The organism is Thalassospira sp. A40-3 (assembly GCF_015871485.1).
Lineage (GTDB): Bacteria > Pseudomonadota > Alphaproteobacteria > Rhodospirillales > Thalassospiraceae > Thalassospira > Thalassospira tepidiphila.
Map to the genome: position 1 here is coordinate 2,600,324 of NZ_CP065428.1, position 57,078 is coordinate 2,657,401.

The 57,078-nt window shown below is 55.3% G+C and carries 58 protein-coding genes and 1 pseudogene (1 of these 59 running past the window's edge); 23 read left to right on the forward strand and 36 right to left on the reverse strand.

Features of this window, described 5'->3' with window-relative positions; all coding sequences use genetic code 11:
* Nucleotides 1-701: the 3' portion of a calcium-binding protein gene (locus tag IT893_RS11905; RefSeq protein WP_197145303.1), read on the forward strand. It extends 601 nt beyond the left edge of the window; only the last 701 of its 1,302 coding nucleotides appear in the window; the start codon falls outside the window, past its left edge; it ends in the stop codon at nt 699-701.
* 121 nt (nt 702-822) lie between these two features.
* Here IT893_RS11905 and IT893_RS11910 read toward each other — a convergent pair whose 3' ends face one another.
* The 3 genes and pseudogenes from IT893_RS11910 to IT893_RS11920 form a co-directional block, all read right to left on the reverse strand.
* Nucleotides 823-1,623: a MetQ/NlpA family ABC transporter substrate-binding protein gene (locus IT893_RS11910; protein ID WP_197145304.1), complete on the reverse strand. Its 801-nt coding sequence runs from the start codon at nt 1,621-1,623 to the stop codon at nt 823-825.
* Between the two features lie 76 nt (nt 1,624-1,699).
* Nucleotides 1,700-2,359, reverse strand: coding sequence for a methionine ABC transporter permease (locus IT893_RS11915; RefSeq protein ID WP_197145305.1), 660 nt, complete (start codon nt 2,357-2,359; stop codon nt 1,700-1,702).
* A 102-nt stretch (nt 2,360-2,461) separates the two neighbouring features.
* Nucleotides 2,462-3,190 (reverse strand): annotated as a pseudogene (locus IT893_RS11920) (methionine ABC transporter ATP-binding protein); the annotation flags it as partial.
* Between the two features lie 174 nt (nt 3,191-3,364).
* Between IT893_RS11920 and IT893_RS11925 the strand changes: the two are divergent.
* From IT893_RS11925 to IT893_RS11935, 3 genes are all read left to right on the forward strand, one after another.
* Nucleotides 3,365-4,381 (forward strand): hypothetical protein, encoded by a 1,017-nt coding sequence (locus tag IT893_RS11925; RefSeq protein ID WP_143588700.1) that lies wholly within the window; start codon nt 3,365-3,367, stop codon nt 4,379-4,381.
* Nucleotides 4,382-4,493: 112 nt separating this feature from the next.
* A complete protein-coding gene (locus IT893_RS11930) occupies nt 4,494-6,719 on the forward strand; it encodes a protein-arginine deiminase family protein (RefSeq protein ID WP_063087081.1) in 2,226 nt (741 codons plus the stop codon).
* A gap of 30 nt (nt 6,720-6,749) precedes the next feature.
* Entirely contained in the window at nt 6,750-7,367 is a 618-nt protein-coding gene (locus tag IT893_RS11935) for a hypothetical protein (protein WP_063087080.1), read from the forward strand.
* Nucleotides 7,368-7,432: 65 nt separating this feature from the next.
* On the opposite strand, the gene IT893_RS11940 is transcribed toward IT893_RS11935, so the two are convergent.
* Nucleotides 7,433-8,080: a TetR/AcrR family transcriptional regulator gene (locus IT893_RS11940; RefSeq protein ID WP_063087079.1), complete on the reverse strand. Its 648-nt coding sequence runs from the start codon at nt 8,078-8,080 to the stop codon at nt 7,433-7,435.
* A gap of 235 nt (nt 8,081-8,315) precedes the next feature.
* Between IT893_RS11940 and IT893_RS11945 the strand changes: the two genes are divergently transcribed.
* Both IT893_RS11945 and IT893_RS11950 read left to right on the forward strand, forming a co-directional pair.
* The gene (locus tag IT893_RS11945) at nt 8,316-9,278 is read left to right on the forward strand and encodes a homocysteine S-methyltransferase family protein (protein WP_063087078.1); all 963 of its coding nucleotides are present in this window, start codon (nt 8,316-8,318) and stop codon (nt 9,276-9,278) included.
* Nucleotides 9,279-9,318: 40 nt separating this feature from the next.
* On the forward strand, nt 9,319-9,984 hold the full coding sequence (locus IT893_RS11950) for a GNAT family N-acetyltransferase (RefSeq protein ID WP_197145307.1): 666 nt from the start codon (nt 9,319-9,321) through the stop codon (nt 9,982-9,984).
* A 33-nt stretch (nt 9,985-10,017) separates the two neighbouring features.
* Here the strand turns inward: IT893_RS11950 and IT893_RS11955 are convergent, their stop codons facing one another.
* On the reverse strand, nt 10,018-10,473 hold the full coding sequence (locus tag IT893_RS11955) for a DNA polymerase III subunit chi (RefSeq protein WP_063087092.1): 456 nt from the start codon (nt 10,471-10,473) through the stop codon (nt 10,018-10,020).
* Between the two features lie 85 nt (nt 10,474-10,558).
* The gene (locus IT893_RS11960; protein ID WP_197145308.1) at nt 10,559-12,028 is read right to left on the reverse strand and encodes a leucyl aminopeptidase; all 1,470 of its coding nucleotides are present in this window, start codon (nt 12,026-12,028) and stop codon (nt 10,559-10,561) included.
* A gap of 245 nt (nt 12,029-12,273) precedes the next feature.
* Between IT893_RS11960 and IT893_RS11965 the strand changes: the two genes are divergently transcribed.
* A complete protein-coding gene (locus tag IT893_RS11965; RefSeq protein WP_197145309.1) occupies nt 12,274-13,506 on the forward strand; it encodes an NnrS family protein in 1,233 nt (410 codons plus the stop codon).
* A gap of 11 nt (nt 13,507-13,517) precedes the next feature.
* Here IT893_RS11965 and IT893_RS11970 read toward each other — a convergent pair whose 3' ends face one another.
* The 3 genes from IT893_RS11970 to amrS form a co-directional block, all read right to left on the reverse strand.
* On the reverse strand, nt 13,518-13,982 hold the full coding sequence (locus tag IT893_RS11970) for a GNAT family N-acetyltransferase (protein ID WP_197145310.1): 465 nt from the start codon (nt 13,980-13,982) through the stop codon (nt 13,518-13,520).
* A gap of 112 nt (nt 13,983-14,094) precedes the next feature.
* Nucleotides 14,095-14,493 carry a cupin domain-containing protein gene (locus IT893_RS11975; protein WP_197145311.1) on the reverse strand — a complete coding sequence of 133 codons (399 nt, stop codon included), beginning with the start codon at nt 14,491-14,493 and terminating at the stop codon, nt 14,095-14,097.
* 49 nt (nt 14,494-14,542) lie between these two features.
* The gene (gene amrS / locus IT893_RS11980) at nt 14,543-15,640 is read right to left on the reverse strand and encodes an AmmeMemoRadiSam system radical SAM enzyme (RefSeq protein ID WP_197145312.1); all 1,098 of its coding nucleotides are present in this window, start codon (nt 15,638-15,640) and stop codon (nt 14,543-14,545) included.
* 117 nt (nt 15,641-15,757) lie between these two features.
* Between amrS and IT893_RS11985 the strand changes: the two genes are divergently transcribed.
* Together IT893_RS11985 and amrB are read left to right on the forward strand one after the other, a co-directional pair.
* Nucleotides 15,758-16,264: a hypothetical protein gene (locus IT893_RS11985; protein WP_197145313.1), complete on the forward strand. Its 507-nt coding sequence runs from the start codon at nt 15,758-15,760 to the stop codon at nt 16,262-16,264.
* Complete coding sequence (gene amrB, locus IT893_RS11990; protein WP_197145314.1) at nt 16,261-17,724, forward strand: AmmeMemoRadiSam system protein B; 1,464 nt, start codon at nt 16,261-16,263, stop codon at nt 17,722-17,724. The genes IT893_RS11985 and amrB overlap by 4 nt, the downstream gene beginning before the upstream one ends.
* Here the strand turns inward: amrB and IT893_RS11995 are convergent.
* Together IT893_RS11995 and IT893_RS12000 are read right to left on the reverse strand one after the other, a co-directional pair.
* Nucleotides 17,683-18,186, reverse strand: coding sequence for a GNAT family N-acetyltransferase (locus IT893_RS11995; RefSeq protein WP_197145315.1), 504 nt, complete (start codon nt 18,184-18,186; stop codon nt 17,683-17,685). The two genes, amrB and IT893_RS11995, sit on opposite strands and share 42 nt — an antisense overlap.
* Before the next feature lie 73 nt (nt 18,187-18,259).
* Nucleotides 18,260-18,661, reverse strand: coding sequence for a rhodanese-like domain-containing protein (locus IT893_RS12000; protein ID WP_197145316.1), 402 nt, complete (start codon nt 18,659-18,661; stop codon nt 18,260-18,262).
* A 105-nt stretch (nt 18,662-18,766) separates the two neighbouring features.
* On the opposite strand from IT893_RS12000, the gene ftrA reads away from it, so the two are divergent.
* From ftrA to cysQ, 3 genes are all read left to right on the forward strand, one after another.
* Entirely contained in the window at nt 18,767-19,780 is a 1,014-nt protein-coding gene (ftrA, locus tag IT893_RS12005) for a transcriptional regulator FtrA (protein ID WP_197145317.1), read from the forward strand.
* Nucleotides 19,781-19,943: 163 nt separating this feature from the next.
* Nucleotides 19,944-20,330, forward strand: a complete 387-nt coding sequence (locus tag IT893_RS12010; protein WP_197145318.1) for a DUF2750 domain-containing protein — start codon at nt 19,944-19,946, stop codon at nt 20,328-20,330.
* A 95-nt stretch (nt 20,331-20,425) separates the two neighbouring features.
* Nucleotides 20,426-21,241, forward strand: a complete 816-nt coding sequence (gene cysQ, locus IT893_RS12015) for a 3'(2'),5'-bisphosphate nucleotidase CysQ (protein WP_197145319.1) — start codon at nt 20,426-20,428, stop codon at nt 21,239-21,241.
* A gap of 28 nt (nt 21,242-21,269) precedes the next feature.
* On the opposite strand, the gene IT893_RS20240 is transcribed toward cysQ, so the two are convergent.
* Nucleotides 21,270-21,398, reverse strand: a complete 129-nt coding sequence (locus IT893_RS20240; RefSeq protein ID WP_256430626.1) for a hypothetical protein — start codon at nt 21,396-21,398, stop codon at nt 21,270-21,272.
* Between the two features lie 268 nt (nt 21,399-21,666).
* Here IT893_RS20240 and IT893_RS12020 point away from each other — a divergent pair, with 268 nt between their 5' ends.
* The 4 genes from IT893_RS12020 to IT893_RS12035 all read left to right on the forward strand — a co-directional run bounded on the left by IT893_RS12020 (nt 21,667) and on the right by IT893_RS12035 (nt 26,583).
* Nucleotides 21,667-23,238, forward strand: a complete 1,572-nt coding sequence (locus IT893_RS12020) for a hypothetical protein (protein ID WP_197145320.1) — start codon at nt 21,667-21,669, stop codon at nt 23,236-23,238.
* A gap of 133 nt (nt 23,239-23,371) precedes the next feature.
* Nucleotides 23,372-24,367 (forward strand): L-threonylcarbamoyladenylate synthase, encoded by a 996-nt coding sequence (locus tag IT893_RS12025; protein WP_197145321.1) that lies wholly within the window; start codon nt 23,372-23,374, stop codon nt 24,365-24,367.
* A 12-nt stretch (nt 24,368-24,379) separates the two neighbouring features.
* Complete coding sequence (locus IT893_RS12030) at nt 24,380-25,792, forward strand: FAD-binding oxidoreductase (RefSeq protein WP_197145322.1); 1,413 nt, start codon at nt 24,380-24,382, stop codon at nt 25,790-25,792.
* Nucleotides 25,793-25,833: 41 nt separating this feature from the next.
* Entirely contained in the window at nt 25,834-26,583 is a 750-nt protein-coding gene (locus tag IT893_RS12035; protein WP_197145323.1) for a DUF4336 domain-containing protein, read from the forward strand.
* A 57-nt stretch (nt 26,584-26,640) separates the two neighbouring features.
* Here IT893_RS12035 and IT893_RS12040 read toward each other — a convergent pair whose 3' ends face one another.
* The 7 genes from IT893_RS12040 to IT893_RS12070 form a co-directional block, all read right to left on the reverse strand.
* Complete coding sequence (locus IT893_RS12040; RefSeq protein WP_197145324.1) at nt 26,641-27,492, reverse strand: 5'-nucleotidase, lipoprotein e(P4) family; 852 nt, start codon at nt 27,490-27,492, stop codon at nt 26,641-26,643.
* Between the two features lie 171 nt (nt 27,493-27,663).
* Nucleotides 27,664-27,978 (reverse strand): acylphosphatase, encoded by a 315-nt coding sequence (locus IT893_RS12045; RefSeq protein WP_063087058.1) that lies wholly within the window; start codon nt 27,976-27,978, stop codon nt 27,664-27,666.
* A 39-nt stretch (nt 27,979-28,017) separates the two neighbouring features.
* Nucleotides 28,018-28,401, reverse strand: coding sequence for a DUF1244 domain-containing protein (locus tag IT893_RS12050; RefSeq protein ID WP_008892221.1), 384 nt, complete (start codon nt 28,399-28,401; stop codon nt 28,018-28,020).
* Nucleotides 28,394-29,128 (reverse strand): HAD family hydrolase, encoded by a 735-nt coding sequence (locus tag IT893_RS12055; protein WP_197145325.1) that lies wholly within the window; start codon nt 29,126-29,128, stop codon nt 28,394-28,396. Before IT893_RS12055 ends, IT893_RS12050 begins: the two co-directional genes overlap by 8 nt.
* A 281-nt stretch (nt 29,129-29,409) precedes the next feature.
* Nucleotides 29,410-30,093 carry a hypothetical protein gene (locus IT893_RS12060; protein WP_197145326.1) on the reverse strand — a complete coding sequence of 228 codons (684 nt, stop codon included), beginning with the start codon at nt 30,091-30,093 and terminating at the stop codon, nt 29,410-29,412.
* A gap of 80 nt (nt 30,094-30,173) precedes the next feature.
* Nucleotides 30,174-32,174: an acetyl-CoA carboxylase biotin carboxylase subunit gene (gene accC, locus IT893_RS12065; protein WP_197145327.1), complete on the reverse strand. Its 2,001-nt coding sequence runs from the start codon at nt 32,172-32,174 to the stop codon at nt 30,174-30,176.
* A 21-nt stretch (nt 32,175-32,195) separates the two neighbouring features.
* On the reverse strand, nt 32,196-33,728 hold the full coding sequence (locus tag IT893_RS12070) for an acyl-CoA carboxylase subunit beta (RefSeq protein ID WP_197145328.1): 1,533 nt from the start codon (nt 33,726-33,728) through the stop codon (nt 32,196-32,198).
* A 350-nt stretch (nt 33,729-34,078) separates the two neighbouring features.
* Here IT893_RS12070 and IT893_RS12075 point away from each other — a divergent pair, with 350 nt between their 5' ends.
* Nucleotides 34,079-35,044, forward strand: a complete 966-nt coding sequence (locus IT893_RS12075) for an ABC transporter ATP-binding protein (protein WP_197145329.1) — start codon at nt 34,079-34,081, stop codon at nt 35,042-35,044.
* Between the two features lie 25 nt (nt 35,045-35,069).
* Here the strand turns inward: IT893_RS12075 and IT893_RS12080 are convergent, their stop codons facing one another.
* Both IT893_RS12080 and IT893_RS12085 read right to left on the reverse strand, forming a co-directional pair.
* Complete coding sequence (locus IT893_RS12080) at nt 35,070-37,241, reverse strand: diguanylate cyclase domain-containing protein (protein ID WP_197145330.1); 2,172 nt, start codon at nt 37,239-37,241, stop codon at nt 35,070-35,072.
* A 307-nt stretch (nt 37,242-37,548) separates the two neighbouring features.
* Entirely contained in the window at nt 37,549-38,262 is a 714-nt protein-coding gene (locus IT893_RS12085) for an ATP12 family chaperone protein (RefSeq protein WP_252723936.1), read from the reverse strand.
* 283 nt (nt 38,263-38,545) lie between these two features.
* On the opposite strand from IT893_RS12085, the gene IT893_RS12090 reads away from it, so the two are divergent.
* From IT893_RS12090 to IT893_RS12100, 3 genes are all read left to right on the forward strand, one after another.
* Complete coding sequence (locus IT893_RS12090; protein ID WP_197145332.1) at nt 38,546-39,568, forward strand: ABC transporter substrate-binding protein; 1,023 nt, start codon at nt 38,546-38,548, stop codon at nt 39,566-39,568.
* Between the two features lie 98 nt (nt 39,569-39,666).
* Nucleotides 39,667-40,452: an ABC transporter ATP-binding protein gene (locus tag IT893_RS12095; protein WP_197145333.1), complete on the forward strand. Its 786-nt coding sequence runs from the start codon at nt 39,667-39,669 to the stop codon at nt 40,450-40,452.
* A gap of 18 nt (nt 40,453-40,470) precedes the next feature.
* Nucleotides 40,471-41,241, forward strand: coding sequence for an ABC transporter permease (locus IT893_RS12100; protein ID WP_008892212.1), 771 nt, complete (start codon nt 40,471-40,473; stop codon nt 41,239-41,241).
* A 79-nt stretch (nt 41,242-41,320) separates the two neighbouring features.
* On the opposite strand, the gene IT893_RS12105 is transcribed toward IT893_RS12100, so the two are convergent.
* Nucleotides 41,321-42,145: a dienelactone hydrolase family protein gene (locus tag IT893_RS12105; RefSeq protein ID WP_063087048.1), complete on the reverse strand. Its 825-nt coding sequence runs from the start codon at nt 42,143-42,145 to the stop codon at nt 41,321-41,323.
* Nucleotides 42,146-42,413: 268 nt separating this feature from the next.
* On the opposite strand from IT893_RS12105, the gene IT893_RS12110 reads away from it, so the two are divergent.
* Nucleotides 42,414-43,028 carry an HAD family phosphatase gene (locus IT893_RS12110; protein ID WP_197145334.1) on the forward strand — a complete coding sequence of 205 codons (615 nt, stop codon included), beginning with the start codon at nt 42,414-42,416 and terminating at the stop codon, nt 43,026-43,028.
* A gap of 25 nt (nt 43,029-43,053) precedes the next feature.
* On the opposite strand, the gene IT893_RS12115 is transcribed toward IT893_RS12110, so the two are convergent.
* Nucleotides 43,054-43,527 carry an SRPBCC domain-containing protein gene (locus IT893_RS12115; RefSeq protein ID WP_197145335.1) on the reverse strand — a complete coding sequence of 158 codons (474 nt, stop codon included), beginning with the start codon at nt 43,525-43,527 and terminating at the stop codon, nt 43,054-43,056.
* A complete protein-coding gene (locus IT893_RS12120; RefSeq protein ID WP_008892208.1) occupies nt 43,514-44,212 on the reverse strand; it encodes an HAD-IA family hydrolase in 699 nt (232 codons plus the stop codon). Before IT893_RS12120 ends, IT893_RS12115 begins: the two co-directional genes overlap by 14 nt.
* 245 nt (nt 44,213-44,457) lie before the next feature.
* On the opposite strand from IT893_RS12120, the gene IT893_RS12125 reads away from it, so the two are divergent.
* Nucleotides 44,458-44,724, forward strand: coding sequence for a hypothetical protein (locus IT893_RS12125; protein WP_063087045.1), 267 nt, complete (start codon nt 44,458-44,460; stop codon nt 44,722-44,724).
* A 94-nt stretch (nt 44,725-44,818) separates the two neighbouring features.
* Here IT893_RS12125 and IT893_RS12130 read toward each other — a convergent pair whose 3' ends face one another.
* From IT893_RS12130 to IT893_RS12150, 5 genes are all read right to left on the reverse strand, one after another.
* Nucleotides 44,819-45,922, reverse strand: coding sequence for an RluA family pseudouridine synthase (locus IT893_RS12130; RefSeq protein ID WP_197145336.1), 1,104 nt, complete (start codon nt 45,920-45,922; stop codon nt 44,819-44,821).
* Nucleotides 45,919-46,311, reverse strand: a complete 393-nt coding sequence (crcB, locus tag IT893_RS12135; RefSeq protein ID WP_063087043.1) for a fluoride efflux transporter CrcB — start codon at nt 46,309-46,311, stop codon at nt 45,919-45,921. The genes IT893_RS12130 and crcB overlap by 4 nt, the downstream gene beginning before the upstream one ends.
* A gap of 131 nt (nt 46,312-46,442) precedes the next feature.
* Nucleotides 46,443-46,973: a DUF1499 domain-containing protein gene (locus IT893_RS12140; RefSeq protein WP_197145337.1), complete on the reverse strand. Its 531-nt coding sequence runs from the start codon at nt 46,971-46,973 to the stop codon at nt 46,443-46,445.
* A 179-nt stretch (nt 46,974-47,152) separates the two neighbouring features.
* Complete coding sequence (locus IT893_RS12145; protein ID WP_063087040.1) at nt 47,153-47,758, reverse strand: FMN-dependent NADH-azoreductase; 606 nt, start codon at nt 47,756-47,758, stop codon at nt 47,153-47,155.
* Between the two features lie 118 nt (nt 47,759-47,876).
* Nucleotides 47,877-49,190, reverse strand: a complete 1,314-nt coding sequence (locus IT893_RS12150; protein ID WP_008892202.1) for a replication-associated recombination protein A — start codon at nt 49,188-49,190, stop codon at nt 47,877-47,879.
* Between the two features lie 206 nt (nt 49,191-49,396).
* Here IT893_RS12150 and IT893_RS12155 point away from each other — a divergent pair, with 206 nt between their 5' ends.
* Nucleotides 49,397-50,626 carry an MFS transporter gene (locus IT893_RS12155; protein ID WP_252723937.1) on the forward strand — a complete coding sequence of 410 codons (1,230 nt, stop codon included), beginning with the start codon at nt 49,397-49,399 and terminating at the stop codon, nt 50,624-50,626.
* A 66-nt stretch (nt 50,627-50,692) separates the two neighbouring features.
* Here IT893_RS12155 and IT893_RS12160 read toward each other — a convergent pair whose 3' ends face one another.
* The 7 genes from IT893_RS12160 to secY form a co-directional block, all read right to left on the reverse strand.
* Complete coding sequence (locus tag IT893_RS12160) at nt 50,693-52,150, reverse strand: DegQ family serine endoprotease (protein WP_197145338.1); 1,458 nt, start codon at nt 52,148-52,150, stop codon at nt 50,693-50,695.
* A 188-nt stretch (nt 52,151-52,338) separates the two neighbouring features.
* A complete protein-coding gene (gene rplQ / locus IT893_RS12165) occupies nt 52,339-52,770 on the reverse strand; it encodes a 50S ribosomal protein L17 (RefSeq protein WP_197145339.1) in 432 nt (143 codons plus the stop codon).
* Nucleotides 52,771-52,967: 197 nt separating this feature from the next.
* Nucleotides 52,968-53,984 carry a DNA-directed RNA polymerase subunit alpha gene (locus IT893_RS12170; RefSeq protein ID WP_008892197.1) on the reverse strand — a complete coding sequence of 339 codons (1,017 nt, stop codon included), beginning with the start codon at nt 53,982-53,984 and terminating at the stop codon, nt 52,968-52,970.
* Nucleotides 53,985-54,107: 123 nt separating this feature from the next.
* Nucleotides 54,108-54,500 (reverse strand): 30S ribosomal protein S11, encoded by a 393-nt coding sequence (gene rpsK / locus IT893_RS12175; protein ID WP_008892196.1) that lies wholly within the window; start codon nt 54,498-54,500, stop codon nt 54,108-54,110.
* Nucleotides 54,501-54,515: 15 nt separating this feature from the next.
* The gene (gene rpsM, locus IT893_RS12180) at nt 54,516-54,884 is read right to left on the reverse strand and encodes a 30S ribosomal protein S13 (RefSeq protein WP_008892195.1); all 369 of its coding nucleotides are present in this window, start codon (nt 54,882-54,884) and stop codon (nt 54,516-54,518) included.
* A gap of 119 nt (nt 54,885-55,003) precedes the next feature.
* Nucleotides 55,004-55,648 (reverse strand): adenylate kinase, encoded by a 645-nt coding sequence (locus tag IT893_RS12185; RefSeq protein ID WP_008892194.1) that lies wholly within the window; start codon nt 55,646-55,648, stop codon nt 55,004-55,006.
* Nucleotides 55,649-55,678: 30 nt separating this feature from the next.
* Nucleotides 55,679-57,025 carry a preprotein translocase subunit SecY gene (gene secY / locus IT893_RS12190; protein WP_120225141.1) on the reverse strand — a complete coding sequence of 449 codons (1,347 nt, stop codon included), beginning with the start codon at nt 57,023-57,025 and terminating at the stop codon, nt 55,679-55,681.
* Nucleotides 57,026-57,078 lie beyond the last annotated feature (53 nt).

A 57,078-nucleotide genomic window follows, 5' to 3' on the forward strand; every position in this document is an offset into this window, starting at 1 on the left:
ATATCGCCGGCTGGGGCAATGATGCGCCGTACGGCGAATATGGCCCGCAACCGGTCATCAATCTTGAAACCGGCACAGGCCGCTCCGGCGATCATTTCATCAACATCGAAAATGTCGATGGCAGCAATCAAAGCGACCTGATCATCGGCGATGAAGGCGACAACCGTTTGGTCGGCAATCGCGGCAATGACACCATCTACGGCGGTGATGGCGACGACACCCTGTTTGGCGAGAACCTTTACGGCGAGGCGGGAAACGACACGCTAATCGGCGAAACCCGGGACGTTTCACTCTATGGCGGCGATGGGCATGACACGCTGCGTGCCGGTCCCGGCGGCAATCCGGTTTTCAGCGACAACCTCTTGTCGGGCGGGGCCGGCAATGACTGGCTCGAAGGCAATAGCGGCAATGATACCTTTGTTTTCGATGCCGAGGCCTCAAGTCGTGACCGGGTTGTCGGGTTTGAAACCGGTGACAGCGATGAAACTGGCAATCATCCCGATACCCTGCTTCTGACAAGCGATCTTCAGGAACGCTCCGGCATCACGGATTTCGAAAGCTTCCTTGATCACACCACCCAGACCGGCGATGATCTCTATGTCGATTTCAGCAATGGCGATCCATGGACATTTGGCGTGATCATCGAGGATACCAACAAGGATGATCTGACCGCCGATCATGTCCTGTTTGGTGACGTGTAATGAAAGGTCGATCAAATCCTCATACAATTTGATCTTGGCCACCCTTCGGTCGGATCATAAAAAAATCCCGCAAGGCGTAAACCCTGCGGGATTTTTCAATTATTTTGAATAATGCAGATGATTATTCAGGAAGTTTGAATACCGGCAGGACCGATCCTTCATACTTGGTTTCGATGAATTTGCGCACCGCATCATCGTGGTAAGCTTCAACCAGCGTCTTGACCCACGGCTCGTCCTTGCGGGCGGTTTGGGTAACAATAACATTGGCATACGGGCTGTCATTGCCTTCGATCGCAATCGAATCCTTGATCGGGTTCAGACCGGCTTCCAGCGCGTAGTTGGTGTTAATCGCCGACGCATCCAGATCATCGAGCGACCGCGGAAGCTGTGCGGCATCAAGCTCTACAAAGCTGATATTCTTAGGGTTTTCGATGATATCAAGCGGGCTGACCACAAGGCCCGCTGCAGGATCAACCTTGATCAGGCCATGGGACTGCAGCACCAGCAACGCACGACCGCCATTGGTCGGATCGTTCGGAATACCGACTTCGGCACCGTCTGCCAGTTCGTCCAGGCTTTTGATCTTGTTGGAATAAATGCCCATCGGCGTCAGGATGTTATATCCCACGACCGACAGCTCATACCCGCGATCCTTGATCTGGTTATCAAGATACGGCACATGCTGGAAGCTGTTGGCATCGAGATCGCCATCATCAAGCGCCTGGTTCGGAATGACATAATCCGAGAAGCTGACCAGTTCGATGTCCAGCCCCTTGGTGGCCGCGACCTTGACGACTTCTTCCATGACTTCTTCATGCGCACCCGGGGTAACGCCGATTTTGATTTTCTCGTTGGCAAGCGCCTGACCGGTCAGGGCCGATGCCAGAACGGCCGCAGCCGTCAGTTTAAGCAGAAACCGCATTGTAAAACTCCTTGATTTCATTTGGTTTTTTGCGGGAATTTGATGAATGTGAGCAATCCTCACATTCTGATTTTGATCAGATATTTCGTTTGTCGGCCTTGCGCGCCAGATAATCGCCAAAGCTTTGCACCGCCTGCACCACGACAATCAGCGTGATGACAACGGCTGCCATCACATCGGGGCGGAAGCGTTGATAGCCGTAACGAATGCCAAGATCGCCAAGCCCACCGGCCCCAACGGCCCCGACCATCGCGGAATAGCCAATCAGCGTCACCGCGGTCAGGGTCAGGCCGTGAATGATGCCCGGCAATGCTTCTGGCAACAGAACCTTGGTCACGACCTGCACCGGGCGCGCACCCATGGCCTGGGCCGCCTCGATCAGGCCGCCATCAACTTCGCGCATCGCCCCTTCGATGATCCGCGCAATGAACGGAATGGCCGCAACGGTCAGGGGCACGATGGCGGCAGACGTGCCGATCGAGGTGCCGACGACAAAGCGGGTAAACGGAATGATCGCCACCGCCAGAATGATGAACGGGACCGAGCGGGTTGCGTTGACCAGCGGACCAAAAACGCGCTGGAACCAAAGGGCTTCAAACAGCTCGCCCCGGCCAGAGGTGGCGAGCAACACACCAAGCGGCAAGCCGAAGGCGGTCGCAATCGAAAGCGAGACGGCAACCATGTAAAGGGTTTCACCAGTCGCCTGCAGCAGAATGGGTGCAAGGGTTGAAAACATGACTTAGCCCTCCTGCCCGGCGGCAACGCCGCTGGTATTTGCGTTGGTTTTTGGGGTGCTGTTCGCATCCGATCCGGCGCGGAAATCCATGAATTCATCAGCGAGAAGTGACTGGGTGGTCGCGTGTTTCGGATCGGCAAAGATGCCGTCAACCGCGCCCTCTTCGACAATCACGCCGGCATCCATGACCGCAACACGGTCACAGAGCGCCTTGACCACCGCCATTTCATGGGTGATCACCACCATGGTCAGACCAAGGCGTTTGTTGATGTCCTTAAGGAGGGTCAGGATCTGACGGGTGGTTTCCGGATCAAGGGCGGATGTCACCTCGTCACACAGCAGAACCTTGGGGTTTGAAGACAGCGCACGCGCAATGCCGACACGCTGTTTCTGACCGCCCGACAGTTCGGCCGGGTAGCGATCACGCTTTTCTTCAAGCCCGACAAGCGGCAACAGCGGATCAACCGCCTTGGCGATCTCGGCCTTGGTGACACCGGCAAGCTCAAGCGGCAGCGCGATGTTATCAAACACGGTGCGTGACGACAGAAGGTTGAAATGCTGAAACACCATGCCGAGCTGACGGCGGAACAACGGCAAATCGCGTTTGGAAAGTGTCGTGACATCGGTGCCATCAACCGTGACCGAGCCCGAGGTCGGGGTTTCAAGCAGGTTGATGCAGCGGATCAGGGTTGATTTGCCCGCACCCGAGCGGCCAATAACGCCGACGATTTCGCCAGCAGCGATATCAAGATTGATGCCGCGCAGCGCAACATGTTCGTCGCTGCCACGCCGGGCTGCATATGTTTTCTGGACGTTCGAGAGCCGGATCATGGATCCCAACCTTTCCGTAGATACAAAAAAACCGCCACGGCTTTACCGAGGCGGTCGTACATACAGAGCATATACGCCCTCTCGCTTTAGCCGCATTTTTAGCGCGCCCGCAAGCTGAGGAGCAAATCGGCGCGTTCAACACCCCTTGTCTATCTGACCCGATGTCATTGTTCAATGGCTAAAATCATGCATTTCACGCATGGCATGTATGATTCCCAAAAATACAACACAAAAATTTTGTTTATTGAGCACCTAATGGCCCGACATCACAAAGCCCCACCCTGTTCGTCTATCAGGGGTCAATATCAATGCGGGATTGAACAGATGGCCTTTGCCAACCGGATCAACGACCTTGCCCGAACACTGTCGCAATACCCGACTTTTGTCACAGTCATGGGCAATAAGGTGGATGTGCGTACCAAGGAGCAATTGGGGACACTGTCTGCCGAGACAGCCAAGCTCGAAGCACTGGCGGCCGAGGGAGATACCGCCATCGCAAATGGCACCTGCACGGACCCAGCGGGGCTTTCATCCCGGCTGGACTTCAACGCACCCCAGATTTCATCCCTGCTGACCGCCTTTGCCGCCCAAGATTCCGAGCGTCTGAAATCGATGAGCATCATCAGCAAACAGAAGTTTGATGCCTATGCTAAGAACCGGCTGGGTGCGGAAAAGCGCTTTGCCGAAGAGGTTTCCCAACTGCTCACCCAAGAATCTCAGGCTGTCGGACAACTTGAAAAACCACAACAGCCCAAACCTGCCCCTGACCTTACACCCCAGCCAAAGCCCGAGCCTCGGCCGCAACCTGCTCCGAAACCAGGTCCTAAGCCGAAGCCCGTCATGTCCTTACAAGAGGTCATTGCATCCTTGCCCGGATATATGCAGGTAAACCATCCAGAAGCTATTTCCGACTTTGATGCAGATAGTCTGAAAGTGGCCTGCGACACCGCCGGGGAATCCGCAATCAAGCTTGGCGTTAAAACACCGGATGGGATCGTTGATTATGCCACGGTGCAATTCACGGGTGGCGCAAACGTCACCAGCCAAGCTTGGGCAAGCGCAATCCTGAAAGATAAGGCCCTGGGCACCATTGATGACCGTGTCGCAATCCTGAACAACGCCCTGCAAGCAAGGCTTTCACTTGCCAGTGTTTTGGGCGCTGACACATCCCCCGAACCGATCAACAGCTGAGGACGTTATGGCACAATATACTCTACAGCTAACCGCCCCTGCTGGCGCTTATCCGTTTGATGAGGTGCGGGTATCATTGACCTGCGACAATCAGCCACAGCAAACGCACAACATGACCCTGACGCCCGGCGTGGCCGAATCCCATGAGTTCACCATCGACAACGGAACCTGGCGTTTACGGGTCAATGGTGCCGGGTTTGTGCCGATTGACGAACAGAATATTGTGGTCAATGGCGACGGACTAAATGCCAAGGATCTCACCGTCATTTACTACACTCTTCACACGGATCGCAATCGCGACGGTGCCGTTGACGGGGCGGGCATCATTAATCAATTCACGCCACCCGCAATCACTTTTGGCGTGCATGGTCAAGGTGCCATTATCCCGGTCAATTGTAACCGTGATGACAATACAATCACCGCCGGTTATGCCGACAATCAGGACGATAAGGTCAATGGCAACAATGATCTTGCGAGCGGGACGGGCCGGATTGAGATACGCCGCACCATTGCCGGTCCTGTAGTCGGCGTGCCCGCAGCGTGGGAGCTTAAGCTTAAGGTCATACGCGAAACTTTGGCCGATGACGAACCTGAGAAGCATATCCGGATCTTTGATGGTATGCTGCAAGACAGCGACGAGATGATCGGCCCTGAAACCGACAGCTTCGCCCGCCCGACCACGGCTGATGTCGGAGCGAGCAAAATCTATGCAATCGAAGCCGTGCGCTTTGCCGGGCGCAACTTTGCCAACGGTGAATGTGGCCTTGTCCTCAGCGTTATTCAGCCCGAAGTCACTGGACCGGACACCACCACCTATTGGTATGCAGATAGACTTATGGTTGCTCGGTGGATCGGCAATCATCATTTGCAAACCGTTAGTGATCTTTACGTTGCCATTGCAACCAATGATGACGGATCAGACAATCAACTGTTCAGAGCCGCGCTTGGTAATGCCGCCGGTGCTGATAATCCGGCGATCACGGTTACACCCGGCGATCCGGAAAATGCACAGGAAATCGATATCCCGTATCTTAACGGCAATGTCTGGGACGATTACGCCCCGGCGGGTCAGACCGCACCCGAGCCGGCTGGCGATGACCGATGGATGCGCGACACTGTGGTTGCGGGTTACAGCAGCTGGCCGGGAAACAATAATGCCGCGCTGTCGAAGAACGCTTTCATGAAAACCCACCGTTGGGGTGCATTGCAGAACTGGGTTTTCGAAAGTCTCCTGAGTGCCGATGTCGGCGTGTTCTACCCGGCGGCCGGAAGCACTGACGATATTGTGTCGGGAAATTCGGGTGGCAATATTGCCGTGACACCGCCGGTCAAAAAGACCACCCTTGCCGGGACGACCAGTTATCGGTTTGGACGGATCTATTACGGGCATAACCAGGAGCATCAGGTAGACCGAAGCAGCCGCGACTTCATGGCTGCACAAAACATGCAAGCGCCCATCGTTCTTGATACTGATTGGCTTTATGTCGGCCATGTTGATGAAATGATGACCTTTGTGCCAGATCCGAACCCGGCCGATCCATTCAAGAAATGGAAGCTACTCGTCGCAAGCCCAGCCGAGGCATACCGTCTGCTGACAGCCGCCCAGGGTGCACATGGGTCGGCAAACATGCTTAAACGCCCGGCTTGGAACGGCGGGAACAATCAGTTTGATTATACGGATCTTGAGATTGACGGCACGCCAGTTGGCGCAACCATCAATACCTTTCTTGGCAACGGTAATGCGCCATTGGATCATCCGGAAACCGGTGCATCCTACACCTATGAACAACTGCGCAACTGGAATATCCATGGCGTAGAGGCCGTTATTGCGCAGAATATTGACCGATTAAAAATGGCGTTCGATCTGGCCGATGATGATATCATCAAGGTCCCGGTCATTTTCTATCCAGAAGATTACATCGACGAACCCTATGCGCTTCTGGACATGCTAGATCCCACAGCACTGGATGATGATGACGGGTTCAACATCTATCCGGGGGTTGATGGCGGTTTCCAATGCGGCGCATTGACCGGCGACATGCCCAACATGTTTGTTGGCAACACGCGCTTGATGATTCCCAAGCCATATGGCCCTTGGATTGTCGATCTGACAGACAACGTCAATCACGGGTACGATCTGTTTGAACGCGATTTACAGCAAAAGCTTGCAGCCATCGTTAATGGTCCAACTTGCGTCTTTATCGACGATTGGGTCGATTATCATACGATGCTTGGCGAAATTCACTGCGGCACCAACGAGGTCCGCAGCCCATATGATGGCCAAACGGCATTTGGCAATGCGCGGTATGGCCAATGGTGGACTGCGGTTGATGCCTGATATCATTGCACATGAAATGGGAGCGCCCCGATGAGCGCAGAAAGCGACTATCAACAAGCCCTGAAAGATATCGCAAGCCTTGCCAAGCGCGAAGCAGCCCGCGTCACCAGACGCCCCGCTGCAAAGGCCATTGATCAGCTATTTCGCAAATATGGCGGCACCATCGCCGCCCCGCTGATTGCTGATTTAAAGGCCGGCGCGTGGAAGAAATGGGAAAGCTGGCAACTGGGCGGTGCCATGTCCTATCTGGGAAGTTTCGCCACATCAGATGCTGTTGCGCCGTTGCGTGACATCGAACAGAACTATCCGGTTGCCGACATTCAGACACAGGCAAAGGAATTGGCAGACCTTCTGGCGACACTTGACGTTGCCGTATCGGAAGCCAAACAACTTGCGCAAGTTCAGGACGCCATAAAAGGCGGCAATACCGACGAGATGGCCCGCGCAATGCTATTGGCGCTAGCAAAAATTGACCCTGATTGGCCGGTGCGGGCCTCAGCCATTCAGAAGGATCTTTATAAACTGTCCGCAGACAGTTTTCCGGCGATCAATGAATTAGCTGCGGGCAAATTGTCGCAAGCCGACGTGACGAAGGCGTTAGTTGAAATTCTGTTCCGGCAGTTCCTCGGCAAGACCTCGCCGCCTTGATACCACACGAAATCAGCGTAATCAGCTTTCTGCTTTTTCCCCACGCCTTACTATTGAACACTCTATCACTGGGTGAAAAGCAGCTTTAAAAAACTGCGCAGCAGCATGACCTGATCGGCGAGTTTGCGGGGTTCGTTGAGTGCCTTTGACATGACGATGCCGCCTTCGAGCACGGTTGAAATCATGTCGGCGACTTGTTCGAGGTCGACCGGTTCTGTCGTCTGATATTGGTCGGCGATATCATCAAGGATCGCGCGGAACCGGGTGCGCCAGGCCAGAACGGCATGGCGGTTGAGATCGCGGACTTCCTTGTCAAACAGCCGTTCCTGATAGCAATAAACCGCAACGATGCAGCCCGGATGACCGTTGGGCAGATCTTCAAGCACCTCGGCCAGCATTTTAAGCGCTGCCAGCAATTGATGCAGCGGATCGTCGACCAGTTCGCGGGCGCGATCAAACACCTGATCGAGGATTTCGTCATCCTGTTCGATATAGCGTTGCAAAAGCGCGCGGGCGAGTTCGTTCTTGTCGGAGAAATGATAGAAAAACCCGCTTTTGGTCAGACCGGCTTCGCAAATGATTTCCTCGATCGAGGTCGCACCGAACCCCTTTTCCAGAACCGCCTGCGATGCGATTTCCAGAATGCGTTCGCGCGTGCGTTCGCCCTTGCGTTTGGGGCCACCGAATGTGTCGGTGATTGTCAGTTTTTCCATCTCAACCCTCGCTTACCCTACCGCCGGTACAGTTTTTCGTCGTCAAAGGCCGCCACGGCCGCGCCGAAAAACACCGGACAACCCATAAGTATCTGTTTTGAATATATTTTTGAAAATCTGAAAAACCTGACCGTGTGCCTACTAGATGCAAAACTCAATCAGGGCGAGATTTCCGATCCGCGATTACATACCCCCGCGGTAGAAATTTTGAAACCCAAAACTGAAATTTGGACCCATGAGCACAGGCAATCTGCCCCTTCCGCACCACGGAAAGGTAAAATTCATCACCGATGGTGGTCTTGAAACCACCCTGATCTTTCATGACGGGATTGATCTTCCGCATTTTGCATCGTTTGACCTTTTGAAAACGGATGCGGGCTGTGCGCGTATCACCGCCTATTACGAACGTTACCTTGATCTGGCCAAACAGGCCGAAGCCGGATTTATCCTTGAAAGCCCGACATGGCGCGCCAATCGCGACTGGGGGGCCCGGATCGGTTATGACGTGGATGATCTGGCCGATATCAACCGCAAGGCCATTGCCCTGATGGCGGAGCTTCGCGATCGTTATCATTCGGATGCTACACCCTGCCTGATCAGCGGCAATATCGGACCGCGCGGTGACGGATATGTGCCATCAGACCGGATGACGATCAATCAGGCGCGCGCCTATCACGCCCCGCAGATCGTTACCTTTGCCAAGGCGGGGGTCGATATGGTGTCGGTCGTGACCATCAACTATCCCGAGGAAGCCATCGGCATCGCCCTTGCCTGCCGCGATGTTGATATTCCTTGTGTCATTTCGTTCACGGTTGAAACCGATGGCAACCTGCCCAGCGGCGAGACCATCCGTGATGCGATTGCCATGGTTGATGCCGAGACCGGGGCTTACCCGGCCTATTACATGATCAATTGCGCCCACCCGGATCATTTCCGCGACCGACTGGAAGAAAGCGGCGACTGGAAAACGCGCATTTGTGGTGTACGGGCCAATGCATCGCGCCAAAGCCACGCCGAACTTGATGCCAGCACGCATCTTGATGATGGCGATCCGGATGAACTGGGGCAGCTTTATCACGATCTGGTTGATCTGCTGCCCAATCTGGCGGTGATTGGCGGCTGTTGCGGCACAGACCATCGCCATGTTGCGGCCATGACCAAACATGCCCTGCCGCGCCTTTTGGCAGCAGGCGCCTAAGAACCAAACACGAAAACCCAAAAAAAACAGGATACGAGCAATGATTGCAGAACCCGTACTGGAACGGGCGGCACGTAAGGGTGCCGCCCATCCAAGCCACCCGCGCCATCCACGCCACCCGCAACCGGTCACAAGCTTTGTCAGGGCGACCAAATCGGATGCCGATGCGATGGCCCAGCTGATCAATATCGCCGGTGAAGGTTTGCCGGTCTATTTGTGGCAAGGCATGGCAGAAGGCAGCGAGACGGCCTTTGATGTCGGGCGCAGACGCGCACAACGTGATGAAGGCGGATTTTCATATCGCAACACCACCCTTGCCGTCCGTCATGGTGAAACCGTTGCGGCACTTGTCGATTATGCCCAACCTGATCAACCAGAGCCGTTTGACCCGGCGGATATCCCGGCGATATTCGTACCGATCCTTGAACTTGAAAGTCTGGCACCGGGAAGTTGGTACATCAATGTTCTTGCCGTTTTTCCAGCCCACCGCGATCAGGGGATTGGATCGGCATTGCTTGCACGGGCCGAGGCCAATGCCCGGCATGCTGGTAAAAAGACTGTCAGCCTGATTGCATCGGATGGCAATCCCGACGCCATTCGCCTTTACCAACGCCAAGGCTTTGTGGCCTGTGCCCAACGCCCGATGGTCAAGGAAGGTTGGGAAAATCGTGGTCAGAACTGGGTGTTATTGATCAAGGAAATCTGAACAGAACCTTGAAACAACAAAGGCCGGAAGCACTCAGCTTTCGGCCTTTTTTTCCCACGACCCTTGCGGGGTTTGCTGCCAGTAGGACAGTTTGTGTCCGGCGTCTTTCCAGTCTTTCCAGCGCGTGCGGGCTTCAGAAACCGCATCGTGATCGCGATCATCAAACAGCATGATGACGCGTTCATAGTCCCCCACCTTGTCGCTCATGGCGCGGTCGGTCAGGAACAGGAACTGGGCATTGTTGGGATTTTCATCCTCGGCCGTCAGCCAGACCGGCTGCATTTCGGCATCGCCGTCGGATTTGGAGCCATGGGGCAACCAGCTTGCGGCGTCATAGGTCCAAAGCAGGGTATTGATCGCCTCGACCCGTTCTTCGACACCGGTCATCACCACAGCACGCTTTTCGCGCTCCAGCGTTTTGGAGAGCAGCGTGGGCAAGGCCCGTTCCAGCGGCATGCTGGTGAGATGGTAAAACCAGATATCAGCCATAGCCAATTGAGTATCGCGAAAGCAAAAACGGGGCAAGATGATCATCACCCTGCCCCGTCTTTTATTCAGTTATGCGTTCCTGAAATCAGGACTCGTAGTTATCGGCGACAAAGCGATCAAGCAGACGCACACCAAAGCCGGTGCCACCTTTTGGCACGACTTCCTTGTCAGACGTCGACCAGGCCATGGCGGCGATATCAAGATGCGCCCACGGGCGATCCTTGGTGATAAAGCGTTTGAGGAACTGAGCGGCGGTGATCGAACCGGCCGGGCGACCGCCGACGTTTTTCATGTCAGCAATGTCGGATTTAAGCTGCTTGTCATAGGCCGGCGACAGCGGCAGACGCCAGACGCCTTCATCCACCGAAAGACCCGCCGTGGTGATCTGGGTCGCCAGATCATCATTGTTGGAAAACAGACCAGCATTTTCATGACCAAGGGCGATGATGACAGCGCCCGTCAGGGTCGCAAGGTCAACAATCAGACGCGGATCGTATTTTTCCTGCACATAGGTCAGCGCATCACACAGAACCAGACGGCCTTCGGCGTCGGTATTGATGACTTCGATCGTCTGACCGGACATCGAGGTCACAACATCGCCCGGTCGCTGTGCGGTCGAGGACGGCATGTTTTCAACAAGGCCAAGCACCGCAACCACGTTGCATTTCGCCTTACGACCGGCGAGTGCCTTCATCAGGCCGGAAACCACACCGGCACCGCCCATATCCCACTTCATGTCTTCCATGCCGGCAGCCGGTTTGATCGAAATACCGCCGGTATCAAAGGTCACACCCTTGCCCACGAAGGCAATCGGTGCGTCCTTTTTCTTGCCACCGTTCCAGCGCATCACGACCATGGCCGGTTTGCGGGCCGAACCCATTGCAACACCCAAAAGCGCGCCCATGCCAAGCTTCTTCATTTCCTTTTCGTCAAGGACGTCAATCTCGACCCCGAGTTTTTCAAGGGCTGAGACTTCCTTGGCGAAGCTTTCCGGATAAAGAATATTGGCCGGTTCAGACACCAGATCGCGGGTGAAGAACACGCCTTCGACGACCTTTTTGGCACTTTCAAACTGTTTCTTGGCGTCCTTGTGATCGCGGGTGGCGATATCGAACGCCTTCAGGACCGGCTTGTCTTCCTTGGTCTCGGTCGTGCGGTATTTATCGAAACGATAATCGCGCAGCATCGCACCGGTTGCGAAATCACAGGCGAGGTTTTCCATATCAAACAGAACGGAAAGCTCTTTCTCGCCGGTGGAAAGCGCGCGTGCGGTGACGGAACCACCAAGTTTCTGGGCTGCAATCACGTCAAATTCGGCTTCCTTGCCGATCCCGAAAATGATCACGCGCGACAGATCGACATTGGCCGGTGCAAGGACCTGCAGGCTTTGGCCCGACTTACCCTTGAAGGTCGACGCCTTGATCGCCTTGGTGATCGCACCCCCGGTTGCCTCATCAAGTGCGACGGCACTGGGCATCAGATCGGCACCTTCGGTCGCGAAGGCGATAACGGCACCGGTTTTCGGAATGGCGAGATCGGAAAACGTGATCTTCATGGTGAACAGGACTCCTGTCATGTTTCGGGGCGCGCGGCCCTTATCAAGCAACCGCGCTTCAAAATACTGTTCCTAATCTAGCGCGTTAAACGCGGTTGAAAAGGCTTATCGTTCAAAAAGGTGCGGGATTTCACGCAAAGGCAACACCAACCCGACAAAACGCCCTACCGACGAATTGCGCAACATCAAGGCGCGATCAGGTTTGATCGCTACTATGACGCATTCCAACATTCCGGAGGTATGTCATGGCTGGTCGAACCGCGCCGATTTCGATTACCGAACCACAGAGGGCCACACATCCGTTCTGGACCGGGGCTTTTCGCCCGCTTTTCCTGCTGGCCGGGGTGCTGGCCATCGTGGCTGTTGTCTGGTGGGTGGCGGGCTTTGTGCATGGCATTGCAACACCCAGTCTGGGAACAGGATCATGGTGGCATGCCCATGAAATGATTTTCGGATTTGGCGGGGCGGCCATCGGGGGGTTCTTGCTGACCGCGATTGCCAACTGGACAAGTCGCCCACCGATTTCCGGTGCCATGTTAATGGCGTTAACCACAAGCTGGCTGATCGGGCGGCTGGCGATTGGGTTTGGCGAACATTTGGACCCGGCTTTGACGATTGTCGGGGCGCTGGTTTATTTCATCTTCCTGCTTGCCCTTGGTGTACGCGAACTGGTAGCTGCGCGGAATTACCGCAATATGCGGGTTCTGGCCGTCATTTCCATGATCGCGCTGTTTGACGGATTGTTTGTCGCCGCCTGCCTTGATGTCATCGCCCTTGATCCGGCCATGCTGTATCAAACGGCGATTCTCGCGATCATCTTGCTGATCGGCTTGATCGGCGGACGGGTCATCCCCGCCTTTACACGCAACTGGATGCAGCGCGAACAGATCAATGCCCCGATGCCCAGCATGTTTGGCCGATTTGACATGGTGTGTCTGGCCAGCATTGCGCTTGGCATCGTTGCCGTGATCCTTGATCCGGCGGGGATGATTGCCGGTTCTGTGTTGCTGTTTTCCGGGATTGCACATGCCATCCGTTTGATGCGATGGCGCGGCGTGCATAGCTGGCGCGAACCGATCGTGATCATGCTGCATCTTGGCTATTTCTGGGTGCCTGCCGGGCTTGTCCTGCTTGGTGTTGCGATCCTTTGGCCTGATGTTATGAGCAGCCGCGATGCCCTGCATGCGCTTACCGGCGGGGCGATGAGTTGCATGATCATTGCCATTGCCGGGCGGGCCGCCCTTGGTCATACCGGGCGTGAAGTGCGCGCAGGTTGGGCCTTGAACAGTGCGTTTGGGCTTATCTGGGTTTCGACCGTATTGCGTGTCATGGTTGGTTTTGCCGGATCGGGCTATGTCACTATTCTGGCAATTGCGACCCTGATGTGGATTGGCGGGTGGCTGGCGTTTTTGATGGGTTATGCGCCAGTGTTGCTGGGACCGAGCCAAAAGAAAACGCGCGGCATTCCGGTGCGGTAAAGCAAGGCGACCTAGCCAAAATCAAACAGTGAAAGCGACGGGTTGGATTTGATGTATTCGACTTCGTCGTTTTCGATATCGCCGGTGGAGTGCCAGCCGTGGCTTTCATAAAAGCCGTGCGCGCGGTTTTCCGGATTGGCCCCGGTGGTAAGCGAGATGTCATTACATCCCTTGGCAAACAGCCAGTCTTCGGCGGTGCGCAGCAATGCCGCCCCCACCCCGCGGCCTTCAAATTCCGGATCGACAAACAGCGCCCACAGTGTTGCTTCCTTGGGGATGGCAATGGCGAAGCCCGCGGCAGAGCCATCGAGATCGGCAAGCCAGATGCCGTATCCCTGTTCCAACCATTTGCCAAAGGCGGCCTTGGTGATGCCGCGTTCGGCCAGTTCGGAGGCGGAAAGGTGGTTTTCACGCACGCGGCTTCGGATGGCAAAAATTGCCCCTACATCGCCCAAACGGGCTTTGCGAATTTTCATCCCGGCCACTGCGTGTGCTTTCTTTCCAACCACGTCAAACTGTGCGGCAATTTAGCGATGTGACGCCGTAGTGCCAGTAAAAAATGCCAGCCAAAACGATCACCCCGCATACTTATTGGCCGAGATAATCCGCATCCGTCACGGGCTCCAACCAATCGACCGGGGAGCCATTGAGCTTTTCCTGAATAGCGATATGGGTCATCGCGGTTTCGGGACCGGCCCCGTGCCAGTGTTTTTCACCCGGTTCAAACCAGACGATATCGCCGGGACGGATTTCCTCAATCGGGCCGCCTGCGCGCTGCGCACGGCCAAATCCGGCGGTGACGATAATGGTCTGGCCCAGCGGATGGGTATGCCATGTGGTGCGTGCGCCCGGCTCGAACGTCACATTGGCGGCGGCCACACGGGCAGGATCAGTCGCACTGATGATCGGTTCGATGCGAACCTGTCCGGTGAAATATTCCGGGGATCCGACCGTTGAGGCCTGCGATCCGGCGCGTTTGATTTCCATGACGTTCTCCCTGTGGAATTATGGCTGAAGTCTTGTTGGCTCTGACTGCTTAGTTGCCGGCCATCAAGCGGACCGGTTGGCGTTTGGGGCCCCATGCTCCGGGTTTGGCCTGAAACACACCGGCACAATGTGTACCACAGCTTTTGCAAGCCCCCTGCGCATCAAGGTTCCAGTCAGAAAGCTGATACCAGTCACGGCCAATCAGGATGTCCCCGCAGCCGTGGCAAAAGGTGCTGCTGTGGGTTTTGTCATGAACATTGCCGACATAGGCATAACGAATGCCGTTTTCCATGGCGATCTTGCGCGCACGCACCAGTGTTTCCGGCGGGGTGCGGGGCGTATCCATCATTTTCCAGTCGGGATGAAAGGCCGAAAAATGCATCGGCACATCGGGGCCAAGTTCATCATGCACCCATGACGTCATTTCGTGAAATTCCGCGTCGCCATCATTCTCGCCCGGGATGACAAGGTTGGTCAGTTCCATCCAGACCCCGGTTTCGTGGCGCAGATATGTAAGCGTTTCCAGAACGTCACCCAGATGCGCCGAGCATAGCTGATGATAAAAGCGATCCGTAAACCCCTTCAGATCGACATTGGCGGCATCCATGTGGCGGAAGAACTCCTCGCGCGCCTTGTCGCCAATGTAACCCGCGGTAACCGCCACGGTGCGCAAGCCCATTTCGCGGCAGGCAATGGCGACATCGACGGCATATTCAAGGAAGATCACCGGATCATTATAGGTAAATGCCACCGCCGAGCAGCCATGCGCCTTGGCGGTTTTGGCGATCATTTCAGGGGTGGCGAGCGAGGAAAGCTTGTCCATCTCGCGCGCTTTGGAGATTTCGTAATTCTGGCAGAACTTGCAGGTCAGATTACAGCCCGCCGTGCCAAACGACAGGATCGGGGTGCCGGGCAAAAAGTGATTGAGCGGCTTTTTCTCGATCGGATCAATGCAAAAGCCCGAGGATCGACCCCACGTCGTCAACACCATCTGATCGCCTTGCCGGGCCCGGACAAAACACAAGCCCCGCTGCCCGTCCTTTAACTTGCAAAAGCGCGGGCAGACATCGCACTGAATGCGGCCATCATCGAGATGGTGCCAGTAACGTCCGGGCACGGTGTCGGTGTTGATTGCGGGATCAGTCATCAGCTTTTTCCCAATGCAAAGCTTCCTCTTTGAAAATCTAGTCCTGATCGCTATCTTTTTCAAAAGATAGCAGAGAAAGCTCCTGATGCGATGACCATATAACTTCGGACCAAAACATTGGATATTTTAGGAAGTTTCCTTTCCGGCGACCCGAAAAAAGTTTGGTTGGCCAGTAACGCGATTAGGGAGTTACGTGACGAAGATGAGCTCCGTAAAATTTCAGAACACTTGAAAAAGATAAGAAAAGAGACAAAACACGTTTTCAAAGATGGTGGCCCTGGTTTGTTATCCAATTCTTACCACCTGAATTTCGCGCTGGAGAAATTAAGATTCATCAAAGAAGCTGCCGGTTGCCAATGCGAACTTTATCCTAACAACATGTTTTTCAACCCGAATAAAGAAGCTGACAAAGGCTTTGTTGTTATCACTGATAAACTAGAAGACGCCCAAAATTGGACCGCGGACTATAAATGCGAATGTACAAGCTGCGGCAATAAGTTCCACGTCCATCAGGGTGAGTATCACTATACGTGGTACGATTGGACCAACTTGAATCCGCGTGTTCGACATACCTCGGAAACATTGCTTCAAAAGGTTTTTAAGTACGTCAAAGGAAGGCTATGACCATCATCCGCCCGCCTGCTGTTGCCGGGACGTTTTATCCGGCCGATGCCGACATCTTGCGCAGCGAGATTGACGGGCTGATGGATGCGGCCTTGCATTCGGATGCTGTGTCGGGGGATGCGTCGCCCAAGGCGATCATTGTGCCGCATGCGGGATTGATGTTTTCCGGTGCGATTGCGGCCCTTGCCTTTGCCACGGTGCGGGCGCTGAAGGATACCATCCAACGCATTGTGATCATTGGCCCGGCGCATCGTATGGCGTTTCAGGGGATTGCATTGGCGCGTGCTGATCAGTTTGCGACGCCACTTGGCAATATGCGCTGCGACCTTCCGGCACTGCAAAAAGCACTGGCGTTGCCGCATGTTCAGATGCTGGATGACGCCCACACACTTGAGCACGGGCTTGAGATCGAATTGCCGTTTATCCAGCGCCTGTTTGGCGAGGGTGCTGACATCGGCATTGTGCCGCTTCTGGTCAGCCGGTGCAGCCCGCGGCAGGTGCATGAGGTGATCGAGAAGCTTTGGGGCGGGCCGGAAACCCTGATCGTGATTTCATCGGATCTGTCGCATTTCCATGATTATGACACCGCCCAACGCATGGACAACCGCACCCGGACGATGATCGAGAATTTCGATGCCGAGAACATTGATACCAGCGATGCCTGTGGCGCGTTGCCCGTCGCCGGGATGCTGATTGCCGCACGCAATCGGGGTATGCGGATCAAGACGCTTGGCATGCGCAATTCCGGCGATGTAACGGGCGATAAGTCGCGCGTTGTCGGCTATGGTGCATGGGCGGTTTATGACGCGAAGGCTAAGAATATGCAGGGCGACGGCGAGGATGACTTTACCAAGGCGACCGAACATCTGATCAAGACGCATGGGGCGGAGATGCTGGGCCTGTGTCGGCGATCGATCCTGCATGGGATCGAGACCGGGGCACCGTTGCAGGTTTCGCCAAATGAGTTTGGCCCGGCACTTGCGGCACCGGGGGCCTGTTTTGTCACGCTTAAGAAAGCCGGACAGTTGCGGGGCTGCATCGGGTCGATCATGGCCCATGCGCCGCTGGCAACCGATCTGTGCGAGAATGCGTTCAAGGCAGCGTTTCGCGATCCGCGCTTTGCCGGGCTCGGCCGCGATGAGATCAATGATGATCTGGAGCTCTCGATTTCTGTCCTGTCGCCACCAACACCGTTCCCGTTTGACAGCGAGGCCGATTTGATCGGCAAACTGACACCGTTCGAGGACGGGATTATTTTGTCTGATGGCAATCGGCGGGGCTTGTTCCTGCCGCAAGTTTGGGATCAGTTGCCCGATCCGAGAGACTTTCTGGCACAGCTTAAGCGCAAGGCGGGACTTCCGATGGATCACTGGTCACCCAATATGCGGGCCGAGCGGTTTATCACGCGCGGGATATCGTCACGCCATATCCAGGCAAGCGGGTTCTGGTTCGCCCGCTGAGAGGTCTTTGACCGCCAGGGAAAAGCGGAATTTTGATTTTGCCACCGCGCCAAGGCGTTCATAAAACCGGATGGCCCCCGTGTTCCAATCGGGTGTTTGCCATTCCATCCAGCCAAGGTCACGATCGGCGGCATAGCGCGCAGCAGCCTTCATCAGCAGGCCCCCGATCCCGTCCCCGCGGCACGTTGGCGCCAGATACAAACAATCCATATGCAGATAGTTCGCGGCGTTCCATGTCGAGAACTCGCGCGCGGCAGACAGATAGCCGATCATGTCCCCCGCCCGATCGGCAACGAGGATGAGGGCCCGCGCAGCATCACCAAAGATATGTTTTGGCAATGCGGAGCGGAGATTTTCCCGGTCAACGGTCGCACGTTCATAGGCCGCATGATCGGCGATCAGATTGATCAGCGCATCCAGATCGCCGGGCTGAACCGGCCTTATGACAGTGTCGTGTGGCACGCAGTTTTACCTTTTCGTCCATCGGCAAAATGGAAATACCCCGCCGGACGCGATCACCGGCGGGGCATCATCATCAATCCTTGCCGGTCACAAGGCTGAAGCCTTCATCGATCCAGCCAGTGATGCCGCCGATCATCAGTTTGACCGGAAGACCAAGAGCCGAAAGACGACAGGCCGCCTTGTTAGCACCATTGCAATGCGGACCGGCGCAATAGACAACAAAGGTCTTGCCGGTCGGGTATTCTGCCATGCGGCGTTCGGTCATCTTGCCATGCGGCAGGTTCAATGCACCTTCGATATGGCCGCTTTCATAAAGGGCCGGCGAGCGCACATCGAGAAGAATGAAATCATCCGCACCCGCCTGAAGCGATGCGTGGGTATCCCAGCAATCGGTTTCAAACGCCAACATGGCGTCGAAATGCGCACGCGCAATGTGGGACGGGGCAGGCGGGACTTCGTTAATGTAGCTGGTCATGTTCGATCTCCATCAAATTGATGACGCCGATATTAGGCCTTGCCCGATTTTGCAAAAGTGACCAAAATGCCATTATTCAGTAATTTTTCGCCAAAGTGACGACGGATGCCCCAAAGCCCCCAACATGCCGGTACCCAGCCACACGAACCCAATCATCATGTGCCCAATCATCATGTGGTGGTTCTGGCCTATGACGGGCTTTGCACTTTTGAGTTCGGCATCGCGCTTGAGATCTTTTCCCTGCCGCGGCCGGAATTTGATTTCCCGTGGTATCGGTGCTCCGTTGCCGGGGTTGATCCGCATATTCGTGCCATGGGGGGCTTTTCTGTCGCGGTTGATGCCGGGATGGAGCTTTTGGATGAGGCGGACACCATCATCATTCCGGGCTGGCGCGGGGCGGATGCGGAGCCCGAACCGGCATTGCGCGATGCCATTTTAAAGGCACATGCGCGCGGATGCCGGATCGTCACGATCTGTTCGGGCGTGTTTGTTCTGGCCCATGCCGGGATATTACAAAATGGCCGGGCCACGACGCACTGGTGTTATATCGATAAATTCCGCGCGATGTTCCCGAAGACCGAAATTGTCGATGATGTGCTTTATGTTGATCACGACAACATCATTACGTCTGCTGGCAGCAGTGCGGGGATTGATGCCTGCCTGCATGTGATCCGCTCCGACCATGGCGCGCAGGTAACCAATACAGTGGCCAGACGGCTTGTCATGCCGCCGCATCGCGATGGCGGACAGGCGCAATATGTCGAGGCCCCTATTCAGGAACGCCCCGGCAAATCGATTGCGGCGGTTTTGGATTGGGCGCGGGAGAACCTTGATCAGCCAATTGAAATCAATGACCTTTCACGGCAATCGGGTTTGAGCCAGCGCACTTTCCTGCGCCGGTTCCGAGATGGCACCGGCCTGTCGCCACTAAAATGGTTGCGCCGGGAACGCATCATCCGATCGATGAAACTGCTTGAGGAAACCGACCTTGCGCTGGTCGACATTGCCGAGCAATGCGGGTTTCAATCGCTTGAGACATTTCGCATTGCCTTTCGCGATATCGCCGGAACGCCACCTGCGAGCTATCGCAACCGTTTCAAGCTGCGACAATCGGCTTGATCGCAACATCATAAAAAGAAGGGTCGCTGCCCCGCCTGAAACGTAAAGCAGGCCTTGCAATGGATCACACGTCCCCACATATGCGCGCCAAGCGGTTTGTCCCGTGTGGGGCTTTATCGAAGAATATCCGCCCGCACGGCTTTTGGAACCAACAGGATTAAAGATGATGGCAAGCAGCACACAGATTGACACGCGCTACGCCGACTTCATTCACGAAGTCGCCGAATGGGAAGGCGTTTGGGCGCTTTATCATAATGGCTGGTTGCTGCAAACAACCGCAACCGGCGAGAAATACTGCCCGATCTTTGCCACCCGCGATGAAGCCAAAAGCTTTGCCGCCAGCATCCAGAGCGACCATGTACCAAGTGCGATTACGCTGGTTGAACTGACCGAAAGCGTGATGATGCAATGGCGCGCCGAAGAGGTCATGGCCGGCATCTGCCCGACCCCGGCCAAACCGGCCATCGTCGTCACCCTTGACCAGCTCAGCGATGATATCATGGCAGCCCTTAAGGACGTCATGGACGAACGGTTTGGCACGCAAAGCTGAAAACACGTGCGCGTTACAAGGCCGGACTGGACGTTACGGGCAAAATTCCCTATTCCCGTGGGATAGTTGATTTTATCCCTTGAAACGAGATTGCCATGACCGTTGCCCTGCCCGCCAATGCCGATGCCCTTGAAAACGGACTGATTGAAATTGCCCGCAAGGCCGGGGCGGCGATGATGGCAATCTATCAGACCGATTTCGAAGTCCGGTCCAAGGATGATGCCAGCCCGGTGACCGAGGCCGATGAAGCAGCAGAGGCCGTGATCCTGCCGGGTCTTCGCGCGCTTACTCCCGATATCAAAATCGTGTCCGAGGAAAGTGCTGCCAAGGGCGATGTGCCCGATGTGAACGCGGAGACCGATTTCTTCTGGCTGGTTGATCCGCTGGACGGCACCAAGGAATTCATCAAGCGCAATGGCGAATTCACGGTCAATGTGGCCCTGATTGCCAAAGGAAAGCCGGTTCTGGGCGTGGTCTATGCCCCGGCAATCGACAAGCTTTATTATGGCGGGCCGGATGGTGCGAAACTGATCGAAGGCGACGTTGCCCCCAAAATCACCGCGATTTCGGTGCGCGAGATGCCCGAGGACGGCGTTGTCGTTGTCGGATCGCGGTCACACGGCGATCCCGAGGCGATGAAAGCCTTTCTGGGGGATCTTGCCGTCAAGGAACTGCGTCCGGCGGGAAGCTCGCTCAAGCTTTGTCTGGTCGCGGCCGGTGAAGCCGATCTTTATCCCCGCCTTGGCCCGACCATGGAATGGGACATCGGGGCGGGTCATGCCGTTCTGGCGGCGGCAGGCGGCGTGGTTGAAAATATGGACGGATCAGGATTCGTTTATGGCAAGGCCGATTTCCGCAACCCGTTCTTTATTGCGCGCAGCCCATCGGTGCCGGTCAAATACGAGAACTGATCCTTCGCAAAGCGGGATCAAAAGCGAATTACAAAGCCGCATCAAAAGCTTGCCGATCCCGCGCTGCAACACCAATCAGACCGGCATTTTTCGGGAAAGCTTGAAACTGCTCCACCCCGCAGTTTTCTTGACTTTCAGGACGTTTTGCGCTATCCATTCCTTATCGCCACACAGAGTGTAGGTGACGTAAATAGCCGCCGGAATCACGGCGACGCGGTCCGATTTCACCACCGCGGGGCGAAACCGGGCTAGAGCGTAAATTGGAGCCGCCATTTTCATGGCGGCTCTGCGCTTTTTGGGCATCTCAATTTAAGCATGCAGCCTAGTTTTCCCAGACCGGGTACTCAATTGACAATCAAAGGTTGATTAGATCATACTTATTGAACGCATTTGAGCGTTGCAAGTACCGTTGTAAACGGGGAACTATGATGCCGCCTAATCCTGATCCCGCAGAGTTAAAAGAAGTCCATCAACCGATTTGGCAAGCCCTGCTGAGTGTTGCGCTGGGAATTGCAATTTTGATAGGTAGCATTGTTGCCTATTGGCAAAACATGTTCCCCTACACAGCATTCGTTTTCATGCTTTCTTCGGGGATCGGACTGATATTTGCTGGTCTTGGTTTTCAGATGAGCGGCAAGATCAAGAGCATCAATGTGGCGGGCGGCGCGGGAACAGGCATCCTTATTGCTATGCTGTGGTTTCAGATAAGTCCGCCAGATAGCCAAGGCGAAAACTCTGTCCACGGATATCTTCAGGGAAAATTCCCTGAAAAAATCAACGCAATTAGCTTAGAAAGCCTTGGTAGCAGCAAAATCCTTGGCGCTTGGATTCTTGTTAATCAAACCTATCAGTTCCGGATCAGTGAAGCCGAACTGAAAGGAAACTGCGTTGCACTAACAACATTCTACTCCAAGGATAATAAGCAGTTAAGTACAGCGACCTATATTGCAGGCGAATTGTTCCAAGAAGCGTTGCTCAGAAACAGAAATAATAGCTCCGCCAAGCACGAAGAAGTATTCCTCACCATTCAGTTCCAGGAAGATGATCCTGCTTTGGCCTATATCTTCAAACAAGGTATAGATGAGCCGATCAATTATCGGCAATGCGGCATGTTATCGGACGCAACTGATCCGCAGGCCTTAGAGCAGCAGCATTTTGTAGGTACCAGTTCGAGCTGGGTAATTTCATCTGCGTTGGCGCAAACCAAAACGCCTTCGACACTACTAGCAACGCCCCAAACAAAAACCACTGACGAAAATCTTGCCGCGTTGCTTTCTTCAAATTCAGCGATCCAGCGCGAAGCTATCTTCGCACTTGCTGACCAAGGCTCTCCATCAGTTGCCGCAATGAAGAGCGCAAAGGAAACTCTGTTCTCTGAGTTGGATGAAACCGAATTTTATAGTCACCTTACGAATTTGATTTTTGAAATACTCAACCGCGGCAGCGGCTCCCAGGCGGAGCTCAGAAACGAGCTTAGTGCATATGACTACGACAAGATTGCGGACGTGATGCTCTTGGATAACCGCAACACTGCAATCAATGCAGAACTCATACTGTCCCAACTGCAAGATCAACGGATTGTCGAGACACTTACGCAAAAAGGCGATGAACTGCGCAGTTCAGATTATGATGCCGTTGTTCGTGAGCAACGCGTATTGCTTGACCAACCGATCCCAGAGATGAAGCCGGACGAGCCGAAATCCGTCTCGCCCACCCAATCCGGTTGGGTCTATCTTGGTACCAATTTTGGTTCCCGCTGGGGAGAGATGACATTTGACAGCCAGGACAAAACAAGCATTCCTCAAACGGGCGACACCCTTAAAGCGGCGATGAACATCAATCTGCGTTCAGACCGGATCCGCTTTTCCTTCACCAGCGGATGGAAGAACGCACCTGCTATTGGCCTTGTCAAAGCCAGCGAAGAATTCAAAATCGAGAAAATCGAGGTAGTTTCTGGCGGTTACTACTGGGCGCAGATCGAAAAAGTCCAAAACTAATATCAGATGCAGAGCACCTCAAATCAGAGACCAGCATGCAATCCCAGCTATCGAACTATTCTGCAATCTTCCTTGTCATGGCACTGCATCATCGCTAGGTATTTGAGTAGCTTGTATTTTCAGAGTTTGTTGCATGTCGCCAGCCCTTACCATCCGTCCCTATTCCGAAGGTGCCCTTAGTCAGGCAGCAGCGAAGCTGCGCGCCGGCGAGCTGGTGGCCTTTCCGACCGAGACTGTATATGGGCTTGGGGCGGACGCAACCAATGCCGATGCGGTGGCGGGGATTTATGCCGCCAAAAAACGGCCAAGCTTTAATCCGCTGATCAGCCATTTTCCCGACCGCGATGCGGCGGCCAAGCATGCGGTGTTTGATGCGCGGGCCGATAAGCTGGCCGCGGCATTTTGGCCGGGTGCGTTGACGCTGGTTTTGCCGCGCCAAGCCGATAGTGATGTCTGTGATCTGGTCACAGCAGGCCTTCCCAGCATTGCCGTGCGGGTTCCGGCCCATCCGATGGCGCGTGAATTGTTGCGTGCGGTGGGTCGCCCGGTCGCGGCCCCGTCCGCCAACCGGTCTGGCAAGATCAGCCCGACCACCGCCGCCCATGTTGCGCAGTCGCTGGGTAATGCGATTGGCATGATCCTCGATGGTGGGCCGTGCGGTGTCGGGCTTGAAAGCACGGTAATTGACCTGACCACGGATCGGGTGGTGATGCTTCGCCCCGGCGGTGTGACCGCCGATCAGGTTTCAGAACTGCTGGGTACGGATGTTGTCATGGCGGAAAGCGATGATACCGCACCCAAAAGCCCCGGCATGATGACCAGCCATTATGCGCCAGGTCTTCCCGTGCGGCTTGACGCCACCACCGCCGATCCGGCGAAATATGGCCATGAGGTCCTGCTTGGTTTTGGCGATTGCAATACCAAGGGATTTGATGCGGTGCTTTGGCTCTCGAAATCGGGCAATGATATCGAGGCCGCCGCCAATCTGTTTGCCAAGCTGCATGAAGCCGATCAGAGCCACTTTGCCGGGATTGCGATTGCACCGATCCCGGATCACGGCCTGGGCATTGCGATCAATGACCGCCTGAAACGCGCGAGCGCCCCGCGTGCGCCGCATGATGCCACGTAAAGGAACAGCGCCATGTCGTTCCTGCCAGAAGCTGCGATTGACCAATTAAAGGACCTGCTGGGCCCCAAAGGTTTCAGCATGGAAAGCGACGTTCTGGCCGCCCACAACACAGAGGCACGCGGCAAGTTTGAAGGCCATGCCGAAATCATCCTGTTTCCGGCCAGTACCGAGGAAGTCGCCAAGGCAGTTGCCATTTGTGCCGCACATGACATCGCGATTGTCCCGCAAGGCGGCAATACCGGGCGCTGCGGCGGTGCGGTTGCCGATAGCAAACAGGTTCTGATCAACCTCAAACGCATGAACCGCGTCATCGAGATTGACGGGCGTGATTTTACCGCAACTGTCGAGGCCGGTGCGATCCTGCAAAACATTCAGGAAGCCGCCGAAAAGCAGGATTTGCTTTTCCCGCTGTCGCTGGGCGCCGAGGGGACATGCCAGATTGGCGGCAACCTTGCGACCAATGCCGGTGGCTTGAACGTTATTCGCTATGGCAATGCGCGCGATCTTTGTCTTGGGCTTGAGGTCGTGTTGCCCGATGGCACGGTATGGAACGGGCTATCGAAGCTTCGCAAGGACAATACCGGTTATGACCTGCGCGATCTGTTTATCGGTGCGGAAGGCACGCTTGGCATTATCACCAAGGCGACGCTAAAACTTTTTGCCCAGCCAAAACACATCGCCACCGCCTGGATTGCCGTGCCGTCGCCGGAATGTGCGATTGATCTTCTCGCACTTGCGCGCCGCCATACCGGCGATGCGATTGCGGCGTTTGAGTTGATCAGCAGTTTTGCCCATGATCTGTCGGTGACCTATTTGAAGGGCCTGACACGCCCGCTTGCGACCAAGACGAACTGGCATGTCTTGATCGAGCTGACATCGTCGCGCCCGAAGGATGATCTGGAAACAGTTCTAGTCGATCTGTTGGCGCAGGCGGTTGAGATCGGGCTTGCGACCGATGCCACCCTTGCCCAGTCCGAAGCCCAGCGCAAAAACCTGTGGGCGATCCGCGAAGGCATCCCCGAGGCACAAGGCTATGAAGGCGGATCGATCAAGCATGATGTATCGGTACCGGTTTCAAAGGTTGCCGAGCTTTTGAAACGCGGCATGGCGAGTGCGGATGCACTGATACCCGGCATTCGCCCCTGCCCGTTTGGCCATGTCGGCGATGGCAACATCCATTTCAACTTTACCCAGCCCGCCACCATGGACAAGCAAGCCTATCTTGGGCAGTGGGAAAGCCTGAACAGTGTCATTCACGACATTGTTGCCGAGCTTGGCGGATCGATCAGTGCCGAACACGGCATCGGGCAGCTTAAACGCGATAAGCTGGCGCATTATGCCAGTGTGGAAAAACTGAAATTGCTGCACGCCATCAAGGCGGCAATTGATCCAGATGGCAGGCTTAATCCGGGCAAGGTTGTATAATCGCCACGGTCGCCGCCGCCTTAAAGATGGAAGACCGCCCCATGTTCTCTGTCGAGACCTATGGCCCGCTTGATCACGCAAAACCGATTGCCGAGAATGTCTGGATCTTTGATGGTCCGGTGATCGGGTTTCAGTATGCCGGGCTTAAGTTGCCCTTCCCGACCCGCATGACAATCATCCGCCTTCAAAGCGGTAAACTGTTTGTCCATTCGCCGATCCGGCTCAATGAAACGCTTAAGGCCGAGGTCGATGCGCTGGGCGCGGTTGCCTATCTGATTGCGCCCAACACCATCCATTACGCCGGTGTCCCCGATTGGCAAAAGGCCTATCCGGATGCAAAGGCGTTCTGTGCACCCGGTGTGACCAAACGCGCCAAGTCGGTCGGGATTGCGGTCAATTTTGATGCGGAGCTTGCCGATACGCCAGAACAAGAATGGGCCGATGAGATTGAGCAAGTTCTGGTGCGCGGCAGTTATTTGAACGAGGCGGTGTTTTTCCATCCCACGTCCAAAACCCTGATCCTGACCGACCTGATCGAAAATTTCGAAGCGCCTAAAATCAAAAGCCCGATCTGGCGGTTTATGGTCAGGCTGTTTGGCTCCATGGACCCGCATGGCAGCACGCCACGTGACATGCGCCTGACCTTTGCCGGATACAAGGACAGCGTGCGTAAGGCGGTCCTGACCATGATTGACTGGAAACCGGACTATGTCGTTCTGGCGCATGGGCGGTGTTACGACACCAATGCCGTGGCGGAGCTTGAGCGGGCCTTTTCCTGGGTGTTGAAATAGTAAAAATGCAAGGGCGCCCCGGTCGGGACGCCCTTTAACGTAAGTTGTCGGCAAGGATTACTCGGCCGGGCCTGCCCACGGGGTCATGGCATTGAGTTTGTCCTGGCGGCGTTCATCGCCCGACTTGCCCCAGTCGCCACCGAAGGCTGCTTCTTCCCATGAGCCGTAGCTCGGGTTCGGGAGCATGAACCAGCGTTCGCCCCAGTAATTACCGTATTTTTCCATGACTTCGAGACGTTCAGCAATCGAGCCATCGATTTCGTCGGTGAAGTCACCGAAATTGTCCCCAAACTGCATGATCACACGGTAGTCTTCAGCGACAGCCGCCCGGCGCGGGGTTTTGTTCGAGCCCCATTCTTCGACTTCGCCACGCAGCATGACATGCTTTTCATCAGCGTACGGGAAGCCATATTTCTTGAGGTTTTCGATGGTGGGTTCTTCTTCCGGGGCCTTGCGGTTCGAGACATAGAAGACTTCAACACCGCGTGCAGCGGCCGCCTTGGTGAATTCCAGCGCGCCCGGGGTCGGGGTGGAAATCATGTCATGCACAAACGCCGCCCAGGTTTTGGAGCTGTAATGGGTTTTGTCGGTAACAACCCATGCCTGATAGGCGGAGTTATCCAGAACGGTTTCATCAACGTCCAGAATGACTGCCGGCGGCTTGGTCATATAGTTGCCGTCCTGCTCAAGCGCAGCGGTCCAGCTGTGATCGCCAATGGCGGCATCAAGCAAACGGGTCGCGCCAGCATAGACCGACATGGCGGTCGTTTTGTATTCGACCGAGGTTTGCAACCACAGTGTGCCGTTCAGGCCGTCATTCTGTTCCGGCTCGGCCTGTGCGCCGAATGCGCAAAGCGCACTGGTCGCAACAATGGCAGCAACGCCAAATGATTTTGCGATAAAGGTCATGTGTAGTCTCCCTGTTGATTTCCCGACGCATTGCGTCTGACCATGCAGTCAGGATTTCATAACCATGCCACCGCAGTGCGATAAAGAAAAAGCCTTTTTCCCGAATCAATTGGAAAAAGGCTTTTGCAATCGGTTTAACAAAGCCGCCAACGCCTTGGAGCACGCTCTGTTTCAGGCGGTTGGGCGCTTTTCAAACGTGGCAAACCCGTCTTCGAGTGCTGGTTCTTCATGGATGCGATCAACGCGCGCATGGGTCGGGCCATCGTGGCAGGCGGTGATCATGGATTGCACCACCTTGGCCGGGCCACAAAACACCGCCTCGACCGAGCCATCATTGCGATTGCGCACCCAGCCGGTCAGATCGCGTTTGCGGGCTTCTTCGACGGTCCAGGCGCGATACCACACACCCTGCACCCGGCCTTCGATCCGGGCATGGACGGCGATGTTGCCATCCCCCGTTGACGGGTCGGGGCTTGTATCGGTCATGATCGGGCCTCCTCCCTTGTCGATGGTTTTATCCGCGGCTTATTTCGCGCCGGGGATCTTGGCATGCAGATGGGCGGTGTCCTGAAACTTCTGTTTCTGTTCATCCGACGCTGGCGCCTGATGGTTATCCTTCCAGGCGTCATAGGTCATGCCATAGACGACTTCGCGCGCCCCATCATAATCCATCGCGACACCGCGTTCGCGGGCAGCAGCCAGATACCATTTGGCGAGGCAATTGCGGCAGAACCCGGCAAGGTTCATCAGATCGATATTCTGAACATCCTTGCGATCTTGAAGGTGCATCACAAGGCCACGAAAGGCAGCGGCTTCGAGTTCGAGCTTGGTTTGCGGATCAAGATCGGCCGCCGGGCCGTTGGCCAAGACGGCCTCGGTGGACATTTCAGAACCGGCGCAATCAGACATGTTCCATACTCCCGCTGGTCTTTTCGTTTTCGAGTTTTTCGATAATTCCGGGCACATGGGCAATGCTTTCAGCCGTGATGACCTTGTCATTGTCAATCTCGGTCTGATCGACCATTTCATGGACCCAGGTGATTTCATATGGAATGTGGATCGCGGTCGCGCCACACGCAAGGACCGGCAGAATATCGGATTTCATTGAATTGCCGATCATGATCGCCTCTTCGGGATCGACGCCATAGCGGCCAAAGATGTTGCGATAGGTCAGCGGGTCTTTCTCCGAGACGATCTCGATCCCGTCAAACAGGTCCTCGAACCCGGAGCGATCAATCTTGAGCTGCTGGGCGATCAGATCGCCCTTGGTAATCAGGACCACCTTGTAATTCGGGTGCTTGGCATATTGCTTGAGCACTTCCTCGGCCCCGTCAATGATCCGGGTGGGCGCGCGCAGCATGGATTTGCCGGTTTCGGCCAGTTTGTGGATATCCTCGGCGCTGATTTTGCGATCAGACAATTCGATCGCGGTTTCAATCATCGACAGGGTAAAGCCCGTCACGCCATAGCCATAGATGGAAAGGTTGGCCAACTCGGCCTGATAGAGACGATCATCAACCTGTTCGGGATCAACATAATGTCCCAGCATTTCGCGAAGCTGCACATGGGCTTGGCGGAAAAGTGGCTCGTTGTGCCACAGGGTATCGTCGCCATCAAAAGCAATCAGCTTGTACATTCTTAAGCCTCGTTTCTTGTTATTGGATGGCCGCAGGCACGTTCAATGCGTTGGCAGTCAACCTCGATGTTCACAGGGTATTACGGCCTCAATTCACGACCATATGGCAGTGCAAACGCCCCGTAAAGCCCCGTTATCTGTATTTAATATGCGTGAAACGGATCGGAAAGGCCTTGAAAACACAAGTGTTTGAACAGGTTATAGAAAAGGCGCTGCCGGGATAACCGGACAGCGCCATATTTGGAGCATTCAACTTCTGATCTAGGCTTCAACAATCTCGCCTACGCCAAGCGGATTGGAGAATTTAGCGTGTTTGGACCAACCTTCGCCTCTCCATCCTCACTTAGGTTCACAACCCTTAACAAACTCAACAGTCCAGGCCAGCGAGCCATTTCACCACCACCTCGAGGCTCTTCTTCGTGTTTCCAAGCTTTCGGATGACACCAAAAATGCACTGCATGGATACCGCTCTCCATTGCAATGTTGAGTGCGTTCTGCACAACCTCAAGGTATTCTTCTTCAGTAACTTCTGCTGAGACAGGTACTCTAGGCATTACAAACGTCAAACTCGCTTGCAAGTCAGCACCTTGATTCTTGCATGCATCAAGATCACCCTCCAAGAACCAACCTTTGATCGTGCCATCTCTAGTACCTGGCACAAGCAGCCGCTGCTTTGCTTCTATCTCCACAGTTCGTTGTCCCCGTTTTTGACAGATGTACAGATCACAACGGCCGTCGTTCTCTTCTTCCCCCACGTACTTCTTCGTCACATACTCTTCCATCGAAATCAAACCTGACTGCCAGCAGGCTGCTTGAAGGAAAGAAATGGTGGCACGTTCATTGAAATAATGAGGGAGCTCCTTCCACTTGAAGGCTTTCCCATACTGTTCTAGGTTTTTTGAAAACTGCTCAAAAGCGGGTTTCAAAAAACTCAATTCGCTTGAAAAACGCGATACCTGCCGCACAAATTCCCCCCTAAATAGAAATGCCGCGACACATTTAAAACATGTCGCGACACTAATGTCCCGTATTTATGAGGGGATGCTTATTCGTCTTTTTCGAACTCGATGATGATGGCATCGACCGAGAGGTTAGCGCCCTGCTCGGCGTGGATCTTTTTGACGACACCCTTGCTTTCGCACTTCAGGACGTTTTCCATCTTCATGGCTTCAAGAATGCAGAGCTCCTCGCCTGGCTGGACGGTCTGGCCTTCCTCGACCGAGACCTTGACCAGCAAGCCCGGCATTGGCGAGAGCAGGAAGTTTGACATATCCGGCGGGGCCTTGAACGGCATCAGTTTTTGCAGCTCTGCCACGCGTGGCAGCATCACCTTGAAGTGGCGCTGAATGCCGTTAGCGGCGAGTTTGTACCCCACCCCTTCGATATCGATCTGCACACAGACCGGGGCACCATCGATTTCGCCAACGAACAGCGGATCGCCGATCTTCCAGTCCGAGACCACGCCATAGCTGCGATCACCGATGGCGACAATGTAATCGCCGTTAACACCATCGAACTCGATATCGAACGGGGTATGGTCATCCCCGCAAACCGCGACCCAGCTTTCGGCGATTTCAAGCGGATGGTCACTGACCTGACCGGTGATGCCGGCATTGCGTTCGGCGTGGCGTTGATTGATGTAGGCCGCGACCACGATCAGGGTAGCCGGATCATCGTTGGGCAGATCATCGGCCGAGAAACCATCCGGGTATTCTTCGGCGATGAAGTTGGTGGTGATGTTGCCATCCTGGAAGCGTTTGTTGGCCATCACAGCGGCCAGGAACGGGATATTGTGCGAAATGCCACGAATGTAATAGGCATCAAGCGCGCGACGCATTTCGCCAATCGCCTGATCGCGGTTTTCACCATAGGTGATCAGTTTCGCGACCATCGGGTCATAGAACATCGAAATCTCGCCGCCTTCATAGACGCCGGTATCTACACGTACGGTGTCGGATTCCGCAGGCGGCTGATAACGCACCAAGCGCCCCGTGGACGGCAGGAATTCGCGGAAGGGATCCTCGGCATAGACGCGGGTTTCCATGGCCCAGCCGGTCAGTTTGACGTCATCCTGCTTAAGCGTCAGCTTTTCGCCATCGGCGATCTTGATCATCCATTCGACAAGGTCCTGACCGGTGACAAGTTCGGTCACCGGATGTTCGACCTGAAGCCGGGTGTTCATTTCAAGGAAGTAGAAGTTCTTGTCCTTATCGACGATGAATTCGACCGTCCCTGCCGAGCAGTAATCCACCGCACGTGCCAGTGCCACAGCCTGTTCGCCCATGGCTTTTCGGGTCGCGGGATCTATAAAGGGTGACGGGGCTTCTTCGACGACCTTCTGGTGGCGGCGCTGGATGGAGCATTCGCGTTCACCAAGATAGATCGCATTGCCGTGCTTGTCGGCCAGCACCTGAATTTCAATATGGCGCGGTTCTTCGACGAATTTTTCGACAAAGACGCGGTCATCGCCAAAGGAGCTTGCGGCCTCTGACGTTGCACGTTCGAAGCCTTCGCGGCATTCGGCATCGTTGCGCGCAATACGCATGCCCTTGCCGCCACCGCCAGCGGATGCCTTGAGCATTACCGGGTAGCCGATATCATTCGCGATCTTGATCGCCTCGGCGGTATCCTTGATCACCCCCATATAGCCCGGCACGGTCGAAACACCGGCGTCAGCCGCGATTTTCTTAGACGTGATCTTGTCGCCCATGGCGGCAATCGCACCATTCGGCGGGCCGATAAAGGCAATACCGGCGGCATCAAGCGCCTTGGCGAAAGCCTGGTTTTCCGAGAGGAAGCCATAACCGGGATGGACGGCCTCGGCGCCTGTGGATTTGCAGGCCTCGATGATGTTTTCGATGATCAGATAGGACTGATTGGACGGTGCCGGACCAATACGAACGGCCTCGTCGGCCATCTGGACATGAAGGGCGGCCTTGTCGGCATCGGAATAGACCGCAACGGTTTTGATGCCCATTTTGCGGGCTGATTTGATCACACGGCAGGCGATTTCACCGCGGTTGGCAATCAGGATCTTGCTGAACATTTTTCTGTCTCCCAATTTGTCTTACAGCGGAATGTTGCCGTGTTTCTTTTCAGGGTTCTTGGTGTCCTTGTTGCGCAGCATGCCAAGCGCCTTGCAAACGCGACGGCGTGTGCCATGCGGCATGATGACATCATCAATGAACCCCTTGCGGCCCGCGACAAACGGGTTGGCGAATTTTTCGCGGTATTCCTCGGTGCGGGCTTCGATCTTTGCCGGATTGTCCATATCCGCACGGAAGATGATTTCCACCGCCCCTTTTGGCCCCATCACCGCAATTTCGGCGGTCGGCCAGGCATAGTTGACGTCACCGCGCAGATGTTTTGATGACATCACGTCATAAGCGCCGCCGTAAGCCTTACGGGTAATGACGGTGACCTTGGGCACGGTCGCCTCGGCATAGGCATAAAGCAGTTTCGCACCATGTTTGATGATGCCGCCATATTCCTGTGCGGTGCCCGGCATGAAGCCCGGCACATCAACGAAGGTGACAATCGGAATGTTATAGGCATCGCAGAAGCGCACGAAGCGTGCGGCCTTTTTGGAACTGTCGATATCAAGGCAACCGGCCAGAACCATCGGCTGGTTGGCGACGACACCGACCGTGCGGCCATCCATGCGCGCCATGCCGATAATGATGTTTTTGGCGTAGTCGGCCTGAATTTCAAAGAAGTCGCCCTCATCGACGATCTTGGTGATCAGTTCCTTCATGTCATAGGGCATGTTGGGGTTTTCTGGCACCAGGGTATCGAGCGAGAAGTCATCGCGATTGATCGGATCTTCGCAGAGGCGTGCGGGCGGGTCTTCCTTGTTGCACAGTGGCAGGAAGTCCATGAAACGCCGGGTCTGAAGCAGCAGGTCGACATCATTGTCAAAGGCCAGATCAGCAACACCCGACACACTGGTGTGGGTCGATGCCCCGCCCAGCTGTTCGTGGGTGACTTCTTCGTGGGTGACGGTTTTGACCACATCCGGACCGGTCACGAACATATAGGAGCTGTCCTTGACCATGAAGATGAAGTCGGTCATGGCCGGGCTGTAAACCGCCCCACCGGCACACGGCCCCATGATCAGGGAAATTTGCGGGATGACACCGGATGCCTCGACATTGCGCTGGAAGACATCGGCGTAACCCGCCAGGCTTTCAACACCTTCCTGAATACGCGCGCCGCCCGAATCATTAAGCCCGATCACCGGTGCGCCGACCTTCATCGCCTGATCCATGATCTTGGCGATCTTGCGCGCATGCGCACCCGAAAGTGCGCCGCCGAAAACGGTGAAATCTTGAGAGAATACAAAGACCAGACGGCCGTTGATCGTGCCATGCCCGGTGACAACACCGTCGCCGGGAATGCGGTTTTCGGTCATGCCGAAATCGACGCAATCATGTTCGACAAACATGTCCCATTCTTCGAAGGAGCCTTCGTCAAGCAGTACATCAAGGCGTTCACGCGCGGTGAGCTTGCCCTTGGCATGCTGATTATCAATGCGGCGCTGGCCGCCGCCCATGGCAGCTTCGGCGCGCTTCGCTTCGAGTTTGGCGACAATATCCTGCATGTTGCGTTTTCCTTGCTGTGATCGGCCTTCTGGCACTTTTCGGCCCGGTATGCGCGTCTGGAGAATGAAATAGCATTATTCGGTACTGGAATGCCAATTATTTTTACTGTTCTGACAGAGCTCCAGAATAATCCCTAAACGCCTGATTTCCCTAACGTCATTTCGATATATCCGTGCGGGCTGAACTAAAGTCTAGAGCAGCATGGCCGCCCGTCCCCGCCGCTGGATCATTTTGATGCGCAAGACGTTGGCATTATGGTGCACACTGTATCCGCCCCTGATCCGGGGCACCCAGAACACGTACACCAAGCATACCTTTATCGCCTTCGTCACCACAATCGATTGAGCCCATGTTTAAATTCAGCCCGCGCAATCCGGAAAAAACCGGCGACGACCGACCTGCTTCGTCCCTATGGGGGTATGTCTGGCGCATGAGTGGTTGGCATCAGGTTGTGGTGTGCAGCCTTGCGGTGCTGGTCGCCGCCCTTGGCATTGCACCGATCGAGCTGCAACGCCGGATTGTCGATAACGCCATCACACCACAGAACTTTGATCTTTTGATCACTCTGGCCGCCCTTTATCTCGGCCTGATTATTGTCCATGGCGGGATCAAGTTCGTGCTTCGGATTTACGAAGGGTGGCTGAGTGAAAGTGCGATCCAGTATAACCGCAAGCACTTAACGCGCCTGCATGCCCATAACGAGGCCGGCAGCCAGGATGAAAGCAACGGGCGTGCGGTTTCGATCATCGGGTCCGAGATCGAAAAGCTTGGCGGGTTTGTCGGTGATGGCCTGTCACAGCCGGTGGTCAATAGCGGGATGCTGATCTTTGGCCTTGGCTATATGATCAGTGTCGAGCCGATGATTGGACTTATTGGCGTGATCGCCCTGATCCCGCAGGTCGCCCTTGTCCCGGTCATTCAGAAACGCATCAATGCGCTTATTGAAGCCCGCGTTGAGAAGATGCGCGATGTCAGTGACGAACTTTCGGAAATGTCGACCGACAAGGATGACGACGAACAGCTTCGCCCGATCAATAAAGGCATCACTGCATTGTTTGACAACCGCATGCAGCTTTTCGTTTTGAAGTTCGGCATGAAGTCGCTGATCAATCTTTTGAATGCGCTGGCACCTATTTGCGTGCTGTTTGTCGGTGGTTACCTTGTGATCCAAGGCCAGACATCGGTCGGTATCATCGTCGCCTTCATTTCAGGCTTTGACCGGATGTCATCGCCGATGCGTGAATTGCTGTCCTATTACCGGGTGGCGGCACAAGCAGCCGTGCAACACAAGATGATCGCGAAGTGGATGCAGTAGGCCTGAGAACGACCGCCAATCTTACCTAGCAGTCCTGACTTTGCGGGTTCAGGGCGTATCGGCCGCACAGTTCCCGATCAAGGGCACCGCATTCGTTGCAGCCGCCTTCGACATAGAAGCAAAAACGGTTACGCCCGCAATTCTTGGCGCGATAAAGCGCCTTGTCGGCATCGCGATAGATTGAGTCCGGCGTTCCGTTATGATCGGCACAGGTCGAGATGCCGATACTGATGCCAACATGGACTTCGTTGCCATCAATGATCAGGGGACGTGACACTTCCTCGATAATCCGTTGGGCCGGAATGGCGGCATCGCGGACATCATCCATCAATGGCAGGACCACGGCGAACTCATCGCCGCCAAGACGGGCGACGACATCGGCTTCGCGGCAATTGCGTTTGATGATTTCGGCGACTTCGACCAGAAGCTTGTCCCCGACCGGATGGCCAAACGTGTCATTGACTTTCTTGAAGCGATCAAGATCGAGCAGCAGCAAAACGATACTTTTTTCAAAGCGCCGGTTGATCTGAATGATCTGCGACAGCATTGAATTGAACTGATAGCGATTGGATAGACCGGTCAGTTGATCGGTCTGGGCAAGCCTGCGAATTTCGGCTTCGACCGCCTTGGTCGGCGTGATATCGGCATGGGTGCCCGACATGCGCAGCGGATTGCCATCCGCATCCCATTCCACGACCTTGCCGCGATCAAGAACCCATACCCAGCTGCCATCCTTGTGACGCATCCGGCATTCGCACTGATAGTGATCGGTTTCCCCCCGGAAGGTGCTTTGCAACGCAGCGTCGGACTTTTCGAGGTCTTCGGGATGGCAATATGCCAACCATGTGTCGATGCTTACGGGACCAAGTTCGTCGAGCGTGTAACCAATGATTTCGGCCCAGCGTTCGTTAAACCGGGTTTCGCCGGTCTGAACGTTCCATTCCCATGTGCCCGCACTGGTGCCCCAGATGATTTCATCAAGACGCTGGCGTTCCTCGGCCAGTTTGCGGTTGGCATCCTTGAGCATGCGTTCGTAATGTTCGCGCTCGGTAATATCGACATTGGTGGTGTGAATGTATTTGCGTTCATGCAGCTCTATCAGGCCGGCATGCACCTGCATCTTGCGGATTTCGCCATTCCCCAGGCGATGTTGAACGACAAATGACAACGCGCCATGTTCGAGAACCGCACTGACATGCCTGTGCATGGACGGTGCGCCATCAACATCAAGGTCCGGGATCGTCCGACCAACAAGACCGCCATCGGCAAAACCATAAAGTTCTTCTGCTGCGCGGCTGGCATCAACAATCTGGCCATCTGCCGGATCGACCAGAATGTTGATCGCAGTTGTGTTGCTAAACATCTGGCGATACAGCAGTTCACGTTCGCGGAAGGCGACTTCGGCCTGTTTGACATCGTTAATATCGGCGAATGAAACGATCACGCCGTCAAAGGTGCCGGTCTGTTCATTATGCAGGGGTTCTGCGTTAACCCGGATCCAGGCAAATTCGCCATTGGGGCGATTGACCCCCAACACAACGCCATATTCGCGGTCACCGGTTGCAAGGACCCTTTTGCCGGGAAGCTCATCACGGGTCAGCGGCACACCATCTTCGCGCACAAAGGTGCACGGCGTTTCGGGCACGGTCTTTCGGCAAAGTTCGTCGCCCGTGAGACCAAGAATCTCAAGCGCAGTATTATTGAACTCCACCACTGTACCGGCGGCGTCATGCACAACCACCCCCTCGGCAAGGGAGTTAAGAAGGCGCTTGTGCAGATTGCCGCCTTTTTGCAGCGTGTGACTGGTGCCATCCGATGAACAGAGCGTTTGCGTCGGACCAAGGCGCGTCAAGCATCCCGACGTCACAACATCGCCACTGGCCAATTCGTGGATCGTCGCGCAATCTTCGACCGTGATCCAATTGCCATCTTTATGGCGCAAACGGAAGGTTAGCCGCTGGTTGGCATCATTTGTGGCCTGTTGATTTCGGTGCTGCGCGAACAGCGCGACATCATCGGGATGAAGCAAGGATGCCCAACCCTGTGTGCGATCAAAGTCGCTATCGGCCGGGTCGTAGCCAAGCAGTTCAAAAACGCCTGCGCCGAAATAGTTCCGTGACGGGGTCTTGCGGAAAAACTCATAGAGAACCGGCGCCGCACCGGCAGCGCAAGCGTCAGTTCCTGTCTGTTTGGTCAAGTTTACCGACAAATTCATCCCGTCGCCGTACTGGCGTCTCCTTCAGGAAACCAAAATAAACGATACCAATGTATAGGTATTTATTTATACCTATTGAAAATTGATGCAAAGCAGATTCTGCAGCGAAGACGTGAAATCGTTTCCCCGATCGAGCTAACTTATTGAACTGAAGCCCCGTATCGACAATCCCTTCAAAAGTAGAACACCGATAAACAGGGCTCCGGCATGCACAGGAAACAGGCATAAAAAAAGGAGCAGTTACCTGCTCCTTTGTATGGGTCATGGCGTTTGCGCGGCCAGTTGCGGGTTAGCCCAGCAACTCCAGATAACGTCCGGCGGCCAAAAACTCTGCCCGGTGACGGTCGAGACGGGCGATGGCCTCGGCATCGTCGCCCCACTTTTCCATCGCGTAGCCTTCGTCAAGGATCGAGGCTTCAAACGCGGTTGTGGTGTCAAGCTTGCGGTTCATCACGGCAAGACCAATGATCACGGAACCTGAAATCGTCGTCAGACTGTGCAGGGCTGTCAGGTAATAGTCGTCAAAACCTTCGACATGATCCTGCAAGCGCAGCAATGCATGGTCTTCCTGGGTGATCGGCATCACACCTTCGGTGACCGTTAGCACCACCCCCAGATGGTCTTTTGACCAATCGAGAAGCGGCTGCCATGTCTTGGCCTGACGTTCGATCAGGTCTTCGGGGAAGGATGCGCGATAGCACAGCAAATCCGATCGGCCATAGCCGGTCAGCTCAGCAATCACCGCATCGCGGTTGGGCCGCACCCGGTCAATCGCGGTCGCGGCAAGCTGCATGATCGGCATGGTGGAAGGCTGGACTTTTTCGCCCTGTGCGTCCCATTCCGCCGCGATTTCACGCGCAAGTACTTCGGATGGCAGCACAAAGTCCGCCTTGGCCGGGGTTTTCACCGCACGACCATCAAGAAGCACGCGCCAGCCGGCCCCGGTTTCATCGGCGCTGGCATCGGCCTTTTTATAGAAACGTTTGATCGATTGTGTAAGCATGACCGCCATATGCCCAAAAGCAGCGGATTGCGCAAGTGATTTGCCACATAATTTGCCAGATAAAGAGCGCCAATTGAGCGATTATCAAGAATTTCTGTATAATTTTTGATCAAATTGCCCCATTGACCAAATAATAAACACCCTTACTCTGCTGGGCGAAGGTTACAAAACCGCGACAAAGCGGGCGCACAGGCGACATGGCATGACCATTGCTAAGTGCGCATTGGATTTATCAGGTGGCTGGATTGTTTCATCGATCCGCATTCAGGAGGCTTCTTTAGACATGACCACGTTTACGAACAGACTTTTGGGGGCTGCTATCGGGGCGGCTGTTGCGTTTGGCGCGCATGCGGCCCTTGCAGATATGGCGATAAAATTCTCGCTCGACTGGAAATATGAAGGTCCGGCGGCACCGTATCTTCTGGCCAAGAAGAACGGCTATTTCGAAGAAGAAGGCCTTGATGTCACGATTGACTCGGGCAACGGTTCGGTCGGTGCGATCACCCGTGTTGCCAGCGGCGCTTATGACCTTTCGCTTGCTGACATCAACTCGCTGGTGGAATTCAACGCATCCAACCCGGATCGCGCCATGAAGTCGATCTTCATGGTGTATGATCGCCCGCCATTTGCGCTGTTCATGCTGAAAAGTTCCGGCATTACCAAGCCGGAAGATCTGGTTGGCAAAACCCTTGGCGCACCGGTCTTTGACGCATCGCGCAAGCTTTATCCGGCATTTGCATCGGCCACCGGTCTCGACCTTGACGCTGTGACCTGGGAAAGCATGGATCCGCCGCTGCGTGAGCCGATGCTGGTGCGTGGCGATGTGGATGCGATTTCCGGTCACTATTTCACCTCGATCCTGAACCTGCAGGCGCAGGGTGTTGCCAAGGATGACCTGACCGTCTTCATGTATAAAGACTTTGGCATGGACTTCTATGGCAACGGCATCCTGGCATCGCCGGACATGATGGAAAACCACCCGGAAGAAGTTAAAGGCTTCCTGCGTGGTGTGGTGAAAGGCTGGGCGGCGGCAATTGCCGATCCGCAATCTGCAATTGATGCCCTTAAGGAAGTTGATCCGCTGATCAACCCGGATCTTGAGCTGCAGCGCCTGCAGATGGCGATTGATGAAAACGTCGTCACCCCAGCAACCCTTGAAGAAGGCATGGGCCTTGTCAAAGCCGACCGTATGGCCAAGGCCATCGATCAGGTTGCCCTGGCATTCGGGTTTGAAAACAAGCCGTCTGTTGATGACATCTATACCGACGAATTCATGCCGTCTGCTGAAGACCGCATGCTGAAATAATCACCTTATGAAGCGGGGCAGTCGGATTTTCTGACTGCCCCGTTTTCCATGACAGAGAAACAAGAATACGAACAGGCCAAGCAGGGGGAATAACTGCAGTGTCCAAAAGCTTCGTCGAACTCAACGACGTCAAACTTCGCTATAGCGAAGGCGATGAACTGGCGCTTGAAACCACCAACATGAAGATCGACAAGGGTGAATTTATCGCCGTTGTCGGCCCATCGGGGTGTGGCAAGTCATCCTTGCTGAAACTGGTTTCCGGCCTGATGCCGCCCTCGGAGGGCAATGTCATTGTCGATGGCAAGGAAGTTTCAGGGCCGCTCAAGATTGTTGGCATGGCGTTTCAGAACCCGACCCTTTTGCCGTGGCGCACGACCCTTGATAACGTTCTGTTGCCGATGGAAATCGTCAAGCCGCACCGCAATCGCCTGCGCAAACATCGCGCGGAATATGAAGAACGCGCACGCAAGCTTCTGGCGACCGTCGGACTTGAAGGCCACGAAGACAAATATCCGTGGGAATTGTCGGGGGGCATGCAGCAGCGTGCATCGCTGTGCCGGTCATTGATCCATGAGCCGGACCTTTTGATGCTGGATGAACCGTTTGGTGCGCTTGATGCCTTCACCCGTGAAGAGCTTTGGGACATCTTGCAGAACCTTTGGATGATCAAGCCGTTCACGGTTATTCTGGTCACCCATGATTTGCGTGAGGCGGCCTATCTTGCCGATACCATCTATGTGATGTCCAAACGCCCGGGTAAAATCCTTGTGGAGCGCAAAAACACCCTGCCCCGCCCCCGCGATCAGGAAACCACCTTTACCCAGCCTTTCACCGATCTTGTCCACGAATTGCGCAGTCACATTCGTGACGTGCGAGAAGCATAAGGAAGGGCGGGAAAAGTCATGAAAAAGAAATTGAACCTTCGCAAAGCAACGCCGTGGCTAAGCGCCATCGGGCTTTTTGTGCTGTGGGAATTGATTGTACGGATTTTCAACATTCCGCCTTATGTCCTGCCGACCCCGTCTGAAAGCATTATTGTCGGCTGGCAGTTCCATGAAGCGATCTGGATGCATGCCTATCACACGCTTTATACGACACTGGCGGGCTTTGCCATTGCCGTGGTGTTCGGGGTTGTGCTGGGTGCGCTGGTCGGATCAAGCCGGGCGATCTATGACGCGGCCAACCCGCTTCTGGTCGGGTTTAACTCTGTCCCCAAGGTCGCCCTTGTCCCGGTTCTGGTGATGTGGTTTGGCATCGGCACGGTGCCGGCAATCATCACGGCGTTTTTGATTTCGTTCTTCCCGATTGTGGTCAATGTTGCCACCGGCCTTGCGACCCTGGAACCGGAATTGCGCGATGTGTTGCGGTCGCTTGGTGCGACACGGCGTGACATACTGATCAAGGTTGGTTTCCCGCGGGCGATGCCGTACTTCTTTGCATCCCTTAAGGTTGCGATCACGCTGGCCTTTGTCGGGTCGGTGATTTCGGAAACTGTCGCGTCGAACGTGGGTGTTGGTTATTTGATGCTGTCGGCTTCGTCGAAATTCAACATGCCGCTGGTGTTTGCCGGATTGCTGGTGATCGCGGTGATGGGCATTGCGATGTATGAGATCTTCAACGTCATCGAACGCCGGTCAACCAAATGGGCGAACCGCGGAAATCCAACCAACTAAACCCCATTTAGACCAATCATCAGACAAATAAAAAGGCCGGGAAAACCCCGGCCTTTTTTCATCGTACCATTTGCGATGGTTAGCTGAGATGTTCGTCAAAGAAGGCCATGGTGCGTTCCCAGGCCAGCATGGCATCTTCGCCGTCATAGCGCCCGCCGGTCGGGTTGGCAAAGGCGTGATCGGCGTCATACCAGAAGAACTGGTAATCGGTTTTGCCGGCGATGCGCAGCGATTCTTCGAAGCCTTCGACCATTTCCCGGTTGATGTTTTTATCAAGGGTGCCGAAATGGCCCATAATCGGCGCATTGAGCGTTGCGACCTGTTCCGGGGTCTTTTTTACATTGCCGTAATAGATCACGGCTGCGTCAATATTGGTGGCAAGTGCTGTATTGAGCGACCAGCCACCACCAAAGCACCAACCGACCGAACCAACCTTGCCAGTTGAGTCCTTGTGATTACGCAGGAATTCGACCGAGGCCTGCAATTTGCGGGTCGCAACTGCCGGGTCCATCGACGACATCAGGGAACGCGCCCCATCCGGCGTGGTGGCAGGCGGTTCACCATACAGATCAACCGCAAGCGCGATATAGCCCTGCTTGGCATATTCGGCCGCCACCGCACGGATATGATCATTAAGACCCCACCATTCATGGATCAGAATGACCGTGGGTGCCGGCAGGGTGGCCGGCATGGCGACTTCGGCGACCATTTCATCGCCTTCTGGCGTGGTGATGGTCACTTTATCAAGTCCGTGTCCGGCCGCATGGGCCAGCATCGGGTCGGCAAGAATAACAGCCAAAGGCAGGGCAACTGCGCCCTTCAGAAACAGTCGGCGTTCTTCATCGGTTGCCTTGGGCGGCGGACCGAGATGTTCGTGGGAGCCACATCCGTCTAGCGTACACATGTTCTAGCCTCTTCTGATTCCTGTTTTCGGGTTTTCCCGTATCACCATCATTTGCGACGGCACGCCCGGTTGGCAAATGACATTACTGTCATCTGGCCTGTCATCTATATTCAGGCGCGACCGCATTTCATTCAGGTTTGTTTACGGTGCCAATCGCAACAAGGATCATGATAACACAGCGCTTGGCCCTTAACTGCTGCTTGCACCAATGGACGTCCCCTGATTAAAAGGGGCACCCAACAGCCACAACCCGCCAGATGGAGAAGACATGCGCGATATTGAAACGGTTTTGTTCGACCTTGGCGGCGTTCTTGTCGACTGGGATCCGCGTTATCTGTATCGCAAGATGTTCAAGGACGATGCGGAGATGGAGCGTTTTCTGGCCGAGGTTTGCCATCCGCACTGGAACCATCTGCATGATCAGGGGATGCTGAGCTTTGCCAATTCCATCCCGGACCTTCAGCACCGCTATCCGCAGCACCATGAAGAGATCGCCGCATGGCAGGAACGCTGGCCGGAGATGCTAAAAGGGGCGATTGATCGCACGGTCGGGATTCTTGAAGACCTTAAAAAACGCGAAAAGGTCCGCCTGTTTGCCCTGACCAACTGGTCGGCAGAAACATGGCCGCATGCGTTGGAACGCTTTGAGTTCCTTGATCACTTCGAAGACATTCTGGTGTCTGGTCAGGAAAAACTCGCCAAGCCCGATCCGCGGATTTTTGATCTGGCGATTGCGCGTTTCAAGCTTAACCCGCGCGAAACCCTGTTTATCGATGACAGCGAACGCAATATTCAGCAGGCACGCGAACTGGGCTTTATCACCCACTGGTTCCGCGATCCGGTGAAATTGCAGCGTGAATTGATCGAATACCAGTTGTATTGATCAGCGGACCGATATCAAAGCCGCCCTAGCGGCGCTGGCGCAGGTAATTGCCAAAGCATTCGCCAAAGGCAAATTCCCAGCCCTTGAGGTAGCCTTCGCGAAGGGCTGGCGCGATTTCGCCGACATTTTCCCATGCCTTGTGCTCCAACCGGATGACACAGCGACCAAACTCATTGAGGTCAAAGGACACCTCAACCAGCGTAAAGTCGCCGGCATTCCAGCCCGGATGCCAGGTAAAGGACACATGTTCGCCCGGCTGCCAGCTTCTTACCCGCCCCCAGGGAATATCATCCTGCCCCTTGGCGCGTTCGATGATTTCGCCACCGACACCGTCATTGAATTCGACTGTGATGCAGTCCTTTTTCGAGATCGAATGGGTATCGGTCGGCCACCAGTCGCCAAAGCCAGATGTGAAAGCGTTAAACGCATCATCTGGATCGACGGCCAGGGTCAGCTCAAAGCGGATCGGGGCAAGGTCGGGATTCTTAAGCGGCGTCACGGTCAATTTCCCAAATCGTATCAAGGGCAGCGGTCAATTCATCAAAGTGGCTGATGACGGCGTGCGCACCTGATTTATGCAGCGTATCGACATCATGATAGCCCCAATCAACACCGATGGCGATCATGCCAGCCGCCCGGCCCATTTCGATGTCATAGCTGGTATCGCCAACAATTACCGCATTGGGGGCATCAACCCCGGTTTCTTCAAGGGCTGCCATCAACATCGCGGGATTGGGCTTTGACGGGTGATTGTCACAGGTCTGAAGGGTGACAAAGCGGCCTTCGAGTTCGTTGCGGGCCAGCACCGCATCAAGGCCCCGGCGGGCCTTGCCGGTTGCCACACCGCTTAGCCATTTGCGGCCATCGATTTCCATCAGAACTTCGTGCACACCGGGGAACAGCGGCTCGTGGAAGTCGGGGGTCTGGCGCAGGGTGAAGAATGCGGTTTTATAGGCCGCTGTCACGGCTGCGATGATGTCCTCATCCACCCGTGCCGGGCTTGCCAGCTTTGTGATGGCTTCGGGCAGGCTCAGACCAATGATGGTGCGCGTGTTTTCAAGCCCCGGGCAATCCAGACCGTGCTGCGCAAAGGCATGATCCATGCAATGCGCAATGGCGTGCTGGCTGTCGACAAGGGTGCCGTCACAATCAAAAATCACAAGTCTAAGCGGATCAGTGGTCATAAAGGGTCTTTCATCAAAAATTTGGCATCCCGAATTTTGGAACGCGGAGACTAATCGAAAGCGTTTCAAAGATCGAGTCTCCCGCGGTTGTATTGCCGTGCATTTTTTGTGCTGTGCGGGAAGCAACAGAAACCACAAGTGAATTTTGTATTACTGTCTTAGCCGTGCAATGCGCGCTACAATTGAATTCTGGCCCACAGGGCCCTGCCCGACAGAGGCAGGCTCTCTGCGACAGGAGGCAGACCATGCTTACACTTCGCGACTGCATCGACTTCAGCGACCTCACCGAGGAGGAAGTGCTGGCTATTGCCGAGTGCGAGCATATTCCATTGGTCACCGCCCTTGAGGAGGGTGAGTGTATGGTGCATACCAAAAACGGCCGCAAACAGCTTGCCGTGATGATCAAGGGCCAGGCCGAAATGTGTGAACGCATGGGTAACACGGTTCATGCCCAACACCTGAACCGGGTCTATGACGCCTTCATGAGACGTTTCGACAGCAAAAACACCTAGTACAGACTGTGTCCCAACGCCGTTTGATCAGGAGGACGAAAAAGCCGACGCAGTGCGTCGGCTTTTCGGTATCTGGTGCTGATTGGAAAGCACCCTATTTCTTGCGCGCACGCGACGGCTTTGCCTTTGGCTTGGGCTTTTCTTCCTTTTCGCGGTGAATTTCCGGGGTCAGGAATTTGGTCGGCGTTTTCGGATCGAAGTTCAGCTTTTTGAGCGTTTCGGCGAAATGCTCCGGCACAGGCGCCTCGATCACGACACGGTGGCCGGTCACGGGATGCGGGAAATCAATCGCACGCGCATGCAGATGCATCTGATTGGACAGGCCATCAATAAACGCCTTGGGCCCACCATATTTGCCATCGCCCAGGATCGGGCATTCGATGGCCTCGCAATGGACACGCAACTGGTGAGTACGACCGGTCAGCGGTGACAGGGCAAGCCATGCGGCCTTGCGCCCGGCGCGATGAAGCTGACGGAAGACGGACTGTGCCGATTTTCCGAGCTTTTCGTCGATGACCATTTTCTCCCCGCCCTTGCCAGCGATTTTGGCAAGCGGGGCATCAATCATGCCTTCGCGTTCCGCAGGCGCACCGGTGACAATCGCCCAGTAAAGCTTGCGGGTCGATTTATCCTTGAATGCCTTGGTCAGCGCATGGGCCGCACTGGCCGAACGGGCCAGCAACAGAACACCACTGGTGTCTTTATCAAGACGGTGGACCAGCTTCGGGCGTTCCTTGCTATCGAGTTTCAGCGCATCAAGCATGCCATCGACATGAACATTGGTGTTGGTCCCGCCCTGCACGGCAAGGCCGGCGGGCTTGTTGATCGCCAGCACCAACTCGTCATAGAAAATGACGGAATCGCGCAGTGCCTGCAGCTCTGCCTCGGTCGCATCGGACTTGGCGGGGCCGGTCTGTTTGCGTTGCTGGACTTCAGACGGGTTATAGCCCGAACCATCTTCGGCCCATGGGCCGGTGCCACCACCGGACATGACGGGTACGGGTGGCACACGGATTTCCTGGCCCGGCTCAACGCGCTGATTGGCCTTGGCACGTTTGCCATCGACACGGATCTGACCGCCACGCAGGAATTTCTGGACCTGACCAAATGTGAATTCGGGACAGTTGCGCTTGAACCAGCGATCGAGCCGAATGTCGGCCTCGTCTGCCTTGACCTTGCGCAGAGTGACACCACTCATTGCAGAATACCCCTTACCAGCGCGATTGCGCCAAACAATGCCGAAATACCGACCACCACGGAAACACCAACATAAAGGGCGGCAAGCCCCATATTGCCCCGTTCATACAAGGTCGCGACATCCAGCGAGAACGTCGAAAAAGTTGTAAACGCCCCCAGAAAACCGGTCACAAGGAGTGCGCGCGTTTCCAGCCCCATGGATAGTTTCAGGGCGGAAACCTCGATCAGCACCCCCATCAGGAACGAACCGACGACATTGACCGTCAAGGTTCCCCAGGGAAATCCAGTACCCATCACAGAGCCCATCATGACGGAAACACTGTGACGCGCAACGGCACCAATGGCACCGCCCAAGGCAATGGATGCGATTAACAACGGTGAAAATTGCATGGCGCGGAACCTATTCCCTCAGTCCTGAAATGTCACGTGTGAATACGGCATGGGCCCATGCCAGCCAAGGGTATCAAACACCATGGCCGACGGATGATCAATCGCATTGGCCTTGGCGGTTTAGTCCCGGTTTACTGATTTTGTCCCATGCGGGCTTCGACATCGGCAAGCCAGGCCCGTGTGCGTTTTTCATTTTGCCCGAAATCATCGCGGCCATAGACCGATTGGGCGAACAAACAGAAAGCCACATCATTGCCGGTTTCCGGCAAGATCAGCTCGATCTCGACCCAGTCGGGAAACCGAAATACTGCCGAGCGTGCCAGGAAATAAAGGCGACCGGCCTTGCCACCCGAAACATCGGTCATCAGCGTCATGCCGTGATCCGGGGCGGTTTCGATCAAGACTTCGGTCAGTGTCGCGACCGATGCCGCAAAAGACGGACTTTGCATGGCGCGGTCACTGTCAGGCAGGCGATCAGTCGGACAGGCAAGGAAGAAATTCGGCACATTCGGAAGGTCGGCATCGCGCCCGAAGGTCATATTGGGGGGATCGCCAGCAGGCAACATATGATCCATCAGCCCGGTAAAACGGACCGTTACGAAAATGCCTGCCAGTACCAGCAGTCCCCAGATTGCAACCATCGCCAGCCGTTTCAATGACACCACCTGCCCTTTTGCGAACTCCGATACCATAAACACAAAAGGTTAAGAATCAAAATGCCCGAACGGGAGGGAACCGTCGGGCATTTCGGGAAACACGCCCGTCAATCAGCAAACCAAGGGGGGGGATATGGAAATTCGCTGATCGGCGGGAATGTGTCGGAGTTTTTGAACCGGGATGCTTAGGCAGCGGCCGGCAGCTTGGCAGCTTCGACATTGGCAATTGCCTTTGCCATGGCTTCTTCGGCGTTAACACCAAAGCCAGACGCTTCGACAACTTCAACATCGGTGATGCCGATAAAGGCCAGAACCTGTTTGAGGTACGGGGTCGCGAAATCAGCCGGGCTATTGACCGGAACGCCACCGGTTGCGGCAACGATGTAGGCCTTCTTGCCTTCGACCAGACCAACCGGGCCGTTTTCGGTGTAGTTGAAGGTCACACCAACGCGTGCGATCAGATCAACCCAAGCCTTAAGGGTCGACGGGATGGAGAAGTTGTACATCGGCGCACCGATCACAAGAACATCTGCATCCATAATCTCAGCCACCATCTTGTCAGAAGCGGCAATTACTTTTTTCTGAGCTTCCGAACGGTTTTCAGCCGGGGTGTAATAGGCACCAACGGTTTCACCGGTGATCGCTGAAACGACTGCCTCGTTGGTGTCGCGTTCGATAACGGTTGCCGAAGAATCAGCGGCCTTGATGCGGTCGATCAGTTTGAGGGCGATCTGGCGGGAGTTCGAGTTTTCACCATTCACAGATGCGCTAACATGCAGAACTTTAGTCATTTTCAGTCTCCGAGTCCGGGTTTGTTTGTTGCCCCGAACTTACGCCTGCCAAACCGATCTGTTTAGCCAGAGACTCTTCACCAGATTGTTTCCATTTTGGAACCTAAATAACCGTTGGTTATTTATTGTCGCCTTTCTTTTGACGCTCTGCGCGCAGGCGGTCGAAATATTCGACGCGTTTTTTAAGATCGCGTTCAAAGCCGCGTTCGACCGGCTCATAGAAATTCTGTCTACGCATGCCTTCGGGGAAATAGTTCTGGCCGGAAAAGCCATCTTCCTGATCATGGTCATAGGCGTAGCCGGTGCCATAGCCGATATCCTTCATCAGCTTGGTCGGCGCATTAAGGATATGGGCGGGTGGCATCAGCGACCCGGTGTCGCGCGCGATCTTGAGCGACTTTTTATAAGCCGCATACCCGGCGTTGGATTTCGGCGCGAGGGCGAGATAAATCACCGCCTGTGCCAAGGCCAGTTCGCCTTCAGGACTGCCAAGGCGTTCGTATGATTCCCATGCCCCGATGCAGAATTGCTGGGCCTGCGGATCGGCAAGACCGATATCCTCGACCGCCATGCGGGTCAGTCGGCGGGCGACGAATTTGGGATCCTCGCCCCCGGCCAGCATCCGGTTAAACCAATAAAGGGCGGCATCCGGGTCGGAGCCGCGAATGGATTTATGCAACGCACTGATCAGGTTGTAATGGCTGTCATCGCCCTTGTCATAGATCGGCATGCGCTTTTGCACGGTGCGGGCAAGCTCCGCCACGCCAAGCGGACCATCATCTTCGCTGGGCGGCAGCGAAAACAGTTCCTCTGCCAGGTTCAGGCAATAACGCCCGTCGCCATCGGCCATGGCACGCAGGGTTTCGCGTGCTTCGGGCGTGACGGGCAGCTCAAAGCCCATTTCCTTTTCGGCGCGCACCAGAAGTTCTTCAAGGCCCTGATCATCAAGACGCTTGAGCACCAGCACCTGACAGCGTGAAAGAAGTGCTGCGTTGAGTTCAAAGGACGGGTTTTCGGTGGTCGCGCCGATCAGGGTGATGGTGCCGTCTTCGACATAGGGCAGGAAGCTGTCCTGCTGGGCCTTGTTGAAACGGTGGATCTCGTCAATGAACAGCAAGGTCGCCCCACCGGTGGACCGGCGCGCACGGGCACGTTCGAACACCTTGCGGAGATCCGCCACGCCAGAAAAGATCGCAGAGAGCGGTTCAAACGCCATATCGGCAACATCGGCCATCAGACGGGCCAATGTCGTTTTACCGCAGCCCGGCGGCCCCCACAGGATCACAGACGGCACACGGCCTGTCTTGATCATGCGGGTGATCGGGCCATCATCGCCAAACAGATGCCCCTGGCCCACCACTTCATCGAGTTTGGCGGGGCGCAATCTGTCGGCCAAAGGGCGCGTGACCTGACTTTCAAACAGGGAAACCATACTGGAACAATACGATGTTGGTTTTTGGGGCGTCTTGACCGGAAAGTAACACGCAGATGACATTGATGACAGACGAAACATCGTCGATTGACGCTGGCATATGTGCGGCATAGCTTTCAGGCTTGTTTCCATCCAAGCAACAAAAAGAACACGTTCGTGACGCTCGTTTTTGCCTACCTGCCCGACCTTGACTGTCGGGGCCTGCCATGACGTCGACTTCACAACGCACGCCCGCCAAATTGCCGATTGTGATCGGGTTGGGCACGGGACAGACCCTTGCATTTGGTACCACGCTGTATCTGCCGGCCATTCTGGCAGAGCCGATGGCGATTGAGCTTGGCATTCCACCGGGTTGGGCGTTTGGCGCCTTTTCACTTGCACTGGTGGTTGCTGCCCTTTTCGGCCCCAAGGCCGGGGCGCGGATTGACCAGTTTGGCGGGCGCACGGTGCTGGCGGTGTCCAGCCTGATCTTTGCCGCGGGTCTTGCCCTGCTAGGTACAGCCGATAGCCTGACCATGATGTGTGTTGCCTGGTGCGTCATTGGTGTTGGCATGTCGATGGGGCTTTATGAGTCGGCCTTTGCCACGCTGAGCTGGATTTATGGCCATGATGCGCGCGGCCCAATTACCGGCATTACCCTGATTGCCGGATTTGCCAGCACGATCTGCTGGCCGATTACCGCCGGGATCGAGGCCGAGTTTGACTGGCGCACGGCGTGCTATTTCTGGGCGGCGATGCATATCGTGCTGGGCTTGCCGCTTAATCTGTTTCTGATCCCGCGCACCAAGACAGGCAACCGCGCGTCTCCTGCCGCGGATATGGCCAAAGCATCCCCTGCCGCTGTCCCTGCCCCGGTCAAGCTATCGCGTTCGGATATCTTCAACATGCCGATGGTCCTGCTGGCGATCGTGTTTGCCGCCAGCTGGTTTACCGCAACAGCCATGGCGGCCCATTTGCCGCGCCTGTTAGAAATTTCGGGGATGGATGCGACGGGTGCGCTGATTGCGGCGTCGCTGGTGGGGCCAGCACAGGTGGCGGGCCGGTTGGCCGAGTTCGGGTTGCTGAAAAAGATGCATCCGCTGATTTCATCACGGCTTTCGGCTCTGACCCATCCGGTGGGGGCGGTGTTGCTTTTGATTTTTGGCGGGCCGGTCGGGATGCTGTTTACCAGCCTGCACGGGATCGGCAACGGGATCCTGACCATCGCCAAGGGGACATTGCCATTGGCGATCTTTGGGCCGGTTGGATATGGCGCCCGGCAAGGCTATATCATGGCACCATCGCGCTTTGCACAGGCCGCTGCCCCGTTTGTCTTCGGGCTTTTGATTGATGATTGCGGGCAATATGCGATTTTACTGACCATTGCGCTGGGCCTTGTGACCTTTGCCGCCCTGATGATGCTGCGTCATCGGCCCGTGTCCGGTAATGCCGACTGACCAAGATACAAAAAGGCGCGCACCACAGCGGTACGCGCCTTTGTTTTTAGGTATCAGACCTGACAGTTACAGGGTGAAATCACCGGTCAGGACTTTGCCATCGCGTTTGACGGAAATCTTCCAGTCCCGGCTGCGTTCGCCGGCCCGGACGACTTCCTTGAAGCGCGCGACCGTATCAATCGGCTGTCCATTGACCTCGACAATATAATCACCGGCCTGAAGACGCGTGCGGCGTGCGAGGCTATCGCGGGCAACAGCCAGGATCATCACACCTTCGCTAAGCGTATCGATGCCCAGTTCATCGGCCAGTGCCGGGTTCATGTTAGCGATTTTGGTGCCGCTGAACGGATTGCGGCCATCAATGATGCTTTCGTCGCGAGCGGGAATTTCCGGTGCGACTTCCAACGGCATGGCAAGGACGGTTTCGGCCCCGCGTCGCAGGACTGACAGCTTTGCCTCGCCATTCAGCTCAAGCGTTGCGATACGGAATTTAAGCTCGTTCGGGTTATCGACCGCCAAACCATTGACCGCGATGACAACGTCACCCGATTGCAGGCCGCCGCGTTCAGCCGGGCTTCCGGCGCGAACCTTGTTGATCAGGACACCATGCGGACGATCCAATTCAAGCGAGGCCGCCAGATCGGCCGTCACCGACTGCCCGGCCGCACCCAGCCACGGGCGACGCAGATCGCCACTGATCAGACCGCGCATCACCACCTTGACCATATTGGCCGGAACCGCAAAGCCGATGCCGTTCGAACCGCCGGACTTGGTAAAGATCGCCGAGTTCACCCCGATCAGGTTGCCATCAATATCGACCAATGCTCCACCGGAATTCCCCGGGTTGATCGCCGCATCGGTCTGAATGAAGGATTGATAATCCTGCCCGGTGACACCGGCACGCGCCAGCGCCGAGACGATGCCACTGGTAACGGTTTGTCCGACACCAAACGGGTTGCCGATGGCCAGAACAAGGTCGCCGACCTCAACCGCATCAGAGTCGCCAAACGGAATGGCCGGCAGTTCGTTATCAACATCGCGCAGTTTGAGGACGGCAAGATCGGTGCGTTCGTCCGAGCCGACCAGATCGGCATCAAATTCGCGGTTGTCATGCAAGACGACGCGGATCTCGCTGGCGCCATCAATCACGTGATGGTTGGTGACCACCGTGCCATTGCCCGAAACAATCACACCGGAACCGAGCGAACGTTCAACACGCTGGCGCGGGGCGCCAAAAGCACCGCCGAAACGATCACCAAAGAACTGCTTGAAGAACGGGTCATTGAAGAACGGCGTGCGCTGGCGTTGTTCGACGACCTTCTTGGTGTAGATGTTGACAACCGCCGGGGCGGTTTGTTTGACCAATGGCGAAAGCGACATCTTGATGTCCGCCTGGCTTGACGGCAAACGCCGGTCCAGGGTGGCTTCATCGCTTTGGGCATGGGCCAGATTGCCTGTGCTGGAAATCGTCGCGAGGCCGATTATGGCAAAGGCGACAATCTTTGAAATCCATCTTGCCTGCACGTCACACTCTCTCTGTTGGTTTGCTTGTTCGCGGTCCTGTGACCGACAAAGACTTGTCATCAATTAGGGAAACTAGACCTGACGCGCAACCTTGTCGGAAATATGAACTTTATGTCATTTAGAAAAAAGAAAACGGGCGACACCAGATGGCATCACCCGTTTCTGTTTCTTAAAGGCCGAAGCGTTGCTTATTCAGCAGCTGCTTCTTCGCCTTCGCCCTCTGCTTCGAGGCGAGCACGGTCTTCCGCGCCTTTTGCTTCGACGTTGCGATCGACAAGTTCAATCACAGCAACCGGAGCCGCATCGCCATAACGGAAGCCGGCCTTGAGAACACGGGTGTAACCACCAGCGCGCTCTTTGTAGCGGTCAGCGATTTCGCCGAACAGCTTGGCAACGACTTTGTCATCACGCAGGATCGAAATGGCCTGACGGCGTGCATGCAGGTCGCCCCGCTTGCCCAGCGTAATCAGTTTTTCGACATACGGGCGAAGATCCTTGGCCTTCGGAAGAGTGGTTTTGATCTGCTCGTGGGTGAGCAGCGAAACTGCCATGTTGGCAAACATCGCCTTACGATGGGACGAAGTACGATTAAGCTTACGGCCTTGCATACCGTGACGCATGGTAACTCTCCTTAATAGCCTGGCTTCGCTCACGAAACCGATTGTAAAACCGCCCCGCCACCCTGATCACTTTTACACAAAGGCCAGGTTATGCACGTGCGGTGTGGGCAACAAGCCCGCCGGATGCCCAAACAACTGGGGTCCCCGGTTTGGAACACGAATGTTCCGATCTCGGCCCGAAGGCCGAAGACCCGTTCTTAGAACGGATCTTCGAACTTGCGCGCAAGTTCTTCGATGTTTTCCGGCGGCCAACCGCCGACTTCCATACCAAGATGCAGACCCATCTGAGCCAGAACATCCTTGATTTCGTTCAGCGACTTACGGCCGAAGTTCGGCGTACGGAGCATTTCTGCTTCGGTCTTCTGAACAAGATCACCGATATAGATGATGTTGTCGTTCTTCAGGCAGTTAGCCGAACGTACCGACAGCTCAAGCTCGTCAACCTTACGCAGAAGGTTACGGTTGAACGGCAGTTCGTCTTCTTTCTTCTCTTCGACAACCGCTTCCGGCTCTTCGAAGTTGACGAACAGCGACAGCTGGTCCTGAAGGATACGGGCAGCAAGTGCAACCGAATCTTCCGGGGTCAGTGCACCGTTGGTTTCAACGGTCAGCGACAGCTTGTCAAAGTCGGTATCCTGACCAACACGGGTGTTTTCCACCTTGTAGGCCACTTTACGGATCGGGCTGAAGATCGCATCGATCGGAATAAGACCAATCGGCGCGTCCGACGAGCTGTGCGAGCTGGCTGCAACATAGCCTTTACCGTTATCAACGGTGAATTCGATGTTGAGCGTAGCACCATCGTCAAGATGGCAAAGCTCGAGATCCGGGTTAAGGATTTCGATATCCGCACCGGTTTCGATCTGACCTGCGGTGACGGCACCAGGGCCAGTCGCCTTCAGAGCCATTTTCTTCGGACCTTCAGCATGCATGCGCACGCCCATGGTCTTGATGTTCAGGATGATGTCGGTGACATCTTCACGCACACCCGGGATCGACGAAAATTCGTGCAATACACCATCGATCTGGATCGCAGTAACTGCCGAACCCTGGAGCGACGACAGCAGAATGCGACGCAGCGCGTTACCCAGAGTCTGACCAAAACCGCGCTCCAGCGGTTCTGCCACGATCGTACCAATACGGCTGGCATCAGTACCCGGAGTAACATCAAGCTTCGTCGGCTTAATCAGTTCCTGCCAGTTCTTTTGAATCACGAGACCCACCTTCGCAACTGGAGCCTATGGAAAGGAGGGCAATAAACTTGCCCCCACGAGAAACGCGAAGAGGCCCGGTCATCCCGGGCCCAAACGCGGGGTCGTCCGCAAGGATCGACGCGATTAGACGCGACGACGTTTACGCGGACGGCAACCGTTGTGCGGAATCGGCGTTACGTCTTTGATCGACGTAATGGTGAAACCGACAGCCTGAAGCGCACGCAGTGCAGATTCACGTCCCGAACCCGGGCCTTTAACCTGTACTTCGAGGGTTTTCATACCGTGTTCAGCAGCTTTTTTACCTGCGTCTTCGGCAGCCATCTGTGCAGCATACGGAGTCGATTTACGCGAACCGCGGAAACCCATACCACCAGCTGTCGACCAGGAAATGGTATTTCCCTGTACGTCGGTGATGGTGATCATGGTGTTGTTGAAGGTCGCGTTTACGTGCGCGATACCGTTCGTAATGTTCTTGCGCTCGCGGCGACGCACGCGAGTCTGAGGAGTCTTCGCCATTGTCGTTCCCCTACCTTACTTCTTCTTGCCAGCAATCGGCTTAGCCGGGCCCTTACGGGTGCGAGCGTTGGTGTGGGTACGCTGACCGCGTACCGGGAGACCGCGACGATGACGCAGGCCGCGATAGCTGCCCAGGTCCATCAGACGTTTAATGTTCATTGCGGTTTCACGACGGAGGTCGCCTTCGACGGTGTAATCAGCGTCGATGACTTCACGAACCTTCAGAACCTGGTCATCAGAAAGCTGATGAACGCGGGTTGCGGATTCGATGCCAACCTTTGCGCAAATTTCTTTGGCTTTAGCCGGGCCAATACCGGTGATGTAGGTAAGCGCAATCACGACACGCTTAGCGGTCGGGATGTTTACGCCAGCAATACGAGCCACTATGTGAACTCCTGTTTCCTGTTAACAAACCCAGGGGCAGATCCGGTAGGGTAGGACGCTGCAAAAGCGGGCCAGCATTACTGCCAACCCGCCAGCAAAAAAACGCCCTGCCCGGGAAATTACCCCAGGATGGCTTCAATCTCGCGCGTAACTTGGTCGATTTCAGCCATCCCGTCAACTGTTTTCAGCTTACCGACCTTTTCATAGTAAGGAATGATCGGTGCTGTCTGCTTGTGATAAGCTTCCAGTCGCGAAGTGACCGTCTCGGCATTGTCGTCCGCACGGCGTTTAAATTCGGTGCTGCCACATACGTCACAGACACCTTCCTTGGCAGGTTTCTGGAACTCGTCGTGATAGCCCTGCCCGCATTTCGCACAGGTATAGCGGCCAACAATACGGGCCACCAGTGCTGCATCGTCAACACGCAGTTCAATCACATAATCAAGTGCCAGTCCCTTGGATTCCAGCATCTCGTCCAGGGCTTCTGCCTGGGCGGTCGTGCGTGGGAACCCGTCCAGAATGAAACCACCCTTGGTATCATCCTGGTCAAGTCGTTCGGAAATCAGACCGATCATCAGATCGTCGGATACGAGCTGGCCCGCATCCATGACTTCCTTTGCCTTCTGCCCCAGTTCCGTGCCAGCAGCAACCGCCGCGCGGAGCATGTCGCCCGTCGAGAGCTGGATCATGCCGCGTCCTGTTTCAAGACGCTTGGCCTGGGTACCTTTCCCTGCGCCGGGAGGGCCAAGAAGGATAATATTCATCGTCTTCCCCCTGAATGCGGTGGTCGCTTGTTAGCGGCGGCGACCACGCAGTTTGGATTTCTTGATCAGGCCTTCATACTGATGAGCCAGCATATGAGACTGAATCTGCGCAACGGTATCCATGGTTACCGTGACAACGATCAGGAGGCTAGTCCCACCAAAGTAGAAGGGAACAGACCATTCCGCGATCAGCAGTTCCGGCAGGATACAGACGAATGCGAGATACGCTGCACCGATCACCGTCAGACGGGTCAGAATGAAATCCAGATAGTTGGCTGTATTTTTACCCGGACGAATGCCCGGAATAAAGCCACCATGTTTCTTCAGGTTGTCTGCCGTATCTTCCGGGTTGAAGACAACCGCGGTGTAGAAGAAGGCAAAGAAGACGATCAAACCGATATAAAGCGCAATATAAAGCGGCTGACCACGGCCAAGCAGTGCCGTTGCAGTCGTCAACCAGGCCGGGGCATCAACACCGGTGGTGAACTGGGCAACCGACAGCGGCATCAGCAGCAGCGAGCTTGCGAAGATCGGCGGAATAACACCGGCAGTGTTGATCTTGAGCGGCAGGTGCGAGCTCTGACCTTCCATAACCTTCATGCCGACCTGGCGTTTCGGGTACTGGATCAGAACGCGGCGCTGCGCACGTTCAACAAAGACGATGAAAGCGATAACCGCAATTGCCAGAACGATGATTGCAACGATAACCAGTGCAGAGATCGCACCGGTACGACCCAGTTCAAGGGTACCTGCAATCGCGCTTGGCAGGCCGGCAACAATACCGGCAAAGATGATCAGCGAAATACCGTTACCAATGCCGCGCTGGGTGATCTGTTCACCAAGCCACATCAGGAACATGGTGCCACCGACAAGGGTGATCACAGCGGTAATGCGGAAGAACATGCCCGGATCCGGAACAGCAGCACCCGAAGAGCCGGTCATGCTTTCAAGACCAACAGCAATGCCCCATGCCTGCACCGTTGCAATCAGCACCGTCAGATAGCGGGTATATTGATTAATCTTTTTACGACCCTGCTCGCCTTCCTTCTTGAGTTGCTCAAGCGTTGGCGAAACAGTCGTCATCAACTGAATAATAATCGAGGCCGAGATGTACGGCATGATATTCAGCGCGAAGATCGTCATACGACCCAGCGCACCACCGGCGAACATGTCAAACATGCCCAGAACGCCACCCGCATTCTGACGGAAAATGTCAGCAAGAATAGACGGGTCGACACCAGGAACCGGAATATAGGTTCCAAGACGGTAAACAATAAGCGCGCCCAAAGTGAACCAGATACGCTTTTTAAGCTCGGTTGACTTTGAAAAAGCGGACCAATTCAGGTTCGCGGCAAGCTGCTCGGCGGCCGATGCCATGCACTCATCTCCCAATACACATAAACTGGAGGGTCCGGTCCCGTGTACTGGAA

Coding starts and splice junctions, on each gene's coding strand:
- IT893_RS11910 (WP_197145304.1), bottom strand. CDS start 1,623: ATGCGGTTTCTGCTTAAACTGACGGCTGCGGCCGTTCTGGCATCGGCC.
- IT893_RS11915 (WP_197145305.1), bottom strand. CDS start 2,359: ATGTTTTCAACCCTTGCACCCATTCTGCTGCAGGCGACTGGTGAAACC.
- IT893_RS11925 (WP_143588700.1), top strand. CDS start 3,365: ATGGCTAAAATCATGCATTTCACGCATGGCATGTATGATTCCCAAAAA.
- IT893_RS11930 (WP_063087081.1), top strand. CDS start 4,494: ATGACCCTGACGCCCGGCGTGGCCGAATCCCATGAGTTCACCATCGAC.
- IT893_RS11935 (WP_063087080.1), top strand. CDS start 6,750: ATGAGCGCAGAAAGCGACTATCAACAAGCCCTGAAAGATATCGCAAGC.
- IT893_RS11940 (WP_063087079.1), bottom strand. CDS start 8,080: ATGGAAAAACTGACAATCACCGACACATTCGGTGGCCCCAAACGCAAG.
- IT893_RS11945 (WP_063087078.1), top strand. CDS start 8,316: ATGAGCACAGGCAATCTGCCCCTTCCGCACCACGGAAAGGTAAAATTC.
- IT893_RS11950 (WP_197145307.1), top strand. CDS start 9,319: ATGATTGCAGAACCCGTACTGGAACGGGCGGCACGTAAGGGTGCCGCC.
- IT893_RS11955 (WP_063087092.1), bottom strand. CDS start 10,473: ATGGCTGATATCTGGTTTTACCATCTCACCAGCATGCCGCTGGAACGG.
- IT893_RS11960 (WP_197145308.1), bottom strand. CDS start 12,028: ATGAAGATCACGTTTTCCGATCTCGCCATTCCGAAAACCGGTGCCGTT.
- IT893_RS11965 (WP_197145309.1), top strand. CDS start 12,274: ATGGCTGGTCGAACCGCGCCGATTTCGATTACCGAACCACAGAGGGCC.
- IT893_RS11970 (WP_197145310.1), bottom strand. CDS start 13,982: ATGAAAATTCGCAAAGCCCGTTTGGGCGATGTAGGGGCAATTTTTGCC.
- IT893_RS11975 (WP_197145311.1), bottom strand. CDS start 14,493: ATGGAAATCAAACGCGCCGGATCGCAGGCCTCAACGGTCGGATCCCCG.
- amrS (WP_197145312.1), bottom strand. CDS start 15,640: ATGACTGATCCCGCAATCAACACCGACACCGTGCCCGGACGTTACTGG.
- amrB (WP_197145314.1), top strand. CDS start 16,261: ATGACCATCATCCGCCCGCCTGCTGTTGCCGGGACGTTTTATCCGGCC.
- IT893_RS12000 (WP_197145316.1), bottom strand. CDS start 18,661: ATGACCAGCTACATTAACGAAGTCCCGCCTGCCCCGTCCCACATTGCG.
- ftrA (WP_197145317.1), top strand. CDS start 18,767: ATGCCCCAAAGCCCCCAACATGCCGGTACCCAGCCACACGAACCCAAT.
- IT893_RS12010 (WP_197145318.1), top strand. CDS start 19,944: ATGATGGCAAGCAGCACACAGATTGACACGCGCTACGCCGACTTCATT.
- cysQ (WP_197145319.1), top strand. CDS start 20,426: ATGACCGTTGCCCTGCCCGCCAATGCCGATGCCCTTGAAAACGGACTG.
- IT893_RS20240 (WP_256430626.1), bottom strand. CDS start 21,398: ATGGATAGCGCAAAACGTCCTGAAAGTCAAGAAAACTGCGGGGTGGAG.
- IT893_RS12020 (WP_197145320.1), top strand. CDS start 21,667: ATGATGCCGCCTAATCCTGATCCCGCAGAGTTAAAAGAAGTCCATCAA.
- IT893_RS12025 (WP_197145321.1), top strand. CDS start 23,372: ATGTCGCCAGCCCTTACCATCCGTCCCTATTCCGAAGGTGCCCTTAGT.
- IT893_RS12030 (WP_197145322.1), top strand. CDS start 24,380: ATGTCGTTCCTGCCAGAAGCTGCGATTGACCAATTAAAGGACCTGCTG.
- IT893_RS12035 (WP_197145323.1), top strand. CDS start 25,834: ATGTTCTCTGTCGAGACCTATGGCCCGCTTGATCACGCAAAACCGATT.
- IT893_RS12040 (WP_197145324.1), bottom strand. CDS start 27,492: ATGACCTTTATCGCAAAATCATTTGGCGTTGCTGCCATTGTTGCGACC.
- IT893_RS12045 (WP_063087058.1), bottom strand. CDS start 27,978: ATGACCGATACAAGCCCCGACCCGTCAACGGGGGATGGCAACATCGCC.
- IT893_RS12050 (WP_008892221.1), bottom strand. CDS start 28,401: ATGTCTGATTGCGCCGGTTCTGAAATGTCCACCGAGGCCGTCTTGGCC.
- IT893_RS12055 (WP_197145325.1), bottom strand. CDS start 29,128: ATGTACAAGCTGATTGCTTTTGATGGCGACGATACCCTGTGGCACAAC.
- accC (WP_197145327.1), bottom strand. CDS start 32,174: ATGTTCAGCAAGATCCTGATTGCCAACCGCGGTGAAATCGCCTGCCGT.
- IT893_RS12070 (WP_197145328.1), bottom strand. CDS start 33,728: ATGCAGGATATTGTCGCCAAACTCGAAGCGAAGCGCGCCGAAGCTGCC.
- IT893_RS12075 (WP_197145329.1), top strand. CDS start 34,079: ATGTTTAAATTCAGCCCGCGCAATCCGGAAAAAACCGGCGACGACCGA.
- IT893_RS12085 (WP_252723936.1), bottom strand. CDS start 38,262: ATGCTTACACAATCGATCAAACGTTTCTATAAAAAGGCCGATGCCAGC.
- IT893_RS12090 (WP_197145332.1), top strand. CDS start 38,546: ATGACCACGTTTACGAACAGACTTTTGGGGGCTGCTATCGGGGCGGCT.
- IT893_RS12100 (WP_008892212.1), top strand. CDS start 40,471: ATGAAAAAGAAATTGAACCTTCGCAAAGCAACGCCGTGGCTAAGCGCC.
- IT893_RS12105 (WP_063087048.1), bottom strand. CDS start 42,145: ATGTGTACGCTAGACGGATGTGGCTCCCACGAACATCTCGGTCCGCCG.
- IT893_RS12110 (WP_197145334.1), top strand. CDS start 42,414: ATGCGCGATATTGAAACGGTTTTGTTCGACCTTGGCGGCGTTCTTGTC.
- IT893_RS12120 (WP_008892208.1), bottom strand. CDS start 44,212: ATGACCACTGATCCGCTTAGACTTGTGATTTTTGATTGTGACGGCACC.
- IT893_RS12125 (WP_063087045.1), top strand. CDS start 44,458: ATGCTTACACTTCGCGACTGCATCGACTTCAGCGACCTCACCGAGGAG.
- IT893_RS12130 (WP_197145336.1), bottom strand. CDS start 45,922: ATGAGTGGTGTCACTCTGCGCAAGGTCAAGGCAGACGAGGCCGACATT.
- crcB (WP_063087043.1), bottom strand. CDS start 46,311: ATGCAATTTTCACCGTTGTTAATCGCATCCATTGCCTTGGGCGGTGCC.
- IT893_RS12145 (WP_063087040.1), bottom strand. CDS start 47,758: ATGACTAAAGTTCTGCATGTTAGCGCATCTGTGAATGGTGAAAACTCG.
- IT893_RS12150 (WP_008892202.1), bottom strand. CDS start 49,190: ATGGTTTCCCTGTTTGAAAGTCAGGTCACGCGCCCTTTGGCCGACAGA.
- IT893_RS12155 (WP_252723937.1), top strand. CDS start 49,397: ATGACGTCGACTTCACAACGCACGCCCGCCAAATTGCCGATTGTGATC.
- rplQ (WP_197145339.1), bottom strand. CDS start 52,770: ATGCGTCACGGTATGCAAGGCCGTAAGCTTAATCGTACTTCGTCCCAT.
- rpsK (WP_008892196.1), bottom strand. CDS start 54,500: ATGGCGAAGACTCCTCAGACTCGCGTGCGTCGCCGCGAGCGCAAGAAC.
- IT893_RS12185 (WP_008892194.1), bottom strand. CDS start 55,648: ATGAATATTATCCTTCTTGGCCCTCCCGGCGCAGGGAAAGGTACCCAG.
- secY (WP_120225141.1), bottom strand. CDS start 57,025: ATGGCATCGGCCGCCGAGCAGCTTGCCGCGAACCTGAATTGGTCCGCT.